A 56,607-nucleotide genomic window follows, 5' to 3' on the forward strand; every position below is an offset into this window, starting at 1 on the left:
GGACCGTCGGTCCTGCCTGTTGGACGACTGGATTGAGCGGAAAGGGGGACTATCCCGGGGCGCCGTGTCCGGCGCGCCGGGATAGCAAGGAATCTTACTTCAGGTGCTTGCTGACCAGCTTAGTCATCTCGAACATCGAGACCTGCTTCTTGCCGCCAAACACCGGCTTGAGTTTCTCATCGGCGTTGATCATGCGCTTGTTCTTATTGTCCTGCAGCTTGTGACGCTTGATGTACTGCCAGATCTTCTTCGTCACCTCGGTGCGGGGCATTGCCTTGGAGCCGATCACCTCGCCGAGCGTGGCGCTGGGAGTCATAGGTTTCATGAAGGCGGCGCTAGGTTTTCTCTTGGCCATCGTGGGTATCTCCTTAGTAAAAGAGTTGGTTGAAATTCCCCCCCCCCTGGGGGGGATCTTCTCGGGCGAAAGAGTGCGATATTCCGAGGGGAAAGTCAATCCCTCTCCTGAAGAAGTACGCACGAGCGCCCTGCGTAGGCCGCCAACCGCGCACCCCCCGTGGTACTTAAACGAGCCGTTCAGTGTGACCTGCTACGTCTCCTCCTCGCTGTCCTTCAGGTCCATGTTTTGCTGCACGACCCCGGCAACGCGGTCCTCGCGCCCACTCAGTCAATGAGTTTTTCGGTACGTTGCAGGAGCAGAGCGAGGCGAGGGCGATGCCAGAACCCTTTTTCAGCATCCTGACTAGGCGATGATTTCCGTGCCGATGCCTTTGTGCGTGAAGACTTCCAGGAGAATGGCGTGCGGCATCCGGCCGTCGATGATGTGGGCCTTCTGTACGCCACCGCCCAGCGCGGTCAGGCAGGCATGGACCTTTGGCAGCATGCCCTCACGGATGACGCCCTTCTTAATCAGCCGCTGCATGTCTTTCTGCGAGAGTGTGGAGATGTGACGCCCCTTCGCGTTGCGGATACCCTTGACGTCCGTGAGCATCAGTAGCTTCTCAGCGTGCAGGGAGGCAGCTACCGCGCCAGCCACGAGATCGGCGTTGATGTTGTAGGTGTTGCCTTCCCGATCGGTGCCGATGGGCGCGATGACCGGAATAAAATTATCCTGTTGCAGTTTCTGGATCAGGGTCGGATTGATGGACTGGATGTCGCCGACGTAGCCGAAAGTGTCGTCCTCGGCGCCGTCCTCGTCCGCTTCCATGCCGAGGCTGTCAATCCAGGCCTTGACCGTGAGTGGCTTGGCGGTGATGAAGCCGCCGTCCTTGCCGCTGACGCCGACGGCCCGCCCGCCGTGCCGGTTGAGTAGATCTACGATCTCCATATTGATCTTACCGGCAAGGACCATCTCGACGATTTCCATCGTCTTCTCGTCCGTCACCCGCACGCCCTGCTTGAACTTGGCCTCGAGGCCAAGGCGGTTGAGCATCTCATCGATCTGCGGCCCGCCGCCGTGCACGATGACGGGGTTGATGCCGACGTACTTCATCAGAACAATGTCCTGAGCGAATTTGTCCTTGAGCGAGTCCTCCGTCATGGCGTTGCCGCCGTACTTGATGACGATGGTCTTGTCGGAGAATGCGCGGATGTAGGGGAGCGTCTCGACCAGAATATTGGCTTTTTTGACAAGCTTGTTCATCGTGGTACTCGCCTAGCGCGCATCTTACAAAATAACATCGTGCAACACAATGTTTGAGCGTCAGGATTTCTGTTTGGCGGACGTTTTGCGCGCGGCCGGCGCGCGGCCGGCGCGTGGATGCGCCCGGTCATAGACCTTCATAAGCTGATCCATCGCGACGTGCGTGTATTTTTGCGTCGTGCCGAGCGATGCGTGGCCGAGCATCTCCTGGATCGCGCGGAGGTCAGCGCCCTCGTCGAGTAGGTGTGTGGCGAAGGAGTGGCGCAGCGCGTGCGGGCTGACGCGCCCAGCGGCCAGCAGCGTGGAATAGCGGGCGACAAGCCGTGCCACGCTGCGTGCGGTCAGCCGCCCTCCGCGCGCGTTGCAAAACACAGGATGCTCGTGTTTTACATGACGGGCCGCCCCTACCTCGCGGCGACGTGGGAGCGACGCGTGTCGGGACAACGCGTCGTGATATTCCTTGATTGTCTCGAGGGCCACGTCGCCGATCGGCACGATGCGCTCCTTGCGGCCTTTGCCGCGCAGCCGCACGAGCCCCTCTTTCCAGTCCACGTCCTCATCGTTCATGCCAACGAGCTCGCTCACACGCGCGCCGGTCGAATAGAGCGTTTCGAGGATAGCGCGGTCGCGACGCGCAGCGAGCCCATTGCCCTCAGGTAGCTCCATGAGCGCGGCGGCGTCATCCTTATTCAGTACGCGCGGGAGGGGCTTTGTCTGCCTGGGCGTGCGGACGTCCGCGGCGGGATTAGCGCTGTCGCCCGTGTGGCGATTCAAAAATCGATAGAAGGAGCGCAGCGTGGCCAGCTTGCGCGCCATCGAGGATTTTTGCTCCCGTTTCTGATCGAGCCAGAAGAGATACTCGCGAACCATCAGGGCATCCACGTCGGATGGTTTCAGTGTGGGGGCCGATGCGGGATATTTGGATGTGGTGAACGCAAGGAACTGGCGGAGATCAGAACCGTAGGCGCGGATCGTGTCGGGCGAGGCGCCGCGTTCTTCAGCGAGGAACGTTACGAAAGCCCGGATTGCTTTCTCCATCCGTCAAAATCCTCCAAGGCCCGGCGGACGATCTGCGCGCGTTTCTCCTCCTTGTCCTGCACGCGTGCGGAAAGCGGCGGGAATAGACCAAAGTTGGTATTGATCGGCTGGAAATGCGCCGACGGCGTTGTGGTGATGTAGTGGAGCAGCGCGCCGTGCGCCGAAGTCGGCGGCGGCGTGACGAGCGGCAGATCGTTCAGGCCGCGTGCCGCGTTGATGCCCGCGAGGCCGCCCATGGCCGCCGATTCCGTATAGCCTTCTACGCCCACGAGCTGTCCGGCAAAGAAGGCCGTGCTACGTACTTTCAGTTGTAGGGTGCTCTGCAGCAGCGCGGGCGAGTTGATGAAGGTGTTGCGGTGCACGCTGCCGTAGCGGAGAAATTCAGCCTGCTCCAGCCCAGGGATGAGGCGGAAAACCCGCTTCTGTTCGCCGTAGGTGAGCTTGGTTTGGAAGCCGACGATGTTGTAGCAGGTACCGTGGCAGTTTTCGGCGCGGAGCTGTACGACGGCGTAAGGCCACCGGCCGGTCCGCGGATCATCGAGACCGACGGGCTTCATGGGGCCAAAGAGCATCGTCTGCGGACCACGCTCGGCCATGACCTCAATGGGCAAACACGATTCGAAGTAGGGCGTAGCCTTTTCAAAGTCCTTGGGCTGAACCTTTTCGGCCGCCATCATCGCCGCGTAAAACGTGTCGAAGGCCACTTTATCCATTGGGCAGTTGAGATAATCGCCGCCCCCCTTATCGTAGCGCGAGGCGCGGAAGACGACGTCCATATTGATGGAGTCGGCATCGATGATCGGCGAGATCGCGTCGAAGAAATGGAGATGTTGTGAATTTGTGATTCGCTGGATCGACGCAGCCAGCTTGTCGGACGTCAGCGGTCCAGTGGCGACGATGCACACGCCGTCGGGTGGAATCTCGGCAATTTCCTCGCGCAGGATACGGATGTTGGGGTGACTCTCAAGCGTCTGCGTGATCTTCTGCGAGAACTGGTCGCGGTCTACCGCAAGCGCCGCACCGGCCGGTACGCGGACTTCGTCGGCTACGTGGAGGATGAGCGAATTGAGCCGTCGCATTTCCTCCTTCAGGAGGCCCGGCGCGCTGATGTTGTCGGTGGAACCCAGCGAATTAGAACAGACGAGCTCAGCCAGAAAGTCGGTCTTGTGCGCCTTGGTCGACTCCTTAGGGCGCATCTCGTAGAGCGTGACGTTCGCGCCGCCGGAGGCCGCTTGCCAGGCCGCTTCAGACCCGGCCAGTCCGCCGCCAAGGATGACGATGTCTTCACGCATGGGGGAGGAGTCCGGGGTGAATCAAAAAAAGGATGGGGCATTGTAGGAAGCGATAGATGGAACGTCAAGTTGAGCGGATAACACGTCGCGCAGCGACACCGCCTCCGGTGCCCATACACCATGCCCCGGTGGTATTACTGGGGCCTCACTGCTCGGCGGGATCTAGTCAGAATATGAGCGGTCGCACCACACACCGAGCGCAGCGTGCAAAGCACTTCGGCCATGGCGGGATTTCTCCGCCAGGATCAATTGCTCCAAAGCCTTGAATGACCAGCGGATCAGGCAAGCGAGGGTTGGTGGGCGATACAGGTATCGAACCTGTGGCCCCTTCCGTGTGAAGGAAGTGCTCTACCACTGAGCTAATCGCCCACGGGGAACAAGTGTAACATGGCCTCCGAGCCAGTTCAATGTACCGCCTGCCAACACCCGACGAAAGTCTGCGTTTTTCTGGAGAGAATAGACCAGCCGGACTAGACCGCACCTCACGAAACGGACCTGTATGCAGCAAAAGAGGTGATGCGTCAAAGGTATGCTCATCATTGGAGCAGTTGTGTTGGCGGCGAAGGTGTCGGCTGGGTGTGCCACGAATTGTGATGCGGATATGAGTTGGTACAAAGTGGCGCACCGGTAGGTACTCAGCGCTCGATGCGACGGCACAGGTGTATTCGCTCCCGCTCAAGGGGCCAAGCGCCGGTGGAGGATTACCCCGGAGGCGCTGGCGGGCGGTCATGCTGTATCCGCTCAGTGGGGTGCTTGATTACACGCTCATTCTACCGTCCAATGCACTGGCCGCCACGTTTCCGGCGGTTGTTGGTTATACCAGCGAAGATGCGCGGAGCGACGTGCGGCGGCTAAAGTAATACGAACACCCGCGGTGTGCTCGGCGGCTGAAAGGGGGGCTTCCAGCCGCCGTGTGGTTTTTGTACAATCCCTCATGCCCAGGGCACATTCCTTTCGATACGCAAGCGCCTGCGCCTCCATGCTGACGGTTTTCCTGTTGGCGGCCTGTGCAACGTCGTCGCCGCCGTCAAAGCTGCCGCCATCAGCCACCGACCTCATGCTCTTGAAGTCCGCCAAGCTGTGCGATGCCAAGAAAACGGTGCTCGAACGGCAGGCCGGCGTGCGGTTACGACGGGAGATCTGGGGCACCGGGGAGGAAATTCGGATTCCGTCCGATCGTAGTCCCACCGGTTCTGAGGAGGCGCTGTTCTTCGACCAGGAAGATCAGCTGGTCGGCCTGCTGTTTGTGTTTCCCGCACCCGTGGATCTCACGCCCTATCCGGTGCTGCGGGAGACGCTCGGTAAGCTCAAGCCCACACTCGAGTTTTATTTGAATATCGGCCAGGTGTCGGTCAAGGACAGTCTCGATCCGAGCGCGCTCTACGACACCGGCGATGCGACGACTACGGTGCGGTATCTCGTGCTGACCGGCAGCCCGCCCATGCTGCTAGCGTCGTCGTTCACTGTCGATCCCTATGCCAAGCTGATGTCGCCCTACCGAGCCGAATTTCTAGCGAGGATCGAGCGGAGCCATGCGAAGGTGGCGCCCAGCGCCAAAACATCCGGCAAGGGCTCGACGGACCGGGAACCATTCGCTGCCCTCCAGCAGTTTGCGCGTGGCGAGGCGGCACATTTCGGTTCCTGTGGCGCAAAGGACCACGTGCGGGCCGCCGATGCCTACGGCAAGGCCATTACCGTCGGTTTCTCGGACAAGCTTTGGCTCGCCGAGGCGCATCATAAGCTGGGCCTGGCACAGTTGGCCTCCGGCAAGCCTGAACCGGCCAGGGCGGCCATTGAAAAAGCCCTCGCCATCCGTCCCAACACGGCAGAGTTTCTCAACAGTTTGGGAACGGTGTACGCAAAGCTCAGCGACCGCACGAGAGCGGTGGCGATGTTCGAACGGGCCGTCACGCTGCGGCCGAATTACGTCGTGGCGCGATTCAATCTGGCCGAGGCCTACGAACAGGTCAATCCCCGGCGGGCGATTGCCGAGTATGAGACCTACTTGGCGCTGGTCGAGGGTATTGCGGAGGAGAAAGGCCGCGCGGCGCTCGCCCAGCAACGCGTGGAGCTCTTGAAGCGATAGGGGGCGATCAGCCCCCGGCCTGTTCCGCTTTTTCCTGCCGGGTTTTGCACTCGATACAGAAGGTGGTAACCGGGCGGGCCTTGAGGCGTTTGAGCGGAATGTTCTCCCCGCAGCCCTCGCAAATACCATAGGTCCGCGTGGCCATTCGGTCGAGGGCGTCGTCGATTTTCTTAATCAGCTTCCGTTCCCGGTCCTTGATCCGCAGCGCAAAATTCTGATCTGCTTCCGCCGTGGCCTGATCATTCATGTCCGGAAAGGTATCGAGGCCGGGCCGCTGCTCGACAACCGCCTCGGCGCCGTGAAGCAGTTCCGTGCGCTGTCGGTGGAGGGTACGGAAGATCAGCGCGTACTTAGGATCGCCGGCGTAAGGCCGCTTTTTCTTCGACGCGGTCTGTTTCACTGCCCGGGACGGAGCGGCAGCGGGAAGAGAGGATTTCCGTGTGCGAAGCATTATCGAGGAGCTCCGAAGAAAATTATAGCTACATGACCGGGGCCGGTCAATACGATGTCACGCATGAAGTCAGAAGTTGACACGCACAAACGCAGCATCAGTCATACATTATCGTTCATTCATTCCTAGAGGTCCCGCCGCCCTTCCAGCGATTTGATCAGCGTCACCTCGTCCGCGTATTCGATATCCACGCCGACCGGAATCCCGTAGGCGATTCGCGACACGCGACTACCGTAGGGCTTGAGCAAGCGTGTGAGATAGATGGCGGTGGCCTCGCCTTCGATCGTCGGATTGGTAGCGAGGATGACTTCCTCGATGCCGCCGGCCTTCACGCGCGCTTCGAGGTCCTGTGCTCGGATGTCTGCGGGGCCCACGCCGTCCAGTGGGGAGAGGGCACCCAGCAGGACATGGTACAGGCCGCGATAACCGCCGCTACGCTCGATGGCATAGAGCGTACTCGGCTCCTCGACGACGAGAATCTTCGCACGGTCGCGTTTGGGATCGCGGCAAAACTCGCAGAGTTCACCCTCGGCGATGTTACGGCACTGACGGCAGAAGGTCAGCCCATCCTTGACGGCCTTGATCGCGTCGGCGAGCCGCAGGGCGTCGTCTTTCTCGGTTTTGAGCAGATGGAAGGCGAGGCGCTGCGCGGTCTTATGTCCAATTCCCGGCAGCCGGACCAGTTCGCGAATTAGTTGCGCGAGCAGACCCTGGTTATCGAGACCCATAGATTCCCAACGATGAATGATCAAGCATGTCTGATGAGTGAAAGGACGAGCGGGCGACGGAGGCCATTCCTGTCAGCGGCCTGCATTCATACTTCAGCATTCTGATGCTATTGCTCAAAAGAGGCCCGGCACCGGCATCCCGCCCGTGATGGCTTTCATCTCGCTAGCCATGAGGTCCTTCACCTTGCGCAGGGCGTCGTTGGAGGCCGCGGTGACCATATCTTGGAGAAGCTCGCCATCGCCAGACGTGAGCGCATCCGGATGGATGGCCACCGACACGATCTCCATGGCCCCGTTGGCTTTGACCGTCACCATGCCGCCGCCGGCTGAGCCCTCAGCGACTTTGGTCGCCGCCTGCTCTTGAAGTTTGGCCAGCCGGTCTTGCATGGCCTGGGCTTGCCGCATGATGTTGCCCATGTTCCCAAATGGATTTTTTGACATCAGGTAGTCTCCTTACGCTCGGCCTGCCGGATATCCACCACGTCGCTGCCGAAGACGTCGCGAGCCTGCTTTACGAGCGGATGCGTGCGCGTTTGCTCAAGCAGCGCATCCTTCTGCGAGCGGGCGCGAGCGGCGCGGGCCTGCGCAGGCGAGGGCGCTGCCGTCTGGCTAGCGGCCAGTTCGACGACGCGGATTTTGACTGGCTGGCCCGCGAGCGCGCTGCAGCAGGCGACGACGACCTGTTGCGTAGCGGGCTTGTCCATCATGCTGCGCGCCACCGATGCCGAGGCGGGGTAGCCAATCATCACCTGGTTACCCTCAATGCCCACCAGCGAGCCCATCTCCAAAAAAGCGCCGACATTTGGATGCTTGCCGGACACATGCTCGACCACCTGCTCCCAGTTCAATTGCACGGGCGGACCGGACTGAGGCTGCGAAACCAGCTTGGCTGCTGGCGCGGGCGCCGCCGGTTTCGCCGGAGCCGGAGATGGCTTTGCCGGGGCGGACGAGGCTGACAGAGTCGTGGGGTATGGCGGAGACGGTGCCGCCGGCCGTGACGGCGGCGCAGGCCTACCCTGCAACGATGCGCTCTGTGTCGTGGCCGGCCGATTAAGCGGCGGCGGTGCAGTTGGACGCGGAGGTGCTGAGGGCGCTGGAGTCGGAGGGGAAACCTGTGCGCTGGCGGCCGACAGGCGCGCTGCTTTGATGGCCGCTGATTCAAGCACGAATCGCGGATGCGCGCTCAGGCGCAGTGCGTCCTCGGCCTGTGCAAGAATCCGAAACAGTTCCTGGACCTGCTCGACAGAAAATGATTTCGCATCGGAGACAATCTGGCGAATGTCCTCCTCGGGCGCTTCGATCAGGCTAGGTAATTCTTGTGCAGACGGCACGACAGCGGCGACGAGCATGTGGCGAGCGTATTCCACGAGCGCAGCGGCGTAGGCGCGGAGATCATGGCCCTGGTCCAGCAGCTGCGCGATGACGTTGACGGCGGCCGGACCGTCCTGCGCGATGACGGCGGCGACCATGGTGCGGACATGCTCTTGAGGCACGGTGCCGAGCAGCGTTTCGAGGTCGTCGGGCTTGACGGACTTGCCGGCAAAGGCGACGGCCTGATCAAGGATGCTCAGCGCGTCCCGCATGCTGCCCTCGCTCGCGCGCGCAATGGCAGAAAAGCTGCGGTCTTCGACAGTGAGGCCGTCTTGCTGTGCCACAAAGCGTAGCCGCTGGACGATCTCGGCGTGTGGGATGCGCCGGAAATTGTAGTGCTGGCAGCGTGAGAGGATCGTGGCGGGGATCTTGTGGATTTCCGTTGTGGCAAAAATGAAGATGACGTGGGCCGGCGGCTCCTCGAGCGTTTTAAGCAGCGCGTTGAAAGCCGAGGTCGAAAGCATGTGCACTTCGTCGATAATGTAGACGCGGTACTGGCCATGAAACGGTGTGAACTTGACGTTCTCGCGGATCTCGCGCACGTCGTCCACTCCGGTGTTGGAGGCGCCGTCGATCTCGACGACATCCACCGAGGTGCCGTTCGTGATCTCCTTGCAATTGACGCAGACACCGCAGGGGGTCGCCGTGGGGCCCTGCTCGCAGTTGAGTGCCTTGGCTAGGATGCGGGCCATGGTGGTTTTGCCGATGCCGCGGGTACCGGAAAAGAGGAAGGCGTGCGCGATTCGCTTACTGGCGATGGCGTTCGACAGGGTCTGGACGACGTGCGGCTGTCCGATCACATCCTTGAACGTGGCCGGTCTGAATTTTCTCGCGGAGACTTGGTAATCCATCGTGTGCTTATGGAAAACGGGTCAATATGGCCACAGGGACGCAGGCACGCCCCCCCTTAGGGGGGCAGGGAGTGCCTCGATGGCATGCACCGAGAGAGTGCAGTCCGATCGGACGTCCTCGGCGGGGACAGAGGCGATCCCTGCGGCGCACCGTCTCTCTCCAATGCGGGGCCAGGTGATCCTGCGGCACACCAAACGATCCGCTTACCGTTGCTTCCTTCCGGACCTGGCGGGGTTCACAGGGTTTGGTTGCACAGGGCCCAGCCCCTATCTCTTGGCGCGCGACACATTGCTCCACGAGGTCGCGTAGCAACACCGCTTCCGGTGCCGGCCCACCACGACTTGTTGGTCCTCTGGCACGCCACTGGCCGTTGGCTAATGAACGAGGGGTTCAGTCGCGCCGAACCCCGAGCGCAGCGGCCACAGATCATACACCACTTGTGTGAGTGGCCCCCGCAGCGCGGCGAGGCGCACCCGCCATTTTGTATCTCAAAACGGCGTGCGCGCGCCACCATGTTACGTGGCAGCGTGGTGGCGGAGAGGGTGGGATTCGAACCCACGGTCGGGTTACCCCGACGCATGCTTTCCAAGCATGTCGATTCGGCCACTCTCGCACCTCTCCGCGCGATCCCAGCCGGAGCGCATCTTAGCATGGTGGGGGAGAAGGAGGCTACCCGATGGCGAGCCTACAACGCGTAGCGAAGACCGACTAAAGTGCTCTGACGGATATTTTGAGTTCGTTCACTTATCGGTGGGAAACAAAAGGCGGCCGAGAGTACCGTCTCAGCCGCGTTTGAGATGACGCGAATGACAGAATGATCAAAAAGCTCTTCCGGCTAGGCCGCAACGAGCGAGAAGCCGAGGCGTGCTGTTTCTAAGTACGTTGCCGGCTCAAGACAATGCGAGACGACGCCGGAGGCCTTGTTCAGCCTCCTGCTAGCTAAATTGATCCCACGTATCGCACTGCTTGATCGCCCAGAACACCGCTTCCCTGAGTTTCTTCAGTTGGATGTTCTCCGGATCGCGGATGGCCTGCAGCTTTTTGTCCAAGGCGTAGAGTGGCTCGATCGAGCGCTTGTCGGGCAGCTTGCCCAGCGCCCAAGCCACTTCCGTGAGCACGGTCCAATCCGCATTCGGATTGTTGAGCACCTCTAGTAGCGGCAACACGATCGTGGCGTCGCCGTGCAGGCCGCCCACCTGTCCGAGCCCCTTGGCGGCGGCGGCCCGTAACTCGTCGTCCTTCGAGTTTTTCAGGATGTCGATCAGGATGGGAATGCCGTCCTTGCCGATGTTGCCCAGCGATTCGGCGGCCTGCTTGGCCAGCGCCTTGTCTTTGAGCGCTTCCTTCAGCCGCGGCAGCGCGGAATCGGCCAACATCTCGCCGAGTAAGGAGATGATTTTCAGCCGACGCATCTGGTTGCCCTTGGCCTGTTCGAGTACGGTGAGCAATCGGTCGGCCTGGCCCCAGTCGGCAGTCACGCTGACCGGGAAGTCATAGACGTTCAGGCGGTCCTTGAGCGTGGCCATGGCGTAGTCGCCAGGATTGCCGGCCCCCGCCTTCTGCGCGGCTGCCGCGGCGTCTTCAAAATCCGTCCGGACCTCCTTCTGCCAGTTGATCTTCATAGCGCCCAGCGCATAGTTGAGTTGGCAGGCAGGGCCCTTCCAGACGCGCGAGGGAGAATCGGGGAGATCGGCGTCGCCGCCGGAGGCCGTTGTGCCCTCCCAGGTTTTCCGCTGCTCGCATTTGATCTTGAAGACGACGTCATGCGGCTTGGAAGCGTCCGTGATGACGGTATAACCCAACTCTGACAGACGCGTAACGCCCACGTCTCGAAACGGGCCCGCATCTACCGAGCCCTTATCGGTAAGAGCGATGGCTTCGACCAGGACTGTCCGGATTTTAGCCAGCTGGTCTTTCTGTTCAGGCGTGAAATAATCGCGATAGGCGCGGGCCGGTTCCTGCGCGAGAAAGACTAGCGACAGGATAACGGTAATCAAAGTGGCGCGCTTCATAAAGCACCTCCTGGAGGTGCGGGCCAGCCGGTCTGAGAGGCGGTGAATGGCACGGGAGAAAAAGAAACCATACTGAACGGTAGGGAACCGGTCCGCCTCATGTCCCCGGTCATACACCCGCGCGAACTGACGCTCCAGTATACTGCGATCAGCCGGCGCGCACCAGCCTTTCCAGGGTTGTGATAGGGCGCCTCTTCGGCATGTTCCGTTGGCTTGGCTTGAGGCCGGCCGGCCAGTCATTCCCGGTCCATTCCGATTGCTTGACAGTGGCGAGGGGGGGGCTGTACAACCTAACTCAAGTGTCGGCGTAGCAATGAGTTGTGAGTAGTTCCGAACCAGCCCCGACCAGCAGGCTTCCGGCAGGGCGCGAGAGTGGCGGAACTGGCAGACGCGCGAGACTTAGGATCTCGTGGGAAACCGTGGGGGTTCGAGTCCCTCCTCTCGCACCAAACAGAGCTTGCTCGTGCTGGCTGCTTATTCTCTGAGCAAGTGATTGAGCCGCCGTAGAAACACCTCAAGTTCATCCAAAAATTTGATTCTCCTAACGTAGAGGCACCATGAAAGTCGAAGTCACCGAACTGGGACCGCTCAAGCGGTCGTTGAAAATCGAAGTGCCGCAGGAGGACGTGAATCAGCAGTTCACCGCCGTCTATGGGGAACTGAACCGACAGGTCCGTATTCCGGGCTTCCGTCCGGGCAAGGCCCCGCTGAATTTGCTCGAACAGCGCTACGGCAAGGATGTCGGCGAGGACGTCATCCGCCGCCTGATTCCCACCTATTATGAAAAAGCGATCCGCCAGGCCGGCATCGTGCCGGTCGTGGTGGAGGTGCCGCCGATTGAGCGGGTCAAGATCAAGAAAGACGCCCCCTTTTCCTTTACGGCTACTGTCGAGATTAAGCCGTCCATTCAATTACGCGACTACAAGGCACCTAATCCGATTTCGCTCAAGATGGACCCGCGGACGGTGACGGATGAGCAGATGAACAAGGTGCTGGATACCCTCCGTGAGCGGCAGGCGAAGCTGGACGCGGCACCGCCCGGCACGGCACTAGCCGACGGGTCCTACGCCGTCCTGGATGTGGAGGGGTTTCTCGATCTGGCGCCGCTCGAAGGAGCCACGAAGGCCGGCATCGTGCACAAACTCGGGGCCAAGCTGCCGGTCATGGGTCTTGAGGTGGACGAGCAACTCACGGGCAAGAAAGAAGGACAGTTAATCGAGGTTTCTCAGCCCTATCCCGCATCCCATCCGGATCCAAAGCTCGCGGGCAAGACGGTCGTGTTCCGGATCACAGTGGCAGCGGTGAAGCAGAAGCAACTGGCGCCGTTGGATGACGAGTTCGCCAAGGATTGCGGGCCGTACAGTTCGCTCGCTGAATTGACAGACAAATTGCGCGAAGAAATGGAACGCGCCCTCAAGCGCGAGATCGAAGACACCTACAAAGACACGATTTTGAAACGCCTGGCGGAGACGCATCATTTCGACGTTCCCGAGACGCTCGTCGAGCGGGAACTGGCGGCCATGGTCCGGCAGCGGCTGGACCAGGAGGCACGGATGCGGGGCCGGCAGCCGGTGGCTGACCCGGAGGCCCACGCGGAACGTCAGCAGGAGATCAAGAAGCTGCAGGAAGAGTTCCGCCCCGAGGCCGAACGGCGCGTGAAAATCGGCATGATTCTCGAAGCGATCGCGGAGAAAGAAGGGCTGGCGGTGGAGCAGGGCGATCTGGACGCCGAGGTGGCCAAGATGGGGGCCGAGCTTCGGCTGCCGGTGGAAGAGATCGCTAAGATCATCAAGGCGGGCGGTGACGAGGCGATCGACGAGCTCAGGGGCCGCATCATGGCTGACAAGTCGCTCGACTTCGTCTATCGCCACGCCGTTATCCAGAAATAACCGGACGCAACGGGCAGCAAGGAAAAGGGCGAAAAGCTGTTGCGCGCATCCGGTTGTGGTAAGATTAGATCATCCAAAACAGATAGAGAAAGGAACCAGCCAGTATGCTAGTGCCGATCGTTGTTGAACAGACCAACCGCGGCGAACGCGCCTACGACATCTATTCGCGCCTGCTGAAGGATCGGATCATCTTTTTGGGTGCGCCGATTGACGACGTGTTTGCCAATCTGGTCATTGCGCAGCTGCTGTTTCTGGAGGCGGAGGACCCTGAGAAGGACATCAATCTCTATATCAATTCGCCGGGGGGCAGCGTGACGGCTGGGCTCGGCATCTACGATACGATGCAGTACGTCAAACCGCCGATCAACACGATCTGCCTAGGCCAGGCGGCGAGCATGGGCGCGCTGCTGCTGACGGCGGGCACCAAGGGCAAGCGGTTCGCACTGCCGAACGCGCGGGTGATGATTCATCAGCCGATGGGCGGCTTTCAGGGGCAGGCGACCGAGATCGACATTCACGCGCGGGAGATTCTCAAAATCCGCGAGCGGCTCAACGAAATCATGGCCAAGCACACGGGCCAGCCGCTCGACAAGATCGCGCAGGACACCGAACGGGACTATTTCATGTCGGGCGAAGAGGCCAAGCGGTATGGGCTGATCGATGAGGTTATCGTCCGACCGCCGAAAGCGCTCAAGGGTGTCGGCAAGGACGCCGATGGAGACGGCAAGGGGAAGTAGCGCGCGCCACACACCGCTATAATGGGGAGACGGCATGCCCAAGCAGGATAAGACAGACCGGCATCTGCGGTGCTCGTTCTGCGGGAAGAGCCGGGACGAAGTCCGCAAGCTGATCGCTGGTCCCACCGTCTACATCTGCGACGAGTGCGTCAACCTCTGCAATGACATCATCGCGGAGGATTGGGAGGAGGCGAAGGAGGAGATTTCCTCCAAGCTTCGTAAGCCCCACGAGATCAAGCACCACCTCGACCAGTACGTCATCGGGCAGGACCGCGCCAAAAAGGTCCTCTCGGTGGCCGTCCATAACCACTACAAGCGGATCGCCGCCAGCGAAGTCGACGACGTCGAGCTTCAAAAGGGCAACATTCTGATGATCGGGCCGACCGGTACGGGCAAGACCCTGCTGGCGCAGACTCTGGCTAAATATCTGGACGTGCCCTTCACGCTCGCAGACGCCACCACGCTGACGGAGGCGGGCTACGTTGGCGAAGACGTCGAGAACATCATCCTCAAGCTGCTCCAGGCCTCCGACTACGACGTCGAGCGCGCCGAGCGCGGCATCGTCTACATTGATGAGATCGACAAGATCAGCCGCAAGAGTGACAGCCCGTCCATCACTCGCGACGTGTCGGGCGAGGGCGTGCAGCAGGCGCTGCTCAAGCTGATCGAGGGCACGGTTGCCAACGTGCCACCGCAGGGCGGGCGGAAGCATCCCCACCAAGAATTCATCCAAGTGGACACGAGCAACATCCTCTTCATTTGCGGGGGAGCCTTTGTCGGGCTGGACGGGCTCATCGAGCAGCGATTGAACAAAAAGCAGATGGGCTTCGGCGCGGACATCAAGACCAAGGGCGAGACGCGGCTCGGTGAAATGCTTCCCCATGTGCAGCCCGAGGACCTTCTGAAATACGGACTGATTCCTGAGTTTGTCGGGCGCCTGCCGGTCGTGGCGACATTGGAGGAGCTGGATGAGCACGCCCTGGTGCTCGTGCTGACCGAGCCTCGCAACGCGCTCATCAAGCAATACGAGAAGCTGATGTCTTTCGAGAAAGTGAAGCTGAAATTCACCGACGGCGCGATTGCTGCCGTGGCACGGAAGGCCTTTGCACAGAAGGCCGGCGCGCGCGGACTCCGCGCGATTCTCGAAGAAGTCATGTTGGACCTCATGTACGAGATCCCCTCGCAAAAGCAGATCAAGGAAGTGATGATCAACGAGGATGTGATTGTTGGCAAGGGGCAGCCCATTCGCATCTATGAACAGGATACGAAGTCTGCCTGACACCAACCGGTCCACGAGAGTGCTTGCCACGGGGTGTCCCTCCTAGCGGGGAACACCCCGTAGTTTTTTAAGCGGTCAGATCCCTTCCGCCGTACGCTATGCTAACCAGCGGTACGTAGAGGGCGCTATTGATGAAATTGCCGCTCGATGTGACGAAGGTTCACTAGGGCAGGCCGCTGGAACGCGACACCAAGCGGGACACAATCGCTCTCTTGGATGAATGGGGTGAATTATTCGGGGCGGCCAAAGGCGAGGGCGATTGTCGATTACATCAGTTTCTCGCTGCAGCAGAACTGTCCCGCGGAGGCGCAGCGTCAACCGCGCGCAGGCCCAGTGGCGGGAGTTCGTTGACTCTCTTAGGAAATCTTCGTCGGAGAATTGATCTGTTCCAGCGCCCAGGAAGCCCAGCGCCGGACGACCGGGTCCGGGTCGCTCAAGGCGGCTGTGTGTAGCGCCGCCACGACCGTCTGGTCACCGAACTTTCCTAGTCGGTAAGCCGCCTCGCCACGGACGCCTGCATCGGAATCGTTCAGAAGCCGATCGCGAATGGCCGGCAATGCGCGGGTGTCCACCATTTCGCCCAGTGCTGCTACGGCGCCCTGCCGCACCTGCGCGTCGGGATCATTTAGCGCCGCGAGCACGGCAGGATAGGCCGATCCGGCCTCGAGCCACGTCAACGCCGAGACAGACGCTCGCCGGGTTTCCACGTCGGAGAACTTCAGTCGCTCTGACAGCAATTCGATGATGGCGTGTGTGGCGCCGATGTTGCCGAGCGCCAGCGCTGCAGCCTGTTTGACGGCGGGAGACGGATCGTCCAGCCGCTTGGCCAGTTCCAGCCCGGCCTGATCCAGCACGTCTTCACCCAGATTGCCCAGCGCCCAAGCGCTCATGGCACGGACGGCCGGCTCCGTATCGTGCAGACTGCGCAGCAGAGCCGGCGCGGTGTCAGGCCGCGCGATTTTTCCCAGCGCCTGCGCCGCGGTGGTACGCGTCTTCGGATCGGTATCGTCAAGGAGCGTGATGAGCACCGAGGTCTGTTGAGCCGGATCAGCGGGAGGCGATTGGTTCCAACAACCAGCCAAAAGCAACAGGAAGCATAGAACATAGGGTGGAGAGCTCATGGCGAGAAAACTGGTGGGGGAGGAAACTCTCCGGCCAGCCGGCATAGGCTATACGCTCTTTGACGCTCTCACGCTGGTTTCGGCGGGTCGTCCTGCGAGGCGGGCATGTCCTTGGCGTTCTCGATCGTCTGCTCAATTTCCTTCTGCGCCGCATCGATCTCGGCCTGGATCGTCCGCATCTGCGGGTCCACCGTCGAACGGACGTCGTTCACGGCGCTACGAAAGGTCCGGAGCGCATCGCCCAGTCCCTCGCCGAAACTCTGCATCTCGTTAGGCGGCGTCGGGGCTGGCTGCGCCTTGGCTTTGCGCGCCGCCTGTTGCGCCTGTACGCGGGCGACGGCATCCTTATTCACGATGGCCGATGGTCGCGCAGTCTGGGGTTTCGCCTGTGCGCCCGGCGGCAGCGGTGGATATTGCGCGCGCATCGTCGGAGCCGGCGCGGTGGCGCGCTGCTCCATGGTCGGCGGCTGATAGTTGGGATAGCCGCCCTGCGGCGGCGCGCCGACCTGCGCGGCAGCAGGGGCTGGGGCAGCCGGCTGCTTCGGCTGGTAGGCCTTCGGGGCGGCAGAGGCCATCATCGCGGCGGTTGTGCCAGGCGTGGCTTCCGAGCCCGGCTGATAAGCCGCCAGCGTCAAACGCCCGCTTGCCGCGGCCGCCGCTTGAGCCGCCGCGCCGGTCACAGGCGCCGTCGCCTGCGTCTGCGGGGTCTGAGTCTGCTGGACAACTTGCGCATCTTCAATGGGAGCCGGAGCCTGGACTTGCTGAACAGCCGGGTCAACGGGAGGCGGCTCCTCGTGCACAGCCTTCTTGAAGCCCTTCAAAGCTTTGCCGACGCCCTCGCCCAGAGCGGGCAGGCGGCTGGAGCCGAAGAGAATTAATACAATCACCAGAATGATAATCAGCTCGGAGAACCCCATCGTGCCAAACATGGAATAATGCTATCGGTCGCGGGCGCGCGAAGTCAAGGAAAAGGCCTGGGAGACGTGAAAGGTCTGGCGCTAGGAGTGCGGAGTGGCCAGAAGAAGCAGGTCATCTTACTCCGCCCCCTCCGCCGTACGTTTAACGCCCTACGCTATTTCAGGATCGGGACAATCTCCGTCTGCACCGGCTGGCCGAAGACGAGGGCCTCGCGGTCGGCCAGATAGACGTCCAGCTCGCTCCGGATGCCAAACTCGCCGGGCAGGTAGATGCCGGGCTCAATGGAGAAACAGGTCCTTGGCATAAGGCGTCGACCGTCCTTCGTCTCGAGATTATCGATATTCGCCCCGTTGCCGTGGACCTCCTCGCCAATGGAGTGGCCGGTGCGGTGGATGAAGCAGTCACCGTAGCCGGCCTTTCGGATGACCGTGCGGCACACGTCATCTACGTCGGCCCCACAGGGGAATTTCCCGGACGACACATTCGTCTGCACAAACCGCAGGGCCGCATCGCGCGCGTCGCGGACGGTTGTGAACACGTCGCGCTGGCGTGCCGGGACGTCCGCTCCGACGAATCCAGTCCAGGTGATGTCGGCATAGACGCTGTCGGCCGTAGGCTTCTTGGCCCAGAGGTCAATCAGGACCAAGTCACCTTTTTTAATACGCCGCGATCCCTTCGGCGCTGGACTATAGTGCGGGTCGGCGCTGTGGGCGTTGACGGCGGCGATCGGCGGTGTGGCCGTCGTGAGCTTGTGCGCCCGGATGCGGGCGAGGATGAACTGCTGCAGGTCGTATTCAGTTAGCGAAGCGGGTGTCGTGGCGCGCCGGCGCACGTGCGCGAAGGCCTCATCCACGATCCGACGTAGTTTCGCTGCCGCATATTTATGCGAGGACAGTTGGCGGTCGTTCCACACGGCTTCGAACCGCTGCACCAGATCGGCCGAGGTGACGATCTCGACGCCAAAGCTTCGGATCAATTCACTCGTGCCCGCATCCACGCGTGAAATATAGGGTACGGCGTTCATCGGCGAATACTGCATCGCCGTTCGTTTCACACCCGTCAGCACAGCGGCCAGTGCCTGATGCTGCTCCTGCCAGCCGGCGTAGAGCCGGGTCTCTCCGGGCAGTTCGTCGAGTGTATGCGGTTCGATCTTGTGAAGAATTCTGATGGGGGTACCCTGGGCCGGAATCCAGTAGTACCAGCGGCGCGTCACGTGTCGGGCTGGATCGAGCTTCAGAACGCGATAGGCGAGCGGATCGCTATGACGGAAATCGTAGAACAACCAGCCATCAAGGCCGGAGATATCGCGCAGCGCCTGTTGAATCTGGGCAACATGCGAGGCATGCGGAGAGAGCATGGCACATCTTAAGACAAAACCGTTCGATCATGCTACAATTCCGCTATCGTGACAGCGTCTTCTCCGCAATCCGCTCCCGACGCACCCCCGTACCGCATCACGCTGTTTTATGGTCCCGAACCGGTCGAGGGCTGTCCCGGCACGCTTTGCTGCACCTTCAACGTCAAAAAGCGCAGTTGGAAGGGCGGTGTGCAGATTGCTGTCGAAATCGAAGAGGCCCAGGTGGCTCGGGCCCGGCGGACGGTGGGATTTGAACAGTGGCTCACGCGGATTCTCTCGACGCTGCTCGATGCCGAGCGGGCGGACTACGAGAGCCGGGCGCAGGATCTCTTTGTGCAGCAGCTCTGCGCGGTCAAATTGGACTGTGCGATCGAGGCGGGGCTCAAGCAGGAAAGCCGGCGATTGACGGCCGACAGTATTCAGCAGGCCCTCGACGCGGCCGTGCCGGTACGCAGTCACGAATTACTGCAGCGGATTCTGGCCGAACTGGATGTCGCCCCATATGGGGGCACGCAACTTTGAATCGGTCCGAGAATTTGCTATAACCGGGGCATGCCAATCCGTTCCCACCCCGTCAACCAAGGAGGAACCCCCGTGCGATATCTATTTACCAAAACCCTAACAGTGATGGTGCTTGTTGCTTTCTGCAGTCTGACCGTCGTCCCTGCTGGGCAGGCGCAAGTTTCATCCAGCGAGGACACCGAGAATACGGGCACCCAGGCCGGGCTGGGCGCGGCTAGCGTCCTCGTAACGCTGCCCTACAGCGCCACCAAATTCGCCTTCGCGGTCCTGGGCGGGGTGTTCGGCGGCTTCACCTACGTCTTCAGCGGCGGGAATCTGCAGGCGGCCAATGCCGTCTGGGATACCAGCATGCGCGGCACCTTTGTCATCACGCCCCGCCACCTGAAAGGTGAGGAGCCGATTCGTTTCCTCGGTATGCCGTCGGCTCATGACCAGGTTCCTGTCCCCGCGCCCTGACGATGGCATGAAGCCGTTGATCGGCCTCATGCCGGACCTCAACGCGGGTGGATGCAGAAGGTGGCGGCTGCGGATTGTTGGACAAAAGTCTACGCAGGGGCGGATTGCTCGCACTCCACACGTTGGACCCCTCTGAGGTATGAAGCCGATCATCGGCGTGACTCCCGATTTTAATTCCGGCGACCGCAAGGACTGGGGCGGCAAAGAGCCGACTTTCTTTCTGCGGGCCCGCTACATCCGCGCTATTGAAGATCTGGGTGGCGTGCCGGTGATTCTTCCCCTCGTGGAAAACCGTGCCGACCGCAAACGCCTCCTCGCCAACCTCGATGGCCTGCTGCTGACCGGCAGCGGGCCGGATTTAGCACCCACACTCTATGGAGAACGACAACGCTACAAGTTTTGCGTCGTCAGTCGCCGCCGGGCGAACTTCGAGCTAGACGTGGCGCGCCTGGCCGCGACCGCCAAGTTGCCGGTGCTGGGCATCTGCGGTGGGATGCAAACAATGAACGTCGCCTTCGGTGGCAGTCTGGTTCAGGACATTGAGGGCGAGATGGAGGCGCCGCTGGCACACCAGCAGAAGGCGCCAGCGACGGTACTATCGCATACGGTGGACGTGGCGCCCCAAAGTCTGCTCCGGCGCATCCTCGGCCAGGCGTGCATCCGCGTAAATAGCAGGCATCACCAGTCGGTCAAGCGCATCGCCCCGTCGTTTGTGGTCAGCGCGGTCGCGCCGGACGGTGTCATCGAAGCGATCGAATCTCCAAAACATCGGTTCCTGCTCGGCGTCCAATGGCATCCGGAGTTTCTCTACGAACAGCATGCCTTGCACCGTAAACTCTTCCAGGCGCTGCTGAAAGCGGCACGCTCGGAACGTAACCAATGATGAGGCAAGAGTGATGGGTAAAAGACCGGGCGCCGGCTCCACACAGCACTCATTATGCGTCGCTCGTCATGGTTGGCGTCCGTGCTGAGCTCCCTGTTCCGTACCAAATCCGTTGAGCAGATTCTCGCGGACAGCGATCATCCCGACCACAGTCTAAAAAAAACGCTCACGGCCTGGGACCTGACCATGCTGGGCATCGGCGCAATCATCGGCACGGGCATCTTCGTGCTGATCGGCACGGCGATCCTCGGCGACGCGCACCGGCCCGGCGCCGGGCCGGGGATCATCCTCTCGTTCGTCCTGTCCGGCGTCACCTGTGCGCTTGCGGCGCTCTGTTACGCCGAGTTTTCCACCATGATTCCGGCCGCCGGGAGCGCCTACACCTATTCCTACGCGACGCTGGGCGAGCTACTGGCGTGGCTCACAGGCTGGAACCTGATTCTCGAATACGGCGTCGCCTGCGTCGTCGTAGCGATCGGCTGGTCCGGCTACTTCAACAACATGCTGACGATCGTCGGGATCGAACTGCCTTTCTGGGCCACGCACGCGCCGCATGACGGCGGGACAGTGAATCTGCCCGCCGCGATTATCGTGCTGCTGGTCACCGTTATTCTCGTGATCGGGGTGAAAGAAAGTGCACAGGTGACGGGTCTGATCGTGACAGTCAAGCTGGCCGTCGTGCTGTTCTTTCTGGCGGTGGGCTTTTCGTCGGTCGAGCCGGCTAACTGGACGCCGTTCATGCCCTATGGCTTCGAGGGGGTTGGTGCTGCCGCCGCGATTGTCTTCTTCGCCTACATCGGCTTCGATGCAGTGTCAACAGCGGCGGAGGAGGCGCGTAATCCGCAGCGAGACCTGCCCATCGGCGTATTCGCCTCGCTCGCCATTTGCACGGTGCTCTACGTGTCCGTGGCCGCGGTGCTGACGGGGATCGTGCCCTATCAAAAGATCGACATCCATGCACCGGTAGCCGAGGCTCTGCGCATGGCTGGGTTGAAATGGGGCGCGGCCGTCGTGGCAGCCGGCGCGCTGGCGGGCATCACCAGCGTGCTCGTCGTGATGATGCTCGGCCAGATCCGTGTCTTCTTCGCCATGTCGCGCGACCGTCTCTTGGGCCCATGGCTGGCCAAGGTGCATCCACGCTACGGTACGCCGCACCGCGCGACCATTCTCACCGGCGCCTGCATCGCGATCATGGCGGCGCTGGTGCCCATTAGCGACGCGGCGGACATGACCAACATCGGGACGCTCTTCGCCTTTGTGCTCGTCTGTGGCGGCGTGATTGTGTTACGTCGCCTGCGTCCCGAGCTGCACCGTCCGTTCCGCATTCCCTTCATGCCAGTGATTCCGATCCTGGCCATGGTCGCCTGCCTCGGCCTCATGGCGTTCCTGCCGCTGGTCACATGGATTCGATTTGCGGTCTGGACCCTGGTGGGAATCGCCGTCTATCTGGGCTACGGCATCACGCACAGCCGGCTGGCGCCGCAACGATGAACACAGCATTATGAACGATGAACGCGGGTAGCGCCCCGCGTTGGTTTCTCACGCCCCGTTCCTACTGCGAACTTGAAAATTAGCTGGTGGGCTCTTCGGGCTTTGCGGGAGCGGCAGCAGGAGGTGATGTACCCAGGGCGCCCCCAGGTGTTGACGCCGGTGCAGCGCCCGGAGTAGTGGCAGGGGCTGCCGGTTTCGGCGGTGCGGGACGCTCCGGCTTGATGCCGCCTTCCCAGGCCGGGCCGGAGAACATCTCTGGCGCGAGGTTTTTGGTCTTCCACTTCTCTTCAAAATCAGCTGCGGCCTTGTTCGGTGTCTCGCCGGCGCCCATGATGTCGTTCCACGGGTAGGCGCGCGGGCCGATCTGACAGCGGGTGTCCGTCCGCTTCATGTAGAGCGCAACAGGGTTGCCGCGGTACGGACCGAGGTAGATATGGATGCAGCCAACGTATTCCAAGAGTTCTGCCATCCTCGCACCAAGATCAGGGAGTGACATGATGTCATATCATGCCCAGGCAGGCAAGAGGCCAGCCGCTTGAGGCGAGCGGGTTGCCCGCATTGACACGCTAGAGGAAGCTCCGTAGGGTAGCGCGCCATGACAACGGCTGCTTGCTCAACATCCTGGCGCGAGGGCGTGACGCCCTACCAGTGGCTCGTGCTTTTCGTGGCCTGGCTGGGCTGGGTCTTCGATTCGATGGATGCGACGATCTATGCGATCGTCCTCCATCCGGCACTACACGATCTGCTGCCGGGCGCCTCGGCTGCGGAAATCGGCTGGTACGGCGGCCTCATCTTTTCCGTATTTCTCATCGGCTGGGCGATCGGCGGCGTGCTCTTCGGCATTGCGGCGGACCGTTTCGGTCGAACGAAAACGCTCATGGTCACGATTCTTATCTACGCAGCCTTCACCGGTCTGGCGGCCCTGTCGCAGACCTGGTGGCAGTTGGCCCTCTACCGGTTTCTCACGGCGTTAGGCATCGGCGGGGAATGGGCGGCCGGCGCGGCGCTGGTCGCGGAGATCTGGCCGGAAGACAAACGTGCGAAGGCGGCTGGCCTGCTGCAATCGGCCTGGGCTGCAGGATTTTTTCTCGCGGCGCTGTTCAACCTGCTGTTGCGTGGCTACGGCTGGCGCGCGTTGTTCCTCGTTGGCGTCGTGCCGGCGGTTGTCGCGCTGTTGGTCCGGCTCTGGGTCAAAGAACCGGAGAAGTGGGCCCGCGCGCGTGAACGGGAACTGGCGGGCGGGCAGGGACCGTTCGAAAAAGTAGGCGAGCTCTTCAAGGGCAACCTGCGCCGCCCGACGCTCGTCGGCTCGACACTGGCCTTTGTGGCAGTCTTCGGTCTCTGGGGCTCGACGAACTGGACGCCCACGCTCGTCGGTACGATGCCGGATTTACAGGGACTGAGCAAGGAGGACATTTCGGCCCACGTCAGTTACGCCATCATGGCGCTCAATGCCGGTGCGGTGTGGGGCTATCTCCTGTTCGGACCGCTGGCCGACCGGTTCGGCCGCAAGCCGATATTCGCTCTTATGTGCGCGGGCAGCCTCGTCATGCTGCCGATCACGTTTCTCACGCCGCGCGAGTTTGCGCACGTACTCATGCTGCTGCCAGTGCTGGGCTTCTTCAATAACGGGATCTTCAGCGGCTTCCCGATCTATCTGCCGGAACTGTACCCCACGCGCCTGCGTGCGACCGGTGCGGGATTCTGCTTCAACGCGGGGAGAGTCTTCGCCTCAGTCGGACCGTTTCTGACCGGCACGCTGACGGCGGTGTTGGGGAGCGTCGGCGCGGCCGTGAGCGCGGTGGGGCTGATTTATGCGGTGGGCCTGCTCGTCCTACCTTTCGCGCCGGAGACGAAGGGGCAGCCCTTGCCCGAATAGCGTCAGGACGTGGCGGATGCGGATTGTCCTTTGCGGCAGCCCACGATATAGACGGCGACGATCAGAACCAGGATCACCACCACGTTGAGGCCCACGTCCCAGATGTAGCGGTTGAATTCCACGTCCGTGATCGCGGGCAGGTGCGACAGTTCCGCGCTGGCGGTCAGGATGCGCCGCGTGCAGGCGATGATGCCCACGGCGAGATAGGGCTCTATCGTCAGTACCTCAGTTTGCAGGAAGCGGACAACCGTGCGGAACAGCTCCAGAATGATGATGACCAGCAGCAGATCGTTGAGCAGTTGCAGGCCGGCGGGGAGCAACGTGGCCTTGGCCATGGCCGTCGTCACGAAGGTGAACCAGCTGTGCACGAAGACCAGCATGCCCAGGATCAGCAGGCTGATACCGGCCGTGATATAGCCCCACCGGTCCAGCGATTCCATGCCGGACAGGACTTGCTTGATGAAATCGCTCCGGTTCTGCATTGGCGGCCTCCCTTCGTCGTGTCAGGCGTTGCCTTGCTGTCCCGTCGTCTGTTGGTCCGAGCCCGGGCCGCGCAGCTGCCCAAATTTCAACTCGCGCATCGAACTCATCTTCAGCGAATGGCCGCAGCAGCGGATTTCCTTGAATCCCGCCCCACCATCGATGATCATCACGCGCAGCCCGCAGGAATCCGGGTAGAGCTTTTTCTCGTCTAGAATCACTGAGACGGGGAGGGAGCCCTTTTTCCGTCCAAGCGGGGAGCCGACATCCGCTACGATGTCCGCTTCCGTCAGCTCGTGATCGCAGCAGAGCACCTTTTCGAATCCTTCGCCGCCGGCCATGACCTTGATGATCAGGCCGCAACTGTCCGGATGCCGCTTGTGCTCGTCGATCAGGTCGCCTTTTTTGACCGCCATGATGTCCTATGCGTGTCCCGCAGTTTCAAGTCCGCGGCGCTCGTCCACCTGAGCAAAAATTGCCAAGCCGATTAGCAAGAACAGCGCCATCGCGAGCACCGCCCAGCGCTGACTGCCAGTCCTCGCCGCTACTTCGCCGTAGACGATTGGACCAAGGACTGCAGCAAATTTTCCCGTGACGGTGAAGAAGCCGAACAGTTCGCCCTGCTTGCCGACCGGCACGAAGCGTCCGATCAGGGCCCGGCTGGTCGCCTGATTGGCGCCGAGCACGGCGCCCGCCACGAGGCCAATCGCATAAAATTGGTCCCGCGTCTGCACGGCTGCCGCCGCCGCAACCACCGCGATCCAGATCACTAGCGTGACGCTGATCGTGCGTGCAGATCCAATACGATCGGCCAGTTGACCGAATCCCACCGAACCCAGTCCTGCTGCAATCTGCGTGATAAGAAAGTAGATAATCAGATCGCCCGGAGCAAAGTCCAGGACTTTATTGGCGAAAATCGCAGAGGCGACGATCACCGTGCTGATCGCATCCGTGTAGATCAAATAAGCGATGAGAAATCTCGAGAGGTCACGAAACTGCGAGAGGCCCCTAGCCGTTTCAGTCAGCCGGCCAAAGGTATCGCGCCAAGCCGAGGCGCCGCTCGACAGGTGCGGAACGGCGCGCTCTCGCAGCCAGAGGAGCGTCGGCAGCGACGTCACGAGAAAGAACCCCGCGGTCAGCGCGAAGCTCGTCCGATACAACGCGAGATTCTCCTCAGCGAATCCGCCGACAATGAACGGGTAGGCCAGTGCGAGCGACAGCAGTCCGCCCACATAGCCAAGCCCCCAGCCGTAACCGGAGATCCGTCCCATCATGGCCGGTGTCGTGATTTCCACCAGAAAGGCGCTGCAAAAGAGAAAGCCCAGTTCGAAAGCGAGGTTGGCCAGTGCCAACAGCAACAGGCCCAGCCACACATCGCCGCGCTCGACAAAAAACAGCAGAGCCGTGCAGACGACGCAGATCAGCGTCGAGAGAATGAGCAGCGGCTTCTTGATTGCCCGCGCGTCAGCCAGCGCGCCTACTGGAGGGGCGAGCAAGGCCACCGCAAGCATCGAAATCGCATAGCCCCAGAACCAGAGGCGCTCCGCCGTTGCATCGCCGAGATCCTTGGCAACGACCTGGACGAAATAGACGCTATAAGCGACGGTGATGATAAGCGTGGTGAACGACGAATTGGCAAAATCGTACAGGCACCAGGCCCAGAGTTCCTTGGGGCCGGCAGGCGGGAGGTCATTCCGGTGATTCATTAGGCCTGCGCTCTGGAGAGCCGGGCGTGCGTACGCGTGATCGTATCAAGCAGCAACTGGTGGGTGCGGCAGCCGACGATGAGCTGCGCGATGCCGGGATCGGCCGGCACGTGAGAGCGCAGGAAACGCCGTTTCACCGCGCCGATCCGCTGAACGGATGCCGCGAGCCGCTCGTGTGTGATGGTGCCGGTCTCAACGGCGGCGTGGACGGCTTCCATCGCGGACACGGCTTTGGTGCGATCCTGGCAGACCAATAATAAATCCGCACCGGCCAGGATCGCCTGGACCGCGGCTTTGCCGACGTCCTGGTGGTCGCTGATTGCATGCATTTCCAGATCATCGCTCACGATGACACCCGCGAAGCCCAGTTGTTCACGGAGCAGGCTGGTGAGGATCGTCGGAGAGAGCGTCGCCGGGCGGTGCGCATCCAACGCCGGATAGACCACGTGCGCCGTCATGATCGTCGTGAGGCCGTTGAGGATCGCGTACTGAAACGGGACCAGCTCGCGCGCGCGCAGCCCCTCCAGCGACGTTTCGACGACCGGCAGCTCCTTGTGCGAGTCCTTGCTGGTGTCGCCATGGCCTGGGAAATGCTTGCCGCAGGCGACGACGCCCTTGCCCTGCAGACCGCGCACGGCTGCTACGCCCAGTTCAGCCACCGCCTCCGGATCGGTCCCGTAGGCGCGGTCGCCGATGATCGGATTGTCCGGGTTGCTGTGGATGTCTAGTACCGGCGACATGTTCATGTTGATACCGACCGCGCGCAACTCAGCGGCCGTCACCGCGGCAGCGGCATAGGCCAGTTCCTCCGAGCGGCAGGCGCCGATGAGGCCACAGGGGGGAAAGATCGTGAAACCCTTCGGCAGGCGCGAGACGCGGCCGCCTTCCTGGTCGATGGCGATGAGGAGGGGAAAGTGTGGCGAGCGCGCCTGCAGGCCGTTGGTCAGTTCGATGATCTGCGGGGCGTGCTCGAGGTTCCGCGAAAAGAGGATCATTCCGCCGGGCTTGTACTGGGCCTGCAGAGCGGCCCATTCCAACGAGACGGATGTCCCGTCGAAACCGAGCATGAAGAGTTGGCCGACCTGCTCTCGTAAATCCACGCGCGCCCGATGCAGGGTAAGTGGCTACAGACTACGATCGATCAAATATTGAATCAGCAACCGCGTCCCGATCCCCGTTGGGCCTTTCGGAATGTACGCCCGCTCGCGCTCGCTCCAGTCGGTGCTGGCAATGTCCAAGTGCACCCAGGAATGGTTGCCGATGAATTTGCTCAGGAACAGTGCGGCCGTGATCATACCGCCGCCCCGGCCACCGATGTTGCGCATGTCGGCCACGTCGCTCTTGAGCTGCTCGAAATAGTCGTCCCATAGCGGCATTTCCCAGACCCGCTCACCGGCTTTGAGCCCGGAGTCCCGCACGGCGCGCTTGAGATCGTCGTCGTTGCCGAACATGCCGATGGCAAATTGGCCCAGCGCCACGATGCAGGCGCCGGTGAGCGTGGCGATGTCGATGACCACGTCCGGTTTCAGGCGCGCGGCGTAGGACAGGCCGTCGGCCAGGATCAGCCGACCCTCAGCATCGGTATTCTGCACCTCGATGGTTTTGCCGGAGAGGCTTTTGAGAATGTCGCCGGGCTTGATCGCGCGGCCGCCTGGCATGTTTTCCGTGGCGGGCAGGATGCCGACAAGATGAATCGGCAGGCGCAGCCGCGCGGCGGCCCGCACGGTGGCCAGCACCTCAGCGCCGCCGGTCATGTCTGCCTTCATCTGCTCCATGTTTTCAGCCGGCTTGAGCGAGATGCCGCCCGTGTCGAAGGTGATCGTCTTGCCAACGATCACGACCGGCTTGGTGCTCCGGCGCGCCCCGTGGTACTCGAGGATGATGAACTTCGGCGGCTCGTGGCTACCGCGTGCGACACCGAGGAAGGCCCCCATGCCCAGCCGCTCCACCTGCGCGCGCTCCAATACTTTGACCCGCACGCCGCGTTCATGGCCGATCGTCTTGGCTTCCAGCGCGACGCGCGACGGCGTCATAACGTTTGAGGGATGGTTGCAGAGATCGCGTACGAACATCGCCGCCTCGGCGGTGGCTGTTCCGCGCCGCGCGCCTTCCTTGAGATCGGCCAGTTGCCGGGTGTTGGTGGCGAGCAGCGTCAGACGCGCCACCTGCTTGTCGACGGCGTTCTTCTCGCTCAGGTACTCCGTGAACTGGTAAGTGCCGAGGATCGCGCCCTCGACAAGCGCCTGGGCCAGCTCGATGGTGGTCGTCTTTGACAGGTCCTCGCCGTGCAGGCACGTGACGAACGACGTAGCGCCGGTCTGCCGCACGCGCTTGACCGCGGTGCCCATGGCCTGCCGGATGTAATCTACCCGCGCGGCCTTCTTTTTGCCGAGCCCGACGAGCAGCACGCGTTTCGCCGGCACCTTGCCCGATGTATGGAGCAGCACCGCCTGATTCAGCTTACCCTTGAACTCGCCGCTTGTGAGCAGCTTCCGCAGTTGACCGCTGAGGGCACGGTCCACGACGCCGGCTTGGTCGTTCAGGCCATCGCCGTCGAAATGAGTGAGGACCAATACCTCCGCCGGTTCCCGTTCAATCTTTCCCTGCTTCACCGTAACATTCATTGAGTCTCCTTCAATAGACGCCTGTTCACACGCCGCGTGTCTGCGGATCCCAGATCAGTTTGTGCAATTGGAGCTGGACACGTACCGGCAGTTTGTCGGCCAGCACCCATTCGGAGAGCTGGCGTGGGTCCAGTTCGCCGAACGAGGGACTGAAGAGAACCGGGCAGCGATCGGTCAGCTGGTACCGGCCGACGATCGTTTTGGAAAAGTCGTAATCCACGCGATCCTTGAGGACGAACTTGATTTCGTCCTTGCCGGCGATACGGTCCAGATTCTGCCAGTCCATCCGGTCCATCATGCCGCTACCGGGGCATTTCACATCCATAATAATACGGGCGCGGGCATCCACCGGCGAGATGTCGATGGCGCCGCTGGTTTCGACCAGCACCGCGTAGCCCTCGTCGCAGAGCCGCGCGATCAGCGGGAACGCTTCCGCCTGATGCAGCGGCTCGCCGCCCGTCACTTCCACCAAACGGCAGCCGAACAAACGAACCTTCGCGAGGACCTCGTCCAGCGCCATCTCCGTACCGCCGTAAAACGTGTATTCGCTGTCGCACCAGGAGCAGCGGAGCGGGCAGCCGGTGAGCCGTACAAAGGCACAGGGCTGCCCGGCAAAGGTTGATTCGCCCTGGATGCTGTGGAAGATTTCCGTCACGCGCATAAACAATCCAAGTATGAACGATGAGCAATGAAATGTCCGGGGAGGGAAATCAGGCGTTCAAGAACAAAGACGCCAGTTTCTTCGTTCCTCGTTCTGCCTTCATACTTCATCGGTGGGGTCACTCCCATTTCACGACCGGCCAGTGGTATTTGTTTGCGATCGCGTACATACCGCGGATCGGATTGACGACGAGCGGATGGCCCACGGCCAGCAAAATCTCCTCGTCGCCCGGGCTGTCCCCATAGGCATGGCAGTCTTTGAGATTTAGCCCCTGCGCGTGCGCAAACTCCTCGACCAGTGCACGCTTCCCCGCGCCATAGGGGAGGGGCAGGGTCAAATGGCCCGTGTAGGCGCCAGTCTCGTCCAGATCCGGTTGCGCGCAGAAGATGGTTTCCACCCCCAGTGGTTTGGCGAGCGGACGGATCAGAAATTCCGGACAGCCGGTGATGAAGACGACCAGATGCTTGTTGCGCTGGTGCTCCTCCAGCCGCGCCATTGCGGCTCGGGAGACGAGCGGACGGAGCTCCTGCTGGATGAACGCGTCGGCCAGCGGCTCGATCATTTCCGGGCGCTTCCCTTCTAGATAGAGTTTGCGTTCGCGTAGCGGATGCAGGGAGATCGTCGGCAGGTGCTGGAGCAGATAGCCCACGCTCTTGAGCATGTCGCCTAGGCCCACGAGGCCCTGCTTGTAGAGATGACGGAAGAAGCGGACCTCGAGCGCGGGACCGGGAATCAGCGTATTGTCCACGTCGAAAAACGCGCCGATGCGGCAGGGGGCAGCAGTCGAACCGGAGCCATGGGTGGACGGATTGGACATGGTGTCGCGTGGCCGGATTCTAACGAACGATCCGTTGAATGACAAGGCAGGGGGAGGCTATAATCCGCACCAGTGCCGAAGTGGTGGAATGGCAGACACGCACGTTTGAGGGGCGTGTGGCGCAAGCCGTGCGGGTTCAAGTCCCGCCTTCGGCACCAACCCTTTGCCCCCCACACGGGGCGCTCCCGGTTTCTTGCCTTCGACTGTGGCCCGCTTTAGCCCGGTCTTCACGCGCTCAACACTAATGGTTCGCTCGAATTGGGCGAAGACCTTCCTTGATCTCAAAAATCATTTCCCTCAGCGGAGAGGTGGTATCGAGCCCCTGCTGATGGAGGATATCGGGTGAACCTCTTGGCGTGAATGCCTTTTAAGCAGGTCACAAGATCGAGCAGCGACCGGCCCCGCCTGTCTACTGACTACGCGGCCACAAGTTCGAACGTCAACCGCATGGCCCCCCGCCCGTCAGGCGGGCTTCGAGAGCCGTTTCAGCAGCAGGGGAGAGGCCAGGCTTGTGAGCGTAACCGACACGACCACGGCCCCGTATTCCGCCGTCGAGAAGACGGCCTGCGCGAGACCGGCCCCCGCGAAGATCAGTACGACTTCGCCGCCCGGCACCATGCCGGCCCCCACGATCCACCGGCGGACGCCCGGTCCCCACGCGCCTAGCCCTGCGGCCAGCTTGCCCGCAATGGCCGCTCCCGTCAGTCCTCCCGCCAGCGCCAGCGACGGCCAGTTTTCTAGCACGAATGGATTCAGGCGGCTCAGATCCACGGCCGCGCCGATCAGCACGAAGAACACGGGCACGAAGACGTCGGCTACTGGTTTGATGGCGGTGGTGATCTGCTCGCGGTGGCCGGTGCGTGCCAGGACGAGGCCGGCGGCAAAGGCGCCGATCAGCGGCGCCAGATGCAGCAGGTGTGCGCCGTAGCCGAGGCCAAGGGCGAAGAGCAACGAGGAAATGACCAGACTGCCGCGCGTCTGCATGCGATCTAGCAGGCGGCTGAACCAGTGCGCGTAGTGCACGCCGACGGCGACGGATGCGCCCAGCAGGAGGCAGGCGAGTCCCGCGGTCTGCGCGACGCCAAGCCACGACACCGAGCCGTGGGCCGCCAGATCGAGCATGACCGACAACAGGATCATTCCCAGAATGTCGTCCAACACGGCCGCGCCCAGAATGATCGCGCCGTCCACGCTTTTCAACCGCCCTAGGTCGGCCAGGGTGCGGACGGAAATCGCCACACTCGTTGCGGTCATCGTCGCGCCGAGAAACAGGGCCTGGAAGTGCGGCAGTGCCAGTGCGCGCGCCAGGGCGTAGGTCAATCCGAATGGCACAAACACGCCGACAACGGCCACGGTGCCAGCCGAGGGGCCGGCCTTGAGGAAGGCTGCGAGGTCCGATTCGAGCCCGACCTCAAAGAGCAGCAGGAGCACGCCGATGTCGCCGAGCAATTTGAGCGTCGGTGTTGCCTCCACCCAGCCGAGCAGGCTGCCACCGACGAGCACGCCGGCCAGCAGTTCGCCCAGCACGGCCGGTTGCCCCAGCCGCGCCGCCAGTTCGCCGAACAGGCGGGCCGAGACATAGACGGCGATCAAATTCAGAAGCAGGGACGGCAGGTCCATGGTGCCGGACGATACTGGACCGTTCAGATAAAAACAACTCTGCTCAAAGGTTCGATGATCCATGCGGAATGTTGAATTGACAGAGAGCCGATCGAAACGGCACACTCCTGCTCCGTCTTCGAAGTAAATTCAGTCATGAAAAATACTGAAATTCATGCGGTGCTTGGCGCGCTTGCCGTCACGGTCGGCTTCTGGCTGGCGGTGGGCAGTACACCGATCGAAGGGTTGGTTGCTGTTGCGCTGGCAGTGGCGGGGTTGCTCGTCTGGCAGGGGACGACGCTCGGCCGCCTCTGGGCCTGGGCCTCGCTGCTCGTGGGGCTCGACAGCCTCGCGTGGCCGATCGTGACGATGGTGCGGATCGGCCGCGTCACCCAGCAGCCAGACGACCAGCAGATGGGGGAAATTCTGGGGGCAGTGGTGACGGGTCTCTTTGCTGCGGTCTTCTGGATCAGTTTCGCGTGGGGGCTTTTTCGGCGGGTGCAACGGCAGGAGGGCGAGGCGGTTGCTCCGGTTCAGAACAAGCCGGCCCCAAAGACACGCTAGCCAATCTCGATGGGGTCCACATCCACGTCAAATTTCAGTCCACGGTGTGCTTTCTCTGCTTCCATCTTGTCCAGCGTCGCCCTCACACTCGTTCGTGCCAAATCGCCGCTGGAGGATTTGACCAGAATCTGCCAGCGGTAACGGCCGCGGATCCGCTCGACCGATGCTGGAATGGGACCGAGCACGATCAGAGCGCCGGATGATTTGTTGGCGTGAGCCTTCAATGCCGATGCCCAACTTTCCGCAGCGGTTTTGACGGCAGCATCCGTTTTCCCCGACACGCGCAAACTAATCAACTGTCCGAACGGCGGATAGCCTAGGGCTTGCCGGAACGAGAGTTCCTGCCCGTAAAATTTCTCTGGGTCGTTGTGCGCGATCGCGGCGATCGCGTGATGGTCGGGCAGGGCGGTCTGGAGAATGACCTGTCCATCCGGATGCGCCAATCCGACTGCGTCGCGCAGCATCTGATAGGTCCGTTCCGCTGAGCGGAAATCCGGCCGGTGCAGGCCTGCGTCGGCATAGGGAATGCCGACACAGCCGACCAGCGGCATCGGCAGATCCTGAAAGAGCAGTTGCGTGCCAATCACGATATCGAGTTGTTTGTCGGTCAGGCTGCGGCGCAGAGTGGCAACCTGTTCAGCCGTGCGCGCCGTTTCGCGGTCAAGCCGTCCGATGCGCGCCCCGGGAAGCAGCCGCCGGAGTTCCTCCTCCAGCCGTTCCGTGCCCGTGCCCACCGGTTCGATGCGCGGCGAATGACAGGACGGGCAGGTGTCCGGTACGCTCTGCGTAGCGCCGCAGTAGCGGCAGGCCAGCCGGGATGCGTTTCGATAAAGCGTCAGTGGCACGGTGCAGTGGGCACAGGCGGGGGCGGCGCCGCAGTCCCGGCAGTGCAGGGCAGCGGCGAATCCTTTGCGGTTGGCAAAAAGGATGGCGCCCGATCCGTCTGCCATTGCTGCGCGCAGACCGGTTAGCATCGCCTCCGAGAGCAGCGTGCGCGGTGGCATCTGGCGCAGATCTACGAGATGGACCGCAGCCTGCCGTGCCGGCGTGAGGGTGTGCGTCTGCGGCGCGGTCTGGATCGAATGCGTCGTGTGTGTGCCGACGCTCTCCCGCGTTTCAATTGATGGATGGGCCGTGCCTAGGAGCAGAATTGCGTGATGCCGCGCGGCACGCATCGCGGCCACAGCGCGGGCGTGGTAGTGAGGTTCCGGTTCCTCCTTCAGCCCAGACGCCTCCTCCTCGTCCACGCAGATCAATCCGGGAGCGCGCAACGGCGCAAAGACGGCCGACCGCGTGCCGACGACCACGTCGGCCTCCCCGCGTCCGATGCGTTCCCATCGGCGCGCGCGTTCGTCGGGTCGCAACTCGCTATGCAGAAGCACCACGCGTTCCGGCCAGCAGGCGCTGCCGAGCGCCGCGAGCGCTGCCGCGCGGCGGATTTCCGGCGACACGATCAGGACCGTCGTTCCGGCCGCCAGGGCGGCTCTGGTGGCATCCAGCAGGACGGCCCAGCGTGAGGCGAGCGGGCCTTCGATCAGAAATGTCTCGTGGCGATGCTCAGCTAGTGCCTGCTCGAACTGCGGCCACCACGATGGTACGGGGGTAGCGGGGAGCGGGGGCGTCTCGGGACGCAGTGGCGGCCGTTCGGTTTTCGCTGCGGCCTTCCGGCTCCTACGCGCCGGTTTTGACGGGGCAGCGAGCGCCGGGAAAATCAGCCGCAGGCACTGGCCCCATGGCGCGAGATAGTAATCCGCGACGTTTCGGGACAGGTCGAGCAGATCGGGTGTGATGCCGGCGGCGGCTGTTTCCTCTGATGCCAGGATGTCGCGCAAGTGGAGTGGTGTCGTGCGAGCTTGCGCGAAAAACTTCGGAGGCTCAGCTGGGAACGCGACTACGACGCCGGGCACAGTGCTGGCGCCCAGCGGCACCTGTACGAGGCTGCCGATGTGCACCGACCGGCGCAGAGTGTCCGGGATGCCATAGGTGAAGATGCGATGCAGGTGGCGGGGAACAATCACGTCGGCAAAACGGGGTACAGACATGCGCCATTCTAGACCGGATCGGCGGTGAATTCCTACGGGGCGTGGCAGGGGCGTGGGGCGATGAAAATCGAACGAACGACTTAGCAGGACGTTCTGAAATCGGAAAGGTCCCCACCCGGCAGCATGCTGGCCGGGGCGGTCTGGGCCCTGGCTTTGAAGAGGGACTCCTGGCGGTCAACGGCGGACAGCGGGGGATCGGCAGTCTGGTGTCTTTGAAGCCTGTGCTTGACGGCAAAACGATCACCGCGCCCACGGTGCCGGGCATCGGTGGGTCGGGTTTGCCCGTGGCAGGAAGGTCTGTTGTGATGGTGACAGCGCACCACAGCCCCCGCGCACCGCCGCACCAACCGTCTTGATTTTTGTCATAACACCTACCCCCACAGGAACCTGCCGGCACAACGAAAACGCGACTCATTGCCAGAAAAAGCCTCTGAAATTGACATGTTTGAAGGATGTCTCCGTCCTGTGTTAGGGTGCATCATGGATCGTGCCCAGCGATCGCAACCCGGCAATACGTCGTCGCCAGACGCCCGCCCGCGGCGGATCGACACGCAAATCCACCGGCGCAAAAAAGCCAAGGCGCTCTCGCCGCTGACGGCTGAGTGGGAAGCGCGGCGGTCCGTGAAATCGACCGATCTCAAAATGCCGTCCGACCGCATGCGAAAAGCGCCCTAAGCCATCTGTGCCGAGCAGATTTGTCGAGCGGGCCGAGGGTGGTTTTTCCCTCCTGAGTTCCATTGAAATAACAAGAGCTTCGAGATTTGCAAAAGAGCCGTGGGGCTTTCGGGGCTGAGAGGCACTAGGCCATTTGAGCGCTTGATTTGTCTTGAAAAATTCGACTACCATGCCCTCCTTACTCTCAGAATTTCAGGGGGTTAGATCACATGACCGGAGCTGAGCAACTCCTGGATTATTTGGGGCGGTACTTTCCGGTCCTCCTGTTCATTGGCATTGCGCTGGCGTTTGGCGTCGTCACGCTGGTGCTCAGTTACTTTGTCCAGCCGAAATACCCGGAAGCAGAAAAGCTCAGCGCCTATGAATGCGGCAGCGAGCCCTTCTCAGACGCCCGCATGCCGTTCCCTGTCCGGTACTATATCTTCGCTATGCTGTTTGTGATCTTTGATATCGAAGTCATTTTTCTCTATCCCTGGGCGGTGACCTTCTTCAAGCTCGGGGTCATCGGCTTGATCGAAATGCTGATCTTTATCGCGCTCTTCGTCGTTGCCTACGTCTACGCGTGGAAGAAGGGGGCATTGGAGTGGGACTGAGCGGCGGGTATGTACAAGTGTGAATGACGAAGTATGAGCGATGAACGGAAGAGTGGGCTACTGCATGTGGCAGCATTCGGAGTAGATCGTTAGAGGTTACGATATGGGACTGATTCAGCTTGGCCGGCACGAGAAGGACGGAGACATCGACGTCATCACGACCACTGTAGAGCGCGCCGTCAACTGGGCGCGCAAGGGGTCGCTCTGGCCAATGACGTTCGGACTGGCCTGCTGCGCCATTGAAATGATCGCAGCCGTCTCCTCGCGCTACGACATGGACCGCTATGGCGCCGGCGTCTTTCGCGCCTCGCCCCGGCAGTCGGACCTCATGATCGTGGCCGGCACGGTCTGCCGCCGCATGGCGCCGGTGATCCGGAAGATCTACGACCAGATGCCTGAGCCCAAGTACGTTATCGCAATGGGGTCCTGTGCGACCTCCGGCAACATCTATGACAGCTACAGCGTGGTGCAGGGCGTGGACCGGTTCGTGCCGGTGGACATCTACGTGCCGGGCTGTCCGCCGACCCCGGAGGCGCTCTTCGACGGAATTCTCAAATTGCAGGAACGCATCATGCAGAAGCGGGTGTTCACCAAACAGCCGGACGCCGTAAAAATGTAATGTCTACTAATGGTGAATTGTGGATGTTAAGTTATAGAAAGCAGTTGGGCGGAGTTTAAAAATTTTACACGCACAATTCAACATTTGGTCGTATGCACGCAATAGCTGAACGCATCGAGCACGATTTTCCGAATGCCTTTGTCGGCGCCACGGAGTGGCGCGGCGACCTGGCCGTGACGGTGAAGCGGGACGCGGTGCATGCTGTTGCCCGCCTGCTGCGCGACGATCCGAACATCGACTGCGATTACATGGTACACGTCAGCTCAGTGGATTGGCCGGACGATGAGGAGCGGTTTGAAGTCGTGTGGGAAGTCGCCTCGATCCGCAAGCGGCACCGCATCCGGCTTAAAACCCGCGTGCCCGAATCGGACTGCGTGGTGAATTCGTTGACGGACGTCTGGCACGGCGCCGACTTCATGGAGCGCGAAGTCTACGACATGATGGGTATCCGCTTCCGGAACCATCCCGACCTGCGCCGCATCCTCATGCCCGATGATTATACGGAGGGCTACCCCCTCCGGAAGGATTTCCCGCTCCAGGGCAAGGGCTGGCGAGACACCTTCGAATTTTTGAATGAGAGCAAATAGCTCATGGCAAATAGCCGATAGCCAGCAGCTGCTCGTGGGTAGCCGGGAATTATGAAATTCGAAGATCAACGAGAGACCGTCTACAAGGTGGATCCGGAACATCCGGAGACCGCCATGCTACCGCTCCAGCGGACGGAGGAGCTGCTGCTCAACATGGGGCCGCAGCACCCAAGCACGCACGGTGTGTTGAAAGTAATTCTTGAGTTGGAAGGCGAGCGGCTGGTGAAATCCACGCCGGTGATGGGTTATCTGCACCGCGGCGTCGAGAAGCTGGCGGAAGAGGGCACTTACCATCAGTTCATCCCCCACACGGACCGCCTCGACTATGTCTGCGCAATGTATAACAACTTCGCCTACTGCCGCGCCGTCGAAAAGCTCATGAACATCACCGTGCCGGAGCGGGCTGAGTATCTGCGGACGATCGTGGCGGAAGTGCAGCGGATCATCGGCCATCAATTCTGGCTGGGGACGCAGGCGCTCGACATTGGCGCGATGACGGTTTTCTTCTACACGTTCCGCGACCGCGAAATTCTGCTCGACTGGTTCGATGAGCTCTGCGGTGCACGCCTGACGACGAGCTGGTACCGGATCGGCGGCGTCGAACGCGACTTGACGCCCTCCCTCCTCGCTAAGCTCAAGGCGTTTCTCGACTACTTCCCGCCCAAAATTGACGAGTACCAGGTCTTTCTTGAAAAAAACCGTATCTGGCTCGCGCGCACCAAGGGCGTGGCGGTGATCTCGGCAGAGGACGCCCTGAGCTTCGGACTCAGCGGGCCTACGCTGCGCGGCTCGGGCGTCGATTACGATCTCCGGAAGTACGAGCCCTACGCGGCCTACGGCAAATGCGACTTCAATGTGCCGGTCGGTAAAAATGGCGATACCTACGACCGGTACTGGATCCGCGTAATGGAGCTCTACGAGAGCGTGAAGATCGTCAGGCAGTGTCTCGAGCAGATGCAGGATGGCCCGATCATGGCCGATGCGCCCAGCGTGACGCTGCCGCCGAAGAACCGCGTCTTCACCAATCTGGAATCCATGATCCAGCAGTTTAAGCTGTTCTCGCGGGGGTTCGATGCCCCTCCGGGAGAGATTTATTGCGGGACCGAGGCGCACAAGGGCGAACTCGGCTTTTACATCGTGAGTACGGGCGGCGGAAAGCCGTACCGGCTGAAGATCCGCTCGCCCTCGTTCATTCACATGGGCGCCTTTGATCACATGTCGCGTGGTTACATGATCGCGGACGCCGTGACGATCTTCGGTACCTACGACATTGTGATGGGGGAGTGCGACCGATAGGCAAGGGTAAATGAAAAGACAGCTTCATTCAGTCAGCATTAAACTTCACATTTCATAATTTCGAGGAACTATGGGTCTCAAGCCGGCCACCAATCCTGAAGTCGAAGCGGCGTCGATCGAACTGATGATCGACGGCACGACCGTCACGGCCAGGGACGGGGTATCGCTCTACGACGTGATCGCGAGCACAGGCAAGATCATCCCAGCCATGTGCTACCACTACACCTTCGATCCCTTTGGCTCCTGTGGTATGTGCCTTGTAATACAGGAAGGTAAAAAGGCGCCGGTGCGTTCCTGCACGGCCAAGGCCACAGCCGGCATGATCATCCGCACCGAGGGCGACGATCTGTTCCAGGCTCGCAAGAAGGCGGTGGAGAAGCACCTCTCCGTCCATCCGCTTGATTGCCCGGTGTGCGATGCGGATGGCCACTGCGAATTACAGGATATGTCCTTCCAGCATGGCGTGACCAACCTGCCGAACGCCAAGCAGAAGCTGATCCCGGAGGACACTCGCAGCCTCGTGCTGGATTTCAACATGAACCGCTGCATTGCGTGCGGCGAGTGCATCAACATCTGCAAGGACGTGCAGATGATAGACGCGCTCCAGTTTATGAAGAAGGGCGGCTTCACGCAGGTGGTGGCCAAGGGCGACGTGGCGCTGGATTGCGAATTCTGCGGCGATTGCCTTGCGGTCTGCCCGGTCGGCGCGATTACGAACAAGTTCTCCAAGTACCTCTACAAGCCCTGGCAGTTGAAGAAGACCACGACGACCTGCAACTACTGCGGTGACGGCTGCCAAATGCACGTCGAGACGAAGGACACCGAGGTCGTACGCGTGACCTCACCGCTTTCCTGGCAAAACAAATGGGGCGAGCGGTCCGACACGGCCAACGGCCACGGCGGGCTCTGCGTGCGCGGCCGGTTCGGGTTTCAATTTATCGATAGCAAGGCACGCCTCACGCAGCCGCTGGTGCGGCAGGGGGGGAAGCTGGCTGGATCACCCTGGATCGAAACGATCGAGACGGTGGTGAACCGCCTTGCGGACGTGAAGGCGCGGCACGGGTCGAACGCCATCGCCGGCCTCATCACGGCCCGGTGCAGCAACGAAGAGCTCTACCTGTTCCAGAAGCTGATGCGCACAGCCATTGGCAGCAACTGGCTGGACAGCAGTGCGCGGTACGGTCATCTGAACTTCATCCATGCGGCGCAGCATGCGCTGGGCGCGACCCGGATGACGAACAGTCCAGCCGAGATCACTAGGGCCAAGGCGATCCTCGTCGTCGGCGCGAACCTGACCGAGACCAACCCGGTGTTCAGTCTGCGCGTCAAGGAAGCGATCCGCGTCTATAAATCGCAGATCATCGTGGTGGATTCGGCCAATACGAACCTCGCCAAGCTGGCCTCCCACCCGCTGCTAGTGAAGCCTGGCACGGAAGGTCTCTTCGTGAAGGGCCTCGTGAAATCCGTCATCGAGCAGGACCTGATCGATACTGAGGTCACTGGGAAGCACGTGCAAGCTCTCGCGGCGCTCAAGCAAGCGGTGGCGGGTGTGTCGCTCGATGCGGTGGCCGCCGCGACCGGCGTGGCGAAGGACCGGATCAATGAGGCCGCGACCGTTTTTGCGGAAGCCCCGCGCTCCGTCATCATCTGCGGCGAGGGGATTGTGCGCCGGACGGACGGCTATCAGCATGTGCTCGCGCTTGTGGATCTGCTCTGGGCGACTGGCAAGCTGGGCCGGCCCGGCTGCGGGCTCAACACAGTGACCGAGGAGGCGAACGAGCAGGGCGCTGTGGATATGGGCGCCTCGCCGGAATTCCTCCCTGGACAGCTCTCGTTCGATAATGAGGAGGCCCGCACGAAGTTTGCCAAGGCGTGGAATGTCGCGCTGCCGGGCAAGGGTACTGGCGCGGCTCTGATGGACATCCTCAAGAAGTGCCGGAGCGGAGAGATCAAGGCGCTCTACGTGGTCGGCGAAAATCCGCTGGCGACATTGCCGGCTTCGGCGGAAGTCAAGGCGGCACTAGAGAAGCTGGAGCTGCTGATTGTGCAGGACCCTTTCCTGACCGAGACGGCGCAGATGGCGCATATCGTCCTGCCGGCCTGCACCTTCGCGGAAAAAAACGGCACGGTCACAAGCCAGGATGGGAAGGTGCAGCGCATCCGGCAGACGATGGATCCACTGGGGGACAGCCTTCCCGACTGGCACATCTTTGCGGCGATCGGTAGCGGACTCGGCTGTAAGGCAATGGAATACGAAACGGCGCAGGACATCCAGAATGAAATCATGACCCTCGTGCCCGGCTATTACAATCTGGGCCAGCCCAGGAAGGTGACGGTCAATCCGGACGGCTACCTCTCGAACGGCTACAAGGCGGATGTGGCCGCGCGGTACGAGATGAAACAGAATGCCGGTGGCGCACAGTTTGGTCTGACGATGGGGCAGTTGCTTTATCATTCGGGCAAGCTGTCCACGCAAGCGCCCGGCCTGCTGCTGATCGAGCCGGCGACCGGGAAGTTGCATCTGAGCCCGCAAGACATGGAACGGCTTGGTCTCAAGGACGGCGACCGTGTCCGGGTCGCATCGGCGAAGGGCCAGGCGGTGCTGAGCGTGAAAATGGACATCGCCATGCTTCCGGGCTCCTGCTTCTATCCGGAGCATTTCAACAATCCGCCGGTCAAGGACCTGATGGCCGTCGAGGTGGACGCTGCCACCGGGGTGCCCTATTTCAAGCAAACAGCGGTCGGCATCGAAAAAGCATGAAGTGGGCGATGGGCTATAGACACCGGGCAATAGGTAAAGTCGGAGAATCAGGGGCAGCGTCCCCGTACCCATCACCCTTCATCTGTCGCCTCTCGTGGAGTGAGCTATGAGCGTCGTGGTATTCGCAAAAAAAGTCTGGGAGGCGGCCCTCTTCGCGGAAATCTGGAGCGCGATGAAGGTCACCTTTGCGCACATGCTCCACAAGCCGATCACCTTCCAGTACCCGCGCGAACAGCGGGTGATCCCGGACGCGCACCGTGGCGCCCTGGGCCTGCTACGCTACGACGACGGCAAGGAACGCTGCGTCGGCTGTGACCTCTGCGAAGCCGCCTGCCCGTCGCGCTGCATCAAGGTCATCAGCGCGGAGGATAAATCGCTCCCGCTTCAGCGCTACGCGAGCGAGTTCTACATTGACATCACGAAGTGCGTGTTCTGCGGTTACTGCGTGGAGGCCTGCCCGGTCAATGCGCTGGCCATGACCAAGATGTACGAGTTTTCGACTCACGACAAGCGGACGCTGTTGTTCGACAAGAACCGGCTCTATCAGATCGGGGAGCAGCATTTGGAAGACGGCAAGAAGTATCTCTATGCTCACGGGCAGGAGAAGAACGATCAAATGTACCACGACTACCGGTATTTCTTCCCCCAGTCGGTAGAGCAGTCGACGCAGCCGCCGCCCAAGCATTTGACATGATCCGGCACAAATGATTCTCGTCTTTTTCGTCTACTTTGCCCTGGTGAGCATCCTAGCGGGGGTCCTCACGGTCGCCCTGCGCAACCCCGTCCATTGTGGGCTCGCGCTGCTCGCGCTGCTGCTGCACGTGGCGGGCCTCTTCGTCCTGCTCAACGCGGAGTTTCTCTTCGCCGTCCAGGTCATCGTCTACGCCGGCGCGATCCTCGTGCTCTACCTGTTTGTGCTCATGCTCCTGAATCTGAAGAGCGACGAGCGGTATTTGCATACGAAGTACGCCGTGCTGCTGTTCGCAGGCGTGGGGATCTGCAGCGAGCTGGTTCTGCTGGTCCTGCAGTCGCCGTTCGGAGGCGCCACGGGCGACGCGCCGGCTTCAGCCGTCCTGCAGCAGGGCGACAGCTACGCAGTCGGTATCAAGATGTTCAGCGAATACCTGCTGCCGTTCGAAATCGTCGGCGTATTCCTGCTCGGCGCGATTATCGGCGCCATCGTCCTGGCCAAGACGCCGACGGCCGTCGAAGCAGACCATGAGGCGTAATCCATTCTTCGGTACGCGTCAATCGTTAAGACCGATGGACGAGACAGCACCGAGCCGGTTGTTTTTTCGTATGACACAGGACGAATAGCGGATAACAATTTTTTATGGTTCCCTTAAGCGCATACGTTGCCGTCAGCGCCATCCTGTTCGCCACGGGGCTGGTCGGCGTGTTGATCCGCCGGAACTTCATCATCGTGCTGATGTCGGTGGAGATCATGCTCAACGCCGCCAACATCAACCTCGTCGCGTTCTCACATTACCTCGAGTCCATGACCGGGCAGATCGTCGCGCTCTTCGTGATCGCGATCGCGGCCGGCGAGGCGGCAGTGGGGCTGGCGATCATCATCGTCGTCTTCCGCGGAAAAATTTCCACGAATGTGGATGAAATGAATCTGTTGAAGTGGTGACATGTACGACTGGCTTGTCATAGCAATCCCGGTATTGCCGTTGGTGGCCGTCCTGCTCAACGGCCTGGTGGGGAGCCGCTATTCGCACGACGTCGCGGGCCGCCTCGCCTCCGGCTCCGTAGGCCTATCCTTCGCCTGCGCCCTCGCCGTCTTCGCGAATCAGTTGCAGGGCCGTGGGGCGCACGAAGTCGTAGCCTACCGGTGGATCTTTGGCGGGGATCTCAACATCAACCTCGCGTTTTTGATCGATCCGCTCACCTGCATCATGCTGCTGGTGGTGACCGGCGTCGGCTTTCTCATCCATCTTTATTCGATCGGGTACATGCACGGCGAGGAGGGCTTTACGCGCTTCTTCACCTACATGAACCTCTTCATGGTGTCCATGCTCTTGCTCGTGATGGGCAACAACTACGTGGTGCTCTTCATCGGATGGGAGGGCGTTGGCCTCTGTTCGTACCTCCTGATCGGCTACTACTACGACAAGGTCTCAGCGGCCAAGGCGGCAACCAAGGCCTTTGTGGTCAACCGGATCGGCGACGCGGGGTTCTTGCTCGCAATCTTCCTCGTGTTCTATAACTTCGGCACGTTGGACTACACGCAGGTCTTCGCCAAGGCCGGCGCCCTGTCGCCCCAGATGGCCACGGCCATCGCACTTTGCCTGCTCGTCGGGGCGGTCGGCAAATCGGCGCAGATTCCCCTCTACACCTGGCTGCCGGACGCGATGGAGGGCCCCACGCCGGTCAGCGCACTGATCCACGCAGCCACGATGGTCACCGCCGGCGTCTACATGATCGTCCGCAACCACGTGCTCTATGATATGGCGCCTGTGGCCATGACGACAGTTGCGGTCGTGGGCGGGTGCACGGCGCTCTTTGCCGCGACGATCGGCCTTGTGCAGACCGACATTAAGCGCGTGCTGGCCTATTCGACGGTCAGCCAGCTCGGCTACATGTTCCTGGGCTGCGGCATCGGCGCCTACACAGCGGCGATTTTCCATCTGATGACCCACGCCTTCTTCAAGGCGTTGCTCTTTTTGTCGGCCGGCTCCGTGATCCATGCGCTGGGCGGTGAGCAGGACATCCGCAAGATGGGCGGGCTGAAGAAAAAGATTCCCGTGACGCACGCGGTCTTTCTAATCGGCACGCTGGCCATCGCGGGCATCTTTCCCTTCGCTGGCTTCTGGAGTAAGGACGAGATCATGGCCCATGCTTTCGTCCATCACCACTACGGGCTCTACGCGATGGCAGCCACCGGGGCTCTGCTGACCTCCTTTTATATGTTCCGGCTGACGTACCTGACCTTCTATGGCCCGTCGCGGATGGACCACCACACGGAAGCGCATGTTCATGAGTCGCCGTGGATCATGCTCGGGCCACTGGTCGTACTGGCCGGCCTCTCGCTCAGTGGTGGCTTCCCCGGTGTGCCGCCTGAGAACGGCTGGTTCCACCATTTTCTCCATCCGTCGGTCGCCGCGGGTGTAGCGGAGGACCATGGTGGGAGTCTGGAATTGATCATCGGCTTGATGGGTGCCGCCACGGTCATCGCGCTGATCGGCTGGGGTGTTGCACACTACCTCTATAGCGTAGATCCGGAAACCGCCGATCAGTGGGCCGCGAAGTCGCCAGCGACCTACGCGACATTGCTCAACAAATACTATGTGGATGAGATTTACGATTTCCTGATCGTCGAGCCGATCAAGGCGCTGGGACGTGCGTGGGACTGGTTCGACAAGACGATCATCGACGGCCTCGTGCGCGGCGTGGCTGAGCTGACCGAGTGGGGCGCCTGGCTCAGCACTTGGATTGAGAAACACGTCGTCTATGCCGGCCTGAACGTCATCGGCTATGCCAATCATCTGACCGCACGGACCTGGCGCCGGTTGCAGAGCGGCCAGGTCCATCACTACGCAGCGATCATTGTGGCGGGCCTCTTCATCCTTGTCCATTTGGCCTACATCTGGTGGACGACCGGCATGGTGGGATTCGGAGTGGCGTTGAGATGATGCAGGAACTGACGTACGCGTTTCCCATTCTCTCCTGGCTGGTTTTCCTGCCGCTGATCGGTGCGCTCATCATCTGGGTGTTACAGGATGAGGATTTGATCCGAAAGGCGGCCTTGGGCGTGGCGTTGTTCGAAGTGGCCCTGACCGCGGTCGTTTTCAGAAATTTTGTGTCCGAGTCGCCCGCCATGCAGTTCTCCGAACGGCTGACCTGGATTCCCGAGCTCGGCATCAACTACCACCTGGCGGTGGACGGGATCAGCGTGCTCTTTGTCGGCGTGACGGCTTTCCTGACGACGCTCGTCGTCCTTTACTCATGGGACACAGTCCGTGTCCGTGTGAAGGAATACTACATCGCTGTGCTGGCGCTCCAGACGACCACGATGGGCATCTTCGTGTCGCTCGATCTGATTGTGTTCTTCGTCTTCTGGGAGCTCATGCTCATCCCGAGCTATTTCCTGATCAAATTGTGGGGCGGCGGGGCGGAGCGGGAGTACGCGGCGCTGAAATTCGTGCTCTACACGCTGCTCGGTAGTGTGTTCATGCTGGTCGGCGTGGTTCTGCTCGACTTGAATTATCACGACTGGGCCGTGGCGCATGCGATCCAGCCGGCCTATACGTTCGACTTTCTTGATCTGCTGACCGTGCCCATTCCGGTCGATCAGCAGCTGTTGATCTTCTGGCTGATTTTCCTCGGCCTCGCCTTCAAGGCGCCGCTGTTTCCGTTCCACACCTGGCTGCCCGACGCGCTGGTGGAGGGCCCGATCGGTATGTCCGTCATGCTGGCGGGCGTTAAGCTGGGCACCTACGGCTTTATGCGGTTCAGCCTGCCGCTGTTGCCGGATGCCTCGACCGATGGTCTTGTGGGGGCGGTGCTCATGGCGCTGGCGTTAGCCGGGATTCTCTACGGCGCGATCGTCGCACTCATCCAGCCGGATTTTCGCCGCCTGCTGGCCTTTAGCAGTGTGAGCCACTTGGGCTTTGTCGTGCTCGGCATCTTCGCGCTGAACTTCCAGGGCCTACAGGGAAGCCTCCTGACGATGATCAATCTGGGCTTCAGCACGGCCGGGCTCTTTTTTATCGCCGGCTTCCTCTATGTCCGACGGCACAGCACGGAACTCTCGGCCTTTGGTGGCGCGGCCAAGCAGGTGCCGCTGCTGGCGACCTTCCTGTTGATTATTGGCATGGCCTCGATCGGCCTGCCGGGGACGAACGGTTTCGTGGGCGAGTTTTTGATTCTCCTGGGCGCGTTCCAAGCCTACTGGCTCTTCGGCGTCTTCGCCGTGACGGGCGTGATCTTCGGCGCGGCCTATTTCCTCTGGTACTATGAGCGGGCGATGCTCGGGCCGCTGTCGCCGGGGATTCCGCGCACGATCACGGACCTAAACGCGCGCGAGATGATCATCGCCGTCTCGCTCTGTGTGATGATTTTGTGGATTGGGCTCTATCCCTCGCCGTTCCTCAAAATAATGAACGGATCCATTCAGGCGTTGGAAAGTCGCCTGCTAGACCGGGGGGTGGAAGTAAAGGCGGTGTCGCCGCAGCCGGGGAATCGCGCGGCGCTGGAACGACCGGACGGGGGGCGCAAGATCTAAGTCATGCTCGACGCCATCCTTCTTATTATATTGTTTGCGCCATTCGTCGGGGCCATGACGCTGATCTTTATCCCGAACCGGCAGGCGCTTCAGGTGCGCCTCGTTGCGGCGATTTCAGCCGGCGTCTGCTGCCTGGCTTCCTGGATCATGTTCCTGTCGTTCGATGCCACCAAGGTCGGCTATCAGTTCGTCCAGCGGTTCGAGTGGTCCAAGGAGCTCGGTATCGCGTTTTATCTTGGCGTGGACGGCATCGGCGCGCCGCTGGTACTGGCCTCCGGCGTTCTGCTGTTCGCGGGCATTTTCATTTCCTGGCACATCAAGGACCGGACTAAGGAATTCTACATCTGGCTGCTGATTCTGGCCGCCGCCACGATCGGCGTCTTCATGTCGCTCGACCTGTTCTTCCTGTACTTCTTCTATGAAATGTCCGTCATTCCGATGTACCTCCTGCTGGGCATGTGGGGCAGCCACACCAAGGCCTATCTGGAAACGGCCAACGCGGCCGAGTGGGAGCGCCCTGACGCCTCGCGGTTCATCCTGAACTTCGGACGGAACAGCAAGGAATATGCGGCGATGAAGCTCGTGCTGTTTCTGTCCGCCTGGGCTGTGGCGGCGCTGATGGGCATTCTGCTCATTTACAAATTCTCAGGCCTGAACACCTTCGACATCGTGCAGCTGAAGCAACACGCGCATTTTGAGGGGACGTTGGGCACGCTGATCTGGCTGCTAATTTTCTTTGGCTTCGCGTCGATCGCGCCGATCTGGCCGCTGCACTCCTGGTCGCCCGTCGGCCACGCCGCGGCGCCCGCCGCCACGTCCATGCTGCACGCGGGCGTGCTGATGAAGCTGGGCCACTTCTCGATCATCCGCATCTGCTACGAAATCATGCCGGACCTCACGCGGCAACTCATGCCGATTGCAGCGGTCCTCTGCATCTTCAGCATTGTCTACGGCGGGCTGGTGGCGTTTTACGCGAAGGACACCAAGTACGTCATCGGCTACAGCAGTTCGAGCCACATGGGCTACGTATTTCTCGGCATGGCGGCGCTGGACTACATCAGCCTGAGCGGCGCGGTCATTTATATGTTCGCCCACGCGATGGCCACGGGCATGCTCTTCGCCATGGCCGGCTGGGTCTACGATCAAACGCACACGCGCGACATTCCGTCCCTCGGCGGGCTTGTCGACCGCATGCCCTTCGTGGCCGGCTGTTTCATCGTTGCCTGCATGGCCTCCATCGGCATGCCCGGCACGGTCAACTTCATCGCCGAGGTCATGATCCTCGTCGGCGCCTGGCACAAGTATCCGCTGCAAGTGTTTGTCGCCGTCGTTGGGATCGTGCTCACGATGGGGTATCTGTTCCGCATGATGCGGGGGCTGTTCTACGGTCCGCTGGATGAGCACTATGCGCATTCGCACGATGCCGTGTCGCTGGTGGACCGGTTCCCGCTGCTGCTCATGATCGCTTGCAGTGTCGGGTTCTTCTTCTTCCCGTTCCATTTCTATGACGTGGTGCGCGCTGGCGTGGATCCGCTGATCGCCCGCATCATCGAGGTGGTGCCGGTCGTCTCGCAGACAGGGCAGGCACTGATCACCGGAGGGCCGCAGCCGTGACCTTCGCGCTGACGATGAGCGCCACCGATCTGCTTCTCATGCTGCCGGAGCTGTTTCTCACCCTCTGGCTCTGTGTGATCCTCGCGATCGATTTCTCGCTGCCGCGCTTCTCGAAGCGGACCCTCGCCTATCTAAGCGTGCTCGGGCTGGTAGCGGTACTGGGGAACCTCGTCTGGTTCGACCGTGCCGGTATCACCGGCACGCTGTTCAACCACATGTTCGTCGTGGACCGGCTGGCGATCTTCTTCAAGATGTTTGTCGTCGCTGCGACGATCCTTGTGATCCTGGCGTCCGTCGACTACGTGAAGCGCTTCAAGTTTTTCAAAGGTGAGTATTACTTCCTCGTGCTGATGTCAGCCCTGGGGATGATGTTCATGGCCTCGGCCAACGACCTGCTGTCCATTTTCATCACCCTGGAGTTCTCGACCTTTGGCTTCTACGTGCTCGTTGCCTACCTGCGCGACAATCCGGCGTCCAACGAAGCGGGGCTGAAGTTTTTCATTCTGGGCGTCTTCGCGGCGGGGCTGCTGGCCTACGGCATCAGTCTCGTCTACGGCGAGACGGGCAAGATCGTGCTCTCTGATCTTGCCGCTGCGCCAGCCACGACGAGCCTCGTCATCGGCTGGGTGCTGATCTTCGCGGCGCTGGGGTTCAAAATCGGTGCGGCGCCGTTCCATTCCTGGATTCCGGACACGTACCATGGCGCGCCCACGCCGGTGACGGCGTTGCTGTCCATCGCGCCCAAGGGCGCGGCTTTCGCGATTCTGCTGCGGATGTTCTTCATCTCGCTGGCGTCGTTCAAGCCGCAGTGGGTGTTGCTGCTGGTGCTGGCATCTATCCTCTCAATGACCTACGGCAACATCGTGGCCATCGCGCAGAAGAACATTAAGCGGCTGCTGGCCTATTCGGGCATCGCGCAGATTGGCAACGTGCTAATCGGCCTCGCGGCCGGCACCAAGATGGGCGGCGACGCAATCCTATTCTACCTGCTGACCTATCTGTTCGCGAACCTCGGCGCGTTTGCCGTCGTCATTGCCGTCGGGAATTCGATCAACAGCGATGAGATCGAGGATTACAACGGCCTGGGCCGCCGGTCGCCGTTCCTTGCCTTCGCCATGCTGGTATTTCTGCTGTCGCTGGCCGGTGTGCCGCCGCTCGCGGGCTTCATCGGCAAGCTCTACATCTTCGTCGCCGCGATCAAAGAGGGACTTTACACGCTGCTGGTTGTTGGCCTCGTCAACGTCGTCATTTCAATGTACTACTATCTTGTGGTGGTGAAGAAGATGTACATCAATGAGCCGGTGGACAGTTCGCCGCTGACTGTGTCCGCACCCATGCGGGCGGTGATCTATGCGGGGTTAGCCGGCACGCTGATCTTGGGCGTCTACCCGCAGCCGGTGATTGATTGGGTTGTCTCTGCCACGCTGATGTTCTCGAAAATCGTCTCCCCGCATGCCGCTCTCAGCGCACCTGTCATTGGTGGCTGACCTAGGCTGTTGACCAAGCTCCCCGACAGCGTTCGTGCTTGCTCAGGCCCTCCCCGAACCGAAGGGCATACGCCTCAGGCCTTTGCTTGCGATCGCCTTCCCGGAAGTTTTTAAACAGTCCAAAAAGAGAAGATTGGAAGACTTCCTCTGCTTTTTCAAGAACTTAAACGCCTGCAAAAGAACTGATTTTCCCCTCTGTTCGCGGGCGTTCTATCAAGGTAAAATCCACCAGTTTACGAAATCCTTGTACGGGAGGTACCCATGGCGGAGTCGATCAGGCTGGCACAATACTTCAAGATGGCGGTGCCGAACAAACCGGGGGAGGCAGTGGCGCGGCTCGATACGGTCAAGGGGGCTGGCGTAAACCTGCTCGCGTTCTCGGGGTTCCCGCGCGGCGGCAAGGCGCAGTTGGATTTCGTGCCTGAGGACCCAGCGCGATTTCAGGCCGTGGCCAAATACCACAAGTGGAAGCTGCAGGGGCCGAAGGCCTGTTTTGTGGTGCAAGGGGATGATCGGGTTGGCGCGGTAGCCGACATGCTGGAACGTCTGGTGGATGCCAAGATCAATGTGACAGCGGCGGATGCCGTCAATGCCGGCAAGGGCCGCTTCGCCGTGCTGATTTTCGTGAAGCCGGGCTCGGTCAAGAAAGCGGCGGCGGCGCTGGGGGTGTCTGAACCACATTCATGAAATGATTTCTACCCGGACCCATCATCTGTGCGTGCGCCATGACCACTCCGACTGTTGCCGCAGAAAAGTCTGCGCTCGTCGGGAACGGGTCTAGGCGGGGAGCCAGGCGTGTCGAGGCCGTTGATTTTGAAAGTGGACGGCACGGGGATTTTCGCCAACAGCCCACTCACCTGGAAACTGCCGGGCGGCAACAGCAGCTATGGGACGGCGGAGGGCAGCGAGCTGCTCGGCACGCCCATGCTGCAGTGTGCTCCTAGCCAGCAGCAGCGAATCCCCTACGACACGCCGCTTAATCCGAAAGACCGCAGCTTCGACGGCCCAGCGGGCATTTTGACGGTACGAATTAGCAGCGACAGGAACAGGTGCTAACAGATGAAGGTTCTGTTGCTCGCAGCACTCCTTTTTCTGCCGGCCCATGCCTGGGCGCAGGCACCGGCATGGGACAAACTGGCCGACGGGCTCGACGTCACGGTCTGGACACCGGGCAAGCCCTGCGCACAGGTGCCGCCGCTCTATCTGCTGAAGATCGATCCGGAGCGGTTCCGATTCGCCGTCTATCAATTCCATCACGAACGGCTCAACGGGCCGCTGACGCTGCCCGAATGGCAGCAGCGCACGAAGGCGGTCGCCCTATTCAACGCAGGCCTCTTTCTCGAGAATTTCTCCTATATGGGGCTGCTCTACAGCGGTGGCCAGTCGGCGGGAAGCGCGAAGCATGCGCAGTGGCAGGGCCTCTTCGTGGCCGAGCCGTTTGCGCCGATGGGAAAGAAGGCGCGAGTCCTCGACCTGCAGGCTGAGGCGTTCGATCCCGGGCGGCCGGCTTATCAGGAGGCGGCGCAGGCGCTGATGTTGCTGGACCGGCAGGGCAAGCCGCGGGTGCGGCAGTCCGGCAAGGCGGCGCAGCAGACGGTCGTGGCGGAGGATCGCGCCGGCCGCATACTCGTGATCATGTCGAATGGCGAGATCCCGCTCTGGGAACTCGCCGTGTGTCTGCGGGACGGTTTTCGTGACGTGACGCACGCGATGGCCATGGACGGTGGGGCTTCGTCGGATGTGCTGATCAGTTCAACGCTCTCGGGCCCGCGCACCGACGCCGCCTGGTCTCCGCTGGTGGATGGCAAGGGGCTCAGTCACACGCCCTTACCCGCGGTGATCGGGATCTTTCCGAGGCAGTGAGGGTTAGCGGCCGGCTGGTTGCGTCGCGTAACCGGCCTCGACCCACGCGTTCATACTGCCGCTGACGTTGTAGACATGCTTGTACCCGAGGTCGGCCAGAGTTTCCGCAGCGATGTTGCTCCGGTGGCCGGACTGGCAGTAGACGACGATGTGGTCGTTGGTCTGTGCCCCGATTTCGCGGTGGCGGGTCCGCATCTGGGAAAACTCGATATTGCGGTCGGTACCCGGAATGACGCCGCCGATATGTTCCTTAGCCGAGCGCACGTCAATGAGAAAGAAACCCTTGTTGAGATGATCCGGCGCTTTTTCAAGCGCGGCTTTCAGCTTTTCTACAGAGATGAGGTACGAATGATAGGCCAGCGCCTGCGGCAATGCCGCCAACATCACCAGCGCCATCAGTGCGAACGCGAGCCGTGTACTTCTCATGAAACCTCCATGGACGGAAGGAGTCTCCATGATACGAGGGGGTTCCCTGACTGGTCAAGTCTGGCCCTGGCGGGGCTGTTGCTGCTGGCTGGCTGCGCCGAGGGCGTGAAGTTCGTTCAGGAGACCGAGACGGGTGGGATTGTTGTCTATCCTTATAAAGGAGACAGCGCGCTCCTCTCGAGCTTTCGGGGGGACGCACTCAAGATGATCCGGGACAAATGTCCGAAAGGTTACAACGTGCTGAAGGAAGGAGAGACGAAGGGCCTTCGGCGAATTCAGGACAATGTCGGCGGCTCAGAGGAAATCACGCTGAACCGTTGGGCGATCAAGTTTTCCTGCAAGTAACGGCTGTGGCTAGAAAGCCTGCTGGAGATCCTTGATCGTCAGCAGGCTGATGAGCGTTACGCCGAGGTCTTCTACCTTCTTGCGACCCTCCTGTTCTTGACGATCCACGAGCACGAGCGCATGCGTGACGGTCAGCCCGGCGTGGCGGGCGGCTTCCACGGCCTTGATCACCGAGCCCCCGCTTGTTAGCACATCGTCCACGACGACGGCCTTGTCACCACGCTGCGCCGCGCCTTCAAGCAGCTTGCCCGTCCCGTGATCCTTGGCCTGCTTGCGGACGACAAACGTTCGCCAGTCCTTCTTGTTGCGATGAGCTTCATCCGAAATAGCCGTGGCGATCGAGATGGCCCCGATTTCCAATCCGCCGATACAGTCCACCGGCAGGCCTTGCAGGGCTTCAAACGCCAGTTGAGCTACGAATGCACGCGGACCCGGATGGGCCATCAGCACCCGGCAGTCCACGTAGAACGGGCTCACGGCGCCGGAGGCCAGCGTGAAGCCTTTGTCCTTGTCCCACTTGAATGACTGGGTAGTCAGAAATGATTTGGCGAGGTCGGATTTGAGTGACATTGGTGCGCAGTATAAATGGGGGAACGGGCGCAAGTCATCCCCGATTTTGAACCATTGTTTCCTTGACCGGTTCATACGCGGGCGGTACGGTAGTGCTATTATTTATGGAAACCACAGGACACGAGGCGTTCACTGTGGCCACGCGCATCGTGTTTGCAACGAGGATGACGGCGGTGCTGACTGCGCCGGTCTTCGCCCGGACCGCGACGCCCGACATCGACACCCGGCGGCAGTAGCAGCAGCGGATCAACCAGGGCGTGCCCAGCGGCAAACTCAATAAGCGCGAAGCGGCCCGTCGGGAGCGTGGGCAGGCGCGCATCGCCGAGTATGCAGCAGCGGCCACGGCTGACGGGGTGGAGATCAAGCAGAGGCACGCGCAGCACCATCGCGAGCCGAACTGTGCGAGCCGCCACATTGCTTGCGAGAAGCCTGATCGGCAGGAGGCGCACTAACGAAGCGTGATTAAAAAGGCGGGTCTCGCCTTCCGGCGGGCCCGCCTCATTTTTTGTCATTATGGCTAATTTCCCTCACGCGCAGACTGTCGTCATCACCGGCACCTCGACTGGCATCGGCGCAGCCTGCGCGCTGGCGCTGGACCGCCTGGGCTGGCGCGTTTTCGCCGGCGTGCGCCGCGGGCAAGACGGCGAGGCCCTGCGTGCGCAGGCCTCGCCGCGGCTGAGACCGATCATCCTGGATGTCACGGACACGCCATCCCTCGCCCAGGCCGTTGAGACCGTGCGTGAAACAGTTGGCTCCTCCGGGCTCGCCGGTCTTGTGAACAATGCCGGCATCGTCGTGGCCGGTCCGCTCGAAGTGTTGGACTTAAACGATCTGCGTAAGCAACTGGAGGTCAACGTCATCGGACAGGTGGCCGTCACACAGGCGTTCATTCCGTTGCTCCGGCTGGGGCACGGCCGCATCGTCAATGTGGGTTCCATCGCGGGTCTCTCGGCAATGCCCTTCATGGGTTCTTATTCAGCGTCGAAGTTTGCCCTGGAAGCACTCACCGACGCGCTGCGGCTCGAGCTCCAGGCTTGGGGCATTCAGGTGTCCATCGTGGAGCCGGGCGCCATCGCCACGCCACTTTGGAGGAAATCCAACGAAGATGCCAGGCAACGTGAAGCCGCCGCCAGTCCGGAAGCCAAGGTGCTCTATGGGCAGGCGATCGCCGGCGTGCGGGAAAGGGTAAAGCAGGCTGAGCAGCGGGCCGTTCCACCGGATGCCGTCGTTGACGCAATCGTGCATGCGTTGACGGCCTCCTGTCCGAACACCCGCTATCTGGTCGGCGCCGATGCGAAACTGCGCGCCTTCCTGACCAGGGTGTTGCCGGACCGCCTGCAAGACCGGTTTCTGACCTGGGCCCTCAAGCTCCCGCGTCCCTCGTAATTATTATTCCGCATTCCCTTGACCGTTCCTGCTTCTGGTCTTAGTCTGTAGCCCATGCTCGCGAATCATCAGCAACCCGAGACTGGCGGGTCCATCCTCGTCGTGGACGACGAGGCGGACATGCGCGACCTGTTGAAGGACGAACTGTCCGACCGCGGCCACCGCGTGGACGTGGCCGCCAACGGAAGAGAGGCGCTTAAAAAGCTGGCCGACACGGGCTACACCGTCGTCCTCACCGATCTCCGCATGCAGGGGATGCAGGGGCTCGGATTGCTGGGTGAGATCAAGCGGGATTATCCCGGCACCAACGTCATCATCATGACGGCGTTTGGGTCCGTCGAATCCGCCATCGAGGCGATGAAGCAGGGCGCCTACGACTACGTCACCAAGCCGATCAAAACCGAGGAAGCGGTCCTTGTGGTGGAGAAGGCTCTCCGCGACGCGCTGCTGTGCCGCGAAGTGCAGCAGCTCCGCCGCGCCGTGCGCGAGGAGTTCAGCTTTCACCAGATTCTTGGCAAGAGCAGGCCGATGCGGGCGGTCTTCGATCTGATCCGTCGCGTGGCGGACAGCCAGACCAACGTGCTGATCACCGGCGCCACCGGCACCGGCAAGGAATTGGCGGCCAAGGCCATCCACTTCAACAGCGATCGCAAAAACGGCCCCTTCGTGCCGATCAACTGCGCGGCCATTCCGGAAGCGCTGCTCGAGAGCGAGCTGTTCGGCCACATGAAGGGCGCCTTCACGGACGCCAAGAGCGACAAGCGCGGCCTCTTCGAGGAGGCCGGCGGCGGCACGCTCTTTCTGGACGAAATCAGCGAACTGCCGGTCATGCTCCAGGCCAAGTTGCTGCGCGCCATTCAGGAAAAGGAAATCCGGAGGGTCGGCTCGACCAAGTCCGTGCCGGTGGATGTGCGGATCATCGCGGCCACGAACCTTTCGCTGGCCGACGAAGTGAAGGCCAAAAAATTCCGGGGGGACCTGTATTACCGCCTGAACGTCATCGAGATCAAAATGCCCACGCTGCACGAGCGGCGCGAGGACATTCCGTTGCTCGTGGACGCATTTCTGAAAAAGTCCGCCGAGTCGAGCCGGAAAGCGGTGAAGGGGATCAGCGAGTCCGCCCTGGCGATGCTGATGGACTATGGCTGGCCGGGAAATGTCCGCGAACTGGAGAATGTGATCGAGCGGGCCGTCACGCTGGCGTGCGGCGAGAAAGTACAGCCGGAGGATCTGCCGCAGTCGATCCATGGCGCGCGCGGAGACCGAAAGGTCATCGACGAAGCGGCCGAGAAGACCCTGCCGCTCGAAGCGATCGAAAAGGAATACATTCTCCGCATTCTGGAGAAGACCGGCGGGAACAAGTACCAGGCGGCGCAGCTGCTCGGCATCGACCGCAAGACCCTCTATCGAAAACTGGGCGAGATCGAAGACGGTAAGTCCTTCTCCTGACGTGAAGAAGAAAAGAGCCAGGCCTCAGTCAAAGTCCGGGCGGAATTCCGGAAAACCTTCTGCTCAGACCCGCGAGATCGAGCAGGTCGTCAACCGGCTCAAGACCGAGCGCGAAGCAGCGGTGGAGGCGCGCGCGTTGGCTGAGGCAGGCGAGCGCGGGGCGCTGCACCGCGAATCGCAGCTGGCCAATCTGCAATTGAACGGCATTCTCCAGTCGGCCATGGACGCCATCATTACGGCGGACGACTGGCAGAATGTCGTGCTCTTCAACAAAGCGGCGGAAAAGATGTTCGGCTGTCCGGCGTCGGAGGCGATCGGGCGGTCCATCACCCGATTCATTCCGCAACGGTTCCGCGAAGCCCACACGGTGCATGTGAAGGCGTTCGGCCAGTCCGGGACGACGAACCGGAAAATGGGACGATTGGGCGCCATCACAGGGCTCCGCGCCAACGGGGAGGAGTTCCCGGCCGAAGCCTCAATTTCACAGATCGCCGTAGGGGAGAACAAATATTTCACGGTCATTTTGCGCGATATCTCCGAGCGCAAATGGATGGAGGATCAGCTCCGGCAGACCGAGCGGCTGGCCGAGGTGGGGATGCTGGCCTCGGGCATGGCCCATGAGATCGGCACGCCGATGAACGTCATCATCGGCCGGGCCGAGCAGCTCATGCGTAAGACCGAGGATGAGACGACAAAAAAGGGACTGGCCACGATCGTCTCGCAGGTCGAGCGCATCACCAAAATCATGAACCAGTTGCTGACCTTCGCCCGGCGGAAGCCCAGCGAGAGGCGGCCGGTCAACATCGGACAGATCGCCGAGGATTGTATCGAAGTCCTGCAGGAAAGGATCCGGCGTTCACGCGTGACGGTGCAGTCGGATTTCGAAACGACGCTGCATCCTGTCCATGTCCACGCCGATCCCGATCAGATGAGCCAGATGCTGCTCAATCTGTTCATCAACGCAATCCATGCCATGCCCGATGGCGGGACGCTGCGCATCGGACTCGCCCGAATGGACCGGCACGTGCAGATTGTCGTCGCCGATACGGGCTACGGGATTCCTCCCGAAGACCTGTCGAAAATCTTCACGCCGTTCTTCACGACCAAGGAGGCTGGAAAGGGCACCGGCCTCGGCCTGACGGTCGTGCACAACATCATCGAGGAGCATGGCGGCTCCATTTCGGTGGAGAGCGAACCCGGACGGGGGACCACCTTCACGATCATGCTCCCCGCCAGCAAATAGCGAGCAGC

Annotated in this window: 54 protein-coding genes, 4 tRNA genes, 1 other RNA gene and 1 pseudogene; 33 read left to right on the forward strand and 27 right to left on the reverse strand. The window is 61.4% G+C overall.

What is annotated here, in order from left to right:
• Positions 1-94 precede the first annotated feature (94 nt).
• The 5 genes from FJ248_06455 to FJ248_06475 all read right to left on the reverse strand — a co-directional run bounded on the left by FJ248_06455 (position 95) and on the right by FJ248_06475 (position 4,299).
• Positions 95-355 (reverse strand): hypothetical protein, encoded by a 261-nt coding sequence (locus FJ248_06455; protein MBM4120527.1) that lies wholly within the window; start codon positions 353-355, stop codon positions 95-97.
• Between the two features lie 345 nt (positions 356-700).
• Entirely contained in the window at positions 701-1,600 is a 900-nt protein-coding gene (gene argB / locus FJ248_06460) for an acetylglutamate kinase (protein ID MBM4120528.1), read from the reverse strand.
• Positions 1,601-1,660: 60 nt separating this feature from the next.
• Positions 1,661-2,638: a tyrosine recombinase gene (locus FJ248_06465; protein ID MBM4120529.1), complete on the reverse strand. Its 978-nt coding sequence runs from the start codon at positions 2,636-2,638 to the stop codon at positions 1,661-1,663.
• Positions 2,611-3,930, reverse strand: a complete 1,320-nt coding sequence (locus tag FJ248_06470) for a methylenetetrahydrofolate--tRNA-(uracil(54)-C(5))-methyltransferase (FADH(2)-oxidizing) TrmFO (protein ID MBM4120530.1) — start codon at positions 3,928-3,930, stop codon at positions 2,611-2,613. Before FJ248_06470 ends, FJ248_06465 begins: the two co-directional genes overlap by 28 nt.
• 294 nt (positions 3,931-4,224) lie before the next feature.
• Positions 4,225-4,299: transfer RNA gene (locus tag FJ248_06475), tRNA-Val, on the reverse strand.
• A 565-nt stretch (positions 4,300-4,864) separates the two neighbouring features.
• Between FJ248_06475 and FJ248_06480 the strand changes: the two genes are divergently transcribed.
• Positions 4,865-6,016 (forward strand): tetratricopeptide repeat protein, encoded by a 1,152-nt coding sequence (locus FJ248_06480; GenBank protein MBM4120531.1) that lies wholly within the window; start codon positions 4,865-4,867, stop codon positions 6,014-6,016.
• 7 nt (positions 6,017-6,023) lie between these two features.
• On the opposite strand, the gene dksA is transcribed toward FJ248_06480, so the two are convergent.
• From dksA to FJ248_06515, 7 genes are all read right to left on the reverse strand, one after another.
• On the reverse strand, positions 6,024-6,467 hold the full coding sequence (gene dksA, locus FJ248_06485; protein MBM4120532.1) for an RNA polymerase-binding protein DksA: 444 nt from the start codon (positions 6,465-6,467) through the stop codon (positions 6,024-6,026).
• Positions 6,468-6,592: 125 nt separating this feature from the next.
• Positions 6,593-7,195 (reverse strand): recombination protein RecR, encoded by a 603-nt coding sequence (gene recR, locus FJ248_06490; protein ID MBM4120533.1) that lies wholly within the window; start codon positions 7,193-7,195, stop codon positions 6,593-6,595.
• Positions 7,196-7,309: 114 nt separating this feature from the next.
• Positions 7,310-7,636, reverse strand: a complete 327-nt coding sequence (locus tag FJ248_06495; GenBank protein ID MBM4120534.1) for a YbaB/EbfC family nucleoid-associated protein — start codon at positions 7,634-7,636, stop codon at positions 7,310-7,312.
• Positions 7,636-9,417 (reverse strand): DNA polymerase III subunit gamma/tau, encoded by a 1,782-nt coding sequence (gene dnaX / locus FJ248_06500; protein MBM4120535.1) that lies wholly within the window; start codon positions 9,415-9,417, stop codon positions 7,636-7,638. Before dnaX ends, FJ248_06495 begins: the two co-directional genes overlap by 1 nt.
• 166 nt (positions 9,418-9,583) lie before the next feature.
• Positions 9,584-9,683, reverse strand: an RNA gene (gene ffs / locus FJ248_06505) — signal recognition particle sRNA small type.
• A 266-nt stretch (positions 9,684-9,949) separates the two neighbouring features.
• Positions 9,950-10,039 (reverse strand) — tRNA-Ser (locus tag FJ248_06510).
• Positions 10,040-10,353: 314 nt separating this feature from the next.
• Positions 10,354-11,430, reverse strand: a complete 1,077-nt coding sequence (locus FJ248_06515) for a HEAT repeat domain-containing protein (protein MBM4120536.1) — start codon at positions 11,428-11,430, stop codon at positions 10,354-10,356.
• Between the two features lie 366 nt (positions 11,431-11,796).
• On the opposite strand from FJ248_06515, the gene FJ248_06520 reads away from it, so the two are divergent.
• From FJ248_06520 to clpX, 4 genes are all read left to right on the forward strand, one after another.
• Positions 11,797-11,879, forward strand: a tRNA-Leu gene (locus tag FJ248_06520).
• 108 nt (positions 11,880-11,987) lie between these two features.
• Positions 11,988-13,319 (forward strand): trigger factor, encoded by a 1,332-nt coding sequence (tig, locus tag FJ248_06525; GenBank protein ID MBM4120537.1) that lies wholly within the window; start codon positions 11,988-11,990, stop codon positions 13,317-13,319.
• Positions 13,320-13,423: 104 nt separating this feature from the next.
• The gene (clpP, locus tag FJ248_06530) at positions 13,424-14,056 is read left to right on the forward strand and encodes an ATP-dependent Clp endopeptidase proteolytic subunit ClpP (protein MBM4120538.1); all 633 of its coding nucleotides are present in this window, start codon (positions 13,424-13,426) and stop codon (positions 14,054-14,056) included.
• Between the two features lie 34 nt (positions 14,057-14,090).
• A complete protein-coding gene (clpX, locus tag FJ248_06535; protein ID MBM4120539.1) occupies positions 14,091-15,335 on the forward strand; it encodes an ATP-dependent Clp protease ATP-binding subunit ClpX in 1,245 nt (414 codons plus the stop codon).
• Positions 15,336-15,691: 356 nt separating this feature from the next.
• Here the strand turns inward: clpX and FJ248_06540 are convergent, their stop codons facing one another.
• The 3 genes and pseudogenes from FJ248_06540 to FJ248_06550 all read right to left on the reverse strand — a co-directional run bounded on the left by FJ248_06540 (position 15,692) and on the right by FJ248_06550 (position 18,731).
• On the reverse strand, positions 15,692-16,501 hold the full coding sequence (locus FJ248_06540) for a HEAT repeat domain-containing protein (GenBank protein MBM4120540.1): 810 nt from the start codon (positions 16,499-16,501) through the stop codon (positions 15,692-15,694).
• Between the two features lie 758 nt (positions 16,502-17,259).
• Positions 17,260-17,385: pseudogene (tatA, locus tag FJ248_06545) on the reverse strand (twin-arginine translocase TatA/TatE family subunit).
• A gap of 143 nt (positions 17,386-17,528) precedes the next feature.
• Positions 17,529-18,731 carry an aminopeptidase P family protein gene (locus FJ248_06550; GenBank protein MBM4120541.1) on the reverse strand — a complete coding sequence of 401 codons (1,203 nt, stop codon included), beginning with the start codon at positions 18,729-18,731 and terminating at the stop codon, positions 17,529-17,531.
• A 48-nt stretch (positions 18,732-18,779) separates the two neighbouring features.
• Between FJ248_06550 and FJ248_06555 the strand changes: the two genes are divergently transcribed.
• The 4 genes from FJ248_06555 to FJ248_06570 all read left to right on the forward strand — a co-directional run bounded on the left by FJ248_06555 (position 18,780) and on the right by FJ248_06570 (position 22,083).
• Positions 18,780-19,253, forward strand: a complete 474-nt coding sequence (locus FJ248_06555; GenBank protein MBM4120542.1) for a hypothetical protein — start codon at positions 18,780-18,782, stop codon at positions 19,251-19,253.
• A gap of 72 nt (positions 19,254-19,325) precedes the next feature.
• Entirely contained in the window at positions 19,326-19,709 is a 384-nt protein-coding gene (locus FJ248_06560; GenBank protein MBM4120543.1) for a hypothetical protein, read from the forward strand.
• 139 nt (positions 19,710-19,848) lie between these two features.
• Positions 19,849-20,592, forward strand: a complete 744-nt coding sequence (locus FJ248_06565; protein ID MBM4120544.1) for a gamma-glutamyl-gamma-aminobutyrate hydrolase family protein — start codon at positions 19,849-19,851, stop codon at positions 20,590-20,592.
• 54 nt (positions 20,593-20,646) lie between these two features.
• Positions 20,647-22,083 carry an amino acid permease gene (locus tag FJ248_06570; protein MBM4120545.1) on the forward strand — a complete coding sequence of 479 codons (1,437 nt, stop codon included), beginning with the start codon at positions 20,647-20,649 and terminating at the stop codon, positions 22,081-22,083.
• 79 nt (positions 22,084-22,162) lie between these two features.
• Here FJ248_06570 and FJ248_06575 read toward each other — a convergent pair whose 3' ends face one another.
• Positions 22,163-22,552 (reverse strand): hypothetical protein, encoded by a 390-nt coding sequence (locus FJ248_06575; protein ID MBM4120546.1) that lies wholly within the window; start codon positions 22,550-22,552, stop codon positions 22,163-22,165.
• Positions 22,553-22,678: 126 nt separating this feature from the next.
• Between FJ248_06575 and FJ248_06580 the strand changes: the two genes are divergently transcribed.
• The gene (locus FJ248_06580; GenBank protein ID MBM4120547.1) at positions 22,679-23,962 is read left to right on the forward strand and encodes an MFS transporter; all 1,284 of its coding nucleotides are present in this window, start codon (positions 22,679-22,681) and stop codon (positions 23,960-23,962) included.
• A gap of 2 nt (positions 23,963-23,964) precedes the next feature.
• Here FJ248_06580 and FJ248_06585 read toward each other — a convergent pair whose 3' ends face one another.
• From FJ248_06585 to FJ248_06615, 7 genes are all read right to left on the reverse strand, one after another.
• Entirely contained in the window at positions 23,965-24,444 is a 480-nt protein-coding gene (locus FJ248_06585; protein ID MBM4120548.1) for a hypothetical protein, read from the reverse strand.
• A 21-nt stretch (positions 24,445-24,465) separates the two neighbouring features.
• Complete coding sequence (locus FJ248_06590; protein ID MBM4120549.1) at positions 24,466-24,858, reverse strand: hypothetical protein; 393 nt, start codon at positions 24,856-24,858, stop codon at positions 24,466-24,468.
• 6 nt (positions 24,859-24,864) lie between these two features.
• A complete protein-coding gene (locus FJ248_06595; GenBank protein ID MBM4120550.1) occupies positions 24,865-26,148 on the reverse strand; it encodes an MFS transporter in 1,284 nt (427 codons plus the stop codon).
• The gene (gene nagZ / locus FJ248_06600; GenBank protein MBM4120551.1) at positions 26,148-27,248 is read right to left on the reverse strand and encodes a beta-N-acetylhexosaminidase; all 1,101 of its coding nucleotides are present in this window, start codon (positions 27,246-27,248) and stop codon (positions 26,148-26,150) included. Before nagZ ends, FJ248_06595 begins: the two co-directional genes overlap by 1 nt.
• Positions 27,249-27,272: 24 nt before the next feature.
• Complete coding sequence (locus FJ248_06605) at positions 27,273-28,772, reverse strand: leucyl aminopeptidase (GenBank protein ID MBM4120552.1); 1,500 nt, start codon at positions 28,770-28,772, stop codon at positions 27,273-27,275.
• Between the two features lie 25 nt (positions 28,773-28,797).
• Complete coding sequence (locus FJ248_06610; protein ID MBM4120553.1) at positions 28,798-29,433, reverse strand: radical SAM protein; 636 nt, start codon at positions 29,431-29,433, stop codon at positions 28,798-28,800.
• A gap of 118 nt (positions 29,434-29,551) precedes the next feature.
• Complete coding sequence (locus FJ248_06615) at positions 29,552-30,250, reverse strand: HAD-IB family hydrolase (protein ID MBM4120554.1); 699 nt, start codon at positions 30,248-30,250, stop codon at positions 29,552-29,554.
• Positions 30,251-30,324: 74 nt separating this feature from the next.
• Between FJ248_06615 and FJ248_06620 the strand changes: the two genes are divergently transcribed.
• A tRNA-Leu gene (locus FJ248_06620) sits at positions 30,325-30,408 on the forward strand.
• Between the two features lie 304 nt (positions 30,409-30,712).
• On the opposite strand, the gene FJ248_06625 is transcribed toward FJ248_06620, so the two are convergent.
• Positions 30,713-31,933 carry a cation:proton antiporter gene (locus FJ248_06625; GenBank protein MBM4120555.1) on the reverse strand — a complete coding sequence of 407 codons (1,221 nt, stop codon included), beginning with the start codon at positions 31,931-31,933 and terminating at the stop codon, positions 30,713-30,715.
• Between the two features lie 72 nt (positions 31,934-32,005).
• On the opposite strand from FJ248_06625, the gene FJ248_06630 reads away from it, so the two are divergent.
• Positions 32,006-32,413, forward strand: coding sequence for a hypothetical protein (locus FJ248_06630; GenBank protein MBM4120556.1), 408 nt, complete (start codon positions 32,006-32,008; stop codon positions 32,411-32,413).
• Here FJ248_06630 and priA read toward each other — a convergent pair.
• On the reverse strand, positions 32,410-34,455 hold the full coding sequence (gene priA / locus FJ248_06635) for a primosomal protein N' (GenBank protein ID MBM4120557.1): 2,046 nt from the start codon (positions 34,453-34,455) through the stop codon (positions 32,410-32,412). The two genes, FJ248_06630 and priA, sit on opposite strands and share 4 nt — an antisense overlap.
• A 480-nt stretch (positions 34,456-34,935) precedes the next feature.
• Between priA and FJ248_06640 the strand changes: the two genes are divergently transcribed.
• The 16 genes from FJ248_06640 to FJ248_06715 all read left to right on the forward strand — a co-directional run bounded on the left by FJ248_06640 (position 34,936) and on the right by FJ248_06715 (position 51,180).
• A complete protein-coding gene (locus FJ248_06640) occupies positions 34,936-35,130 on the forward strand; it encodes a hypothetical protein (GenBank protein MBM4120558.1) in 195 nt (64 codons plus the stop codon).
• Between the two features lie 209 nt (positions 35,131-35,339).
• Positions 35,340-35,723 carry an NADH-quinone oxidoreductase subunit A gene (locus FJ248_06645; GenBank protein ID MBM4120559.1) on the forward strand — a complete coding sequence of 128 codons (384 nt, stop codon included), beginning with the start codon at positions 35,340-35,342 and terminating at the stop codon, positions 35,721-35,723.
• Between the two features lie 103 nt (positions 35,724-35,826).
• Complete coding sequence (locus FJ248_06650) at positions 35,827-36,342, forward strand: NADH-quinone oxidoreductase subunit B (GenBank protein ID MBM4120560.1); 516 nt, start codon at positions 35,827-35,829, stop codon at positions 36,340-36,342.
• Positions 36,343-36,434: 92 nt separating this feature from the next.
• Positions 36,435-36,929, forward strand: a complete 495-nt coding sequence (locus FJ248_06655) for an NADH-quinone oxidoreductase subunit C (protein MBM4120561.1) — start codon at positions 36,435-36,437, stop codon at positions 36,927-36,929.
• Positions 36,930-36,977: 48 nt separating this feature from the next.
• The gene (gene nuoD, locus FJ248_06660) at positions 36,978-38,225 is read left to right on the forward strand and encodes an NADH dehydrogenase (quinone) subunit D (protein MBM4120562.1); all 1,248 of its coding nucleotides are present in this window, start codon (positions 36,978-36,980) and stop codon (positions 38,223-38,225) included.
• Between the two features lie 70 nt (positions 38,226-38,295).
• A complete protein-coding gene (locus FJ248_06665) occupies positions 38,296-40,986 on the forward strand; it encodes a 4Fe-4S dicluster domain-containing protein (protein ID MBM4120563.1) in 2,691 nt (896 codons plus the stop codon).
• Between the two features lie 106 nt (positions 40,987-41,092).
• Positions 41,093-41,680 carry an NADH-quinone oxidoreductase subunit I gene (locus FJ248_06670; protein MBM4120564.1) on the forward strand — a complete coding sequence of 196 codons (588 nt, stop codon included), beginning with the start codon at positions 41,093-41,095 and terminating at the stop codon, positions 41,678-41,680.
• A 10-nt stretch (positions 41,681-41,690) separates the two neighbouring features.
• Complete coding sequence (locus FJ248_06675; GenBank protein MBM4120565.1) at positions 41,691-42,215, forward strand: NADH-quinone oxidoreductase subunit J; 525 nt, start codon at positions 41,691-41,693, stop codon at positions 42,213-42,215.
• A 104-nt stretch (positions 42,216-42,319) separates the two neighbouring features.
• The gene (gene nuoK, locus FJ248_06680; protein ID MBM4120566.1) at positions 42,320-42,622 is read left to right on the forward strand and encodes an NADH-quinone oxidoreductase subunit NuoK; all 303 of its coding nucleotides are present in this window, start codon (positions 42,320-42,322) and stop codon (positions 42,620-42,622) included.
• A gap of 1 nt (position 42,623) precedes the next feature.
• The gene (gene nuoL, locus FJ248_06685) at positions 42,624-44,624 is read left to right on the forward strand and encodes an NADH-quinone oxidoreductase subunit L (protein ID MBM4120567.1); all 2,001 of its coding nucleotides are present in this window, start codon (positions 42,624-42,626) and stop codon (positions 44,622-44,624) included.
• A complete protein-coding gene (locus tag FJ248_06690) occupies positions 44,621-46,216 on the forward strand; it encodes an NADH-quinone oxidoreductase subunit M (protein ID MBM4120568.1) in 1,596 nt (531 codons plus the stop codon). Before nuoL ends, FJ248_06690 begins: the two co-directional genes overlap by 4 nt.
• A gap of 3 nt (positions 46,217-46,219) precedes the next feature.
• On the forward strand, positions 46,220-47,830 hold the full coding sequence (locus FJ248_06695; protein ID MBM4120569.1) for an NADH-quinone oxidoreductase subunit M: 1,611 nt from the start codon (positions 46,220-46,222) through the stop codon (positions 47,828-47,830).
• A complete protein-coding gene (locus FJ248_06700) occupies positions 47,827-49,317 on the forward strand; it encodes an NADH-quinone oxidoreductase subunit N (protein ID MBM4120570.1) in 1,491 nt (496 codons plus the stop codon). The genes FJ248_06695 and FJ248_06700 overlap by 4 nt, the downstream gene beginning before the upstream one ends.
• 261 nt (positions 49,318-49,578) lie before the next feature.
• Positions 49,579-50,004, forward strand: coding sequence for a hypothetical protein (locus tag FJ248_06705; GenBank protein ID MBM4120571.1), 426 nt, complete (start codon positions 49,579-49,581; stop codon positions 50,002-50,004).
• Positions 50,005-50,112: 108 nt separating this feature from the next.
• Complete coding sequence (locus FJ248_06710) at positions 50,113-50,373, forward strand: hypothetical protein (protein ID MBM4120572.1); 261 nt, start codon at positions 50,113-50,115, stop codon at positions 50,371-50,373.
• A 3-nt stretch (positions 50,374-50,376) separates the two neighbouring features.
• A complete protein-coding gene (locus tag FJ248_06715; GenBank protein MBM4120573.1) occupies positions 50,377-51,180 on the forward strand; it encodes a phosphodiester glycosidase family protein in 804 nt (267 codons plus the stop codon).
• 3 nt (positions 51,181-51,183) lie between these two features.
• Here FJ248_06715 and FJ248_06720 read toward each other — a convergent pair whose 3' ends face one another.
• A complete protein-coding gene (locus tag FJ248_06720; protein MBM4120574.1) occupies positions 51,184-51,636 on the reverse strand; it encodes a rhodanese-like domain-containing protein in 453 nt (150 codons plus the stop codon).
• On the opposite strand from FJ248_06720, the gene FJ248_06725 reads away from it, so the two are divergent.
• A complete protein-coding gene (locus FJ248_06725; protein ID MBM4120575.1) occupies positions 51,616-51,951 on the forward strand; it encodes a hypothetical protein in 336 nt (111 codons plus the stop codon). The two genes, FJ248_06720 and FJ248_06725, sit on opposite strands and share 21 nt — an antisense overlap.
• A 9-nt stretch (positions 51,952-51,960) precedes the next feature.
• Here the strand turns inward: FJ248_06725 and pyrE are convergent, their stop codons facing one another.
• On the reverse strand, positions 51,961-52,596 hold the full coding sequence (gene pyrE / locus FJ248_06730) for an orotate phosphoribosyltransferase (protein MBM4120576.1): 636 nt from the start codon (positions 52,594-52,596) through the stop codon (positions 51,961-51,963).
• Positions 52,597-52,778: 182 nt separating this feature from the next.
• Between pyrE and FJ248_06735 the strand changes: the two genes are divergently transcribed.
• The 4 genes from FJ248_06735 to FJ248_06750 all read left to right on the forward strand — a co-directional run bounded on the left by FJ248_06735 (position 52,779) and on the right by FJ248_06750 (position 56,599).
• Positions 52,779-52,973 carry a hypothetical protein gene (locus FJ248_06735; protein ID MBM4120577.1) on the forward strand — a complete coding sequence of 65 codons (195 nt, stop codon included), beginning with the start codon at positions 52,779-52,781 and terminating at the stop codon, positions 52,971-52,973.
• Positions 52,974-53,034: 61 nt separating this feature from the next.
• Positions 53,035-53,907 (forward strand): SDR family oxidoreductase, encoded by an 873-nt coding sequence (locus FJ248_06740; protein ID MBM4120578.1) that lies wholly within the window; start codon positions 53,035-53,037, stop codon positions 53,905-53,907.
• 54 nt (positions 53,908-53,961) lie between these two features.
• Positions 53,962-55,356 carry a sigma-54-dependent Fis family transcriptional regulator gene (locus FJ248_06745; GenBank protein MBM4120579.1) on the forward strand — a complete coding sequence of 465 codons (1,395 nt, stop codon included), beginning with the start codon at positions 53,962-53,964 and terminating at the stop codon, positions 55,354-55,356.
• A 1-nt stretch (position 55,357) separates the two neighbouring features.
• Positions 55,358-56,599, forward strand: coding sequence for a PAS domain S-box protein (locus FJ248_06750; protein ID MBM4120580.1), 1,242 nt, complete (start codon positions 55,358-55,360; stop codon positions 56,597-56,599).
• The last annotated feature ends 8 nt before the right edge of the window (positions 56,600-56,607 follow it).

This window comes from Nitrospira sp. (assembly GCA_016873435.1).
GTDB lineage: Bacteria > Nitrospirota > Nitrospiria > Nitrospirales > Nitrospiraceae > VGXF01.

Bases quoted from the DNA above. Each gene is read 5' to 3' on its own strand.
- FJ248_06455 (MBM4120527.1), bottom strand. From the start codon at position 355: ATGGCCAAGAGAAAACCTAGCGCCGCCTTCATGAAACCTATGACTCCC.
- argB (MBM4120528.1), bottom strand. From the start codon at position 1,600: ATGAACAAGCTTGTCAAAAAAGCCAATATTCTGGTCGAGACGCTCCCC.
- FJ248_06465 (MBM4120529.1), bottom strand. From the start codon at position 2,638: ATGGAGAAAGCAATCCGGGCTTTCGTAACGTTCCTCGCTGAAGAACGC.
- FJ248_06470 (MBM4120530.1), bottom strand. From the start codon at position 3,930: ATGCGTGAAGACATCGTCATCCTTGGCGGCGGACTGGCCGGGTCTGAA.
- FJ248_06480 (MBM4120531.1), top strand. From the start codon at position 4,865: ATGCCCAGGGCACATTCCTTTCGATACGCAAGCGCCTGCGCCTCCATG.
- dksA (MBM4120532.1), bottom strand. From the start codon at position 6,467: ATGCTTCGCACACGGAAATCCTCTCTTCCCGCTGCCGCTCCGTCCCGG.
- recR (MBM4120533.1), bottom strand. From the start codon at position 7,195: ATGGGTCTCGATAACCAGGGTCTGCTCGCGCAACTAATTCGCGAACTG.
- FJ248_06495 (MBM4120534.1), bottom strand. From the start codon at position 7,636: ATGTCAAAAAATCCATTTGGGAACATGGGCAACATCATGCGGCAAGCC.
- dnaX (MBM4120535.1), bottom strand. From the start codon at position 9,417: ATGGATTACCAAGTCTCCGCGAGAAAATTCAGACCGGCCACGTTCAAG.
- FJ248_06515 (MBM4120536.1), bottom strand. From the start codon at position 11,430: ATGAAGCGCGCCACTTTGATTACCGTTATCCTGTCGCTAGTCTTTCTC.
- tig (MBM4120537.1), top strand. From the start codon at position 11,988: ATGAAAGTCGAAGTCACCGAACTGGGACCGCTCAAGCGGTCGTTGAAA.
- clpP (MBM4120538.1), top strand. From the start codon at position 13,424: ATGCTAGTGCCGATCGTTGTTGAACAGACCAACCGCGGCGAACGCGCC.
- clpX (MBM4120539.1), top strand. From the start codon at position 14,091: ATGCCCAAGCAGGATAAGACAGACCGGCATCTGCGGTGCTCGTTCTGC.
- FJ248_06540 (MBM4120540.1), bottom strand. From the start codon at position 16,501: ATGCCGGCTGGCCGGAGAGTTTCCTCCCCCACCAGTTTTCTCGCCATG.
- FJ248_06550 (MBM4120541.1), bottom strand. From the start codon at position 18,731: ATGCTCTCTCCGCATGCCTCGCATGTTGCCCAGATTCAACAGGCGCTG.
- FJ248_06565 (MBM4120544.1), top strand. From the start codon at position 19,849: ATGAAGCCGATCATCGGCGTGACTCCCGATTTTAATTCCGGCGACCGC.
- FJ248_06570 (MBM4120545.1), top strand. From the start codon at position 20,647: ATGCGTCGCTCGTCATGGTTGGCGTCCGTGCTGAGCTCCCTGTTCCGT.
- FJ248_06575 (MBM4120546.1), bottom strand. From the start codon at position 22,552: ATGGCAGAACTCTTGGAATACGTTGGCTGCATCCATATCTACCTCGGT.
- FJ248_06580 (MBM4120547.1), top strand. From the start codon at position 22,679: ATGACAACGGCTGCTTGCTCAACATCCTGGCGCGAGGGCGTGACGCCC.
- FJ248_06585 (MBM4120548.1), bottom strand. From the start codon at position 24,444: ATGCAGAACCGGAGCGATTTCATCAAGCAAGTCCTGTCCGGCATGGAA.
- FJ248_06590 (MBM4120549.1), bottom strand. From the start codon at position 24,858: ATGGCGGTCAAAAAAGGCGACCTGATCGACGAGCACAAGCGGCATCCG.
- FJ248_06595 (MBM4120550.1), bottom strand. From the start codon at position 26,148: ATGAATCACCGGAATGACCTCCCGCCTGCCGGCCCCAAGGAACTCTGG.
- FJ248_06605 (MBM4120552.1), bottom strand. From the start codon at position 28,772: ATGAATGTTACGGTGAAGCAGGGAAAGATTGAACGGGAACCGGCGGAG.
- FJ248_06610 (MBM4120553.1), bottom strand. From the start codon at position 29,433: ATGCGCGTGACGGAAATCTTCCACAGCATCCAGGGCGAATCAACCTTT.
- FJ248_06615 (MBM4120554.1), bottom strand. From the start codon at position 30,250: ATGTCCAATCCGTCCACCCATGGCTCCGGTTCGACTGCTGCCCCCTGC.
- FJ248_06625 (MBM4120555.1), bottom strand. From the start codon at position 31,933: ATGGATCATCGAACCTTTGAGCAGAGTTGTTTTTATCTGAACGGTCCA.
- FJ248_06630 (MBM4120556.1), top strand. From the start codon at position 32,006: ATGAAAAATACTGAAATTCATGCGGTGCTTGGCGCGCTTGCCGTCACG.
- priA (MBM4120557.1), bottom strand. From the start codon at position 34,455: ATGTCTGTACCCCGTTTTGCCGACGTGATTGTTCCCCGCCACCTGCAT.
- FJ248_06640 (MBM4120558.1), top strand. From the start codon at position 34,936: ATGGATCGTGCCCAGCGATCGCAACCCGGCAATACGTCGTCGCCAGAC.
- FJ248_06645 (MBM4120559.1), top strand. From the start codon at position 35,340: ATGACCGGAGCTGAGCAACTCCTGGATTATTTGGGGCGGTACTTTCCG.
- FJ248_06650 (MBM4120560.1), top strand. From the start codon at position 35,827: ATGGGACTGATTCAGCTTGGCCGGCACGAGAAGGACGGAGACATCGAC.
- FJ248_06655 (MBM4120561.1), top strand. From the start codon at position 36,435: ATGCACGCAATAGCTGAACGCATCGAGCACGATTTTCCGAATGCCTTT.
- FJ248_06665 (MBM4120563.1), top strand. From the start codon at position 38,296: ATGGGTCTCAAGCCGGCCACCAATCCTGAAGTCGAAGCGGCGTCGATC.
- FJ248_06670 (MBM4120564.1), top strand. From the start codon at position 41,093: ATGAGCGTCGTGGTATTCGCAAAAAAAGTCTGGGAGGCGGCCCTCTTC.
- FJ248_06675 (MBM4120565.1), top strand. From the start codon at position 41,691: ATGATTCTCGTCTTTTTCGTCTACTTTGCCCTGGTGAGCATCCTAGCG.
- nuoK (MBM4120566.1), top strand. From the start codon at position 42,320: ATGGTTCCCTTAAGCGCATACGTTGCCGTCAGCGCCATCCTGTTCGCC.
- nuoL (MBM4120567.1), top strand. From the start codon at position 42,624: ATGTACGACTGGCTTGTCATAGCAATCCCGGTATTGCCGTTGGTGGCC.
- FJ248_06690 (MBM4120568.1), top strand. From the start codon at position 44,621: ATGATGCAGGAACTGACGTACGCGTTTCCCATTCTCTCCTGGCTGGTT.
- FJ248_06695 (MBM4120569.1), top strand. From the start codon at position 46,220: ATGCTCGACGCCATCCTTCTTATTATATTGTTTGCGCCATTCGTCGGG.
- FJ248_06705 (MBM4120571.1), top strand. From the start codon at position 49,579: ATGGCGGAGTCGATCAGGCTGGCACAATACTTCAAGATGGCGGTGCCG.
- FJ248_06715 (MBM4120573.1), top strand. From the start codon at position 50,377: ATGAAGGTTCTGTTGCTCGCAGCACTCCTTTTTCTGCCGGCCCATGCC.
- FJ248_06725 (MBM4120575.1), top strand. From the start codon at position 51,616: ATGGACGGAAGGAGTCTCCATGATACGAGGGGGTTCCCTGACTGGTCA.
- FJ248_06720 (MBM4120574.1), bottom strand. From the start codon at position 51,636: ATGGAGACTCCTTCCGTCCATGGAGGTTTCATGAGAAGTACACGGCTC.
- pyrE (MBM4120576.1), bottom strand. From the start codon at position 52,596: ATGAACCGGTCAAGGAAACAATGGTTCAAAATCGGGGATGACTTGCGC.
- FJ248_06740 (MBM4120578.1), top strand. From the start codon at position 53,035: ATGGCTAATTTCCCTCACGCGCAGACTGTCGTCATCACCGGCACCTCG.
- FJ248_06745 (MBM4120579.1), top strand. From the start codon at position 53,962: ATGCTCGCGAATCATCAGCAACCCGAGACTGGCGGGTCCATCCTCGTC.